Raw genomic sequence first — 46391 nt, 5'->3', positions numbered from 1 at the left:
ACCGCCAGCGCCAGCCCAATCCAGCCACGACTGCCCGGATGCAATCCGGCCTGTTTCGCCAGCGCGCCGACAATCGGCATCAGCAGCGCAATACGCCCCATATTCGACGGCATCACAAACGCCAGCAGATAACTCAGCAGAATCACCCCGCCGACCATACGCGGCCAGGAGGCGGTCAGCGGCGTAGCCAGCAGCTGTGCCAGCCGGTCGGCCAGCCCCACTTTGCGAATGGCGATGCCGAGGATAAAGCCACTTAATACCAGCCAGAAGGCCGATGACGCAAAGCCACTGAATACCGTGGCCGCCGGGGCAATATGCAACAGCATGGCGGCAGCAAAAAACAGCAATGCGGTGATAAATTCCGGCAGTAACGCGGTGGCCCACAGCAAAATGGTGACAGCGACGACGATCGCCGCCAGCCAGAGTTCAGGAGAGAAAGAGGTCAAAACAGTTGGCTCCTTGCACAAGTTAAGAGGAAAAAAGGCCAGTAAGTCCTGGCTGATGTTTTTTTCTTCCGTTGTGGCTGGAGTATTTAATTATTGATGTTGCAGGTAAAGTTTTCTTTTTAACCGTTCGCACGATTAGCAACATACTCTTTTCGATGGTGTGGATTTCCTTTGCAGCACGGTGTCACTTTCATCAACATTCTAAGATAAAGAGAGATAAGTTATATTTCCCTGGCATTGAGTAATGATAACTTCAGTTGATTATTATAAAATACTTGCAAGGTAATCAGTTATTAAACACACAGACGCTACATTATCAATATTTTGGGTTTAATTTTTATTCATATAGCGGCTGGGCCATATTTCTTCAGGTGCCACCCCAATTTCACGGGAAATAATTTTCTCTCCACGCGGCCAGGGTCTCTGTAGGGCATTAGTCAGTGTACCTGATGAAAGGCCATTTTCTCTTGATAGTGCAGCTAGCGACTTTTTCTTTTTCCTGACAGCAGCAAGGATATCTTCCCGATGCCAGTCTTTTAAAGTGATTCCATTCATGTTATCTCCTGATAAGACAGTTGTAATTTAAGAGTTAATACCAGGCTCTGTCAGTTTGATAGACCTCCCTTATTCACTTTCCGTCCCACATCTGGCTCCCCATAAGCTGCCAAACCAGTCAGCCAGTAGAACTCATGAAGAAAATTAACTTTTTACCTCAATAGAAGTCAACATAAAATAATATATTTTATCAAAGTAAACGTAAAAGAATACAGTATGCATAATAAAATGTATTCAATGAGAAATTATGTAATTACATTAACAGTTAACACATAAGACTTACTTCTCAAGGGTAAGAAGCATAGCATTTTTTAATATATTTATACTTTCCTTTATCATTAACTTATAGTAAAGAAATAAGAAACATAAATATTTTTAAACGGTTATGTACAAGGCAGGGAAAGCTTATCAATGAAAGCATCGGGGTCTCAAAGAAAAGAAAATATAATCAATAACATAGAATACATTATGCGAAGTCGTGGTGAAACAAAGGTTTCGTTTGCAAACCGTACTGGAGTAACTCGTGCAACGTTATACAAGATCCTTGAAGGTAAGGTAAATAACGTTCAACACTCAACCATAACCCGTATTGCAGACTTTTTTGGCGTTACTTGTGATATCATTGAAAACCATGATTTAGAGCAGATTGAGTTCATTGAAAAAATGCTATCTCCCGAAGGAGATAAAAATCCTGCGGCGATTCCAGTGATCCCGCAGTCAGATTTTCTTTCCTGCTTTAAGATGAGAATAGGATTTCTGGCTACGCAATACCCAGTTACATGGTATTTTGGCGACGTCTCCAACATGGTTGCATTAAGAGTAGAAGACAATATTAAAAATCTATTTTTTCCTGATGATATACTTATTATAAGGCGTCACACCCCTCCATCAAATAAACAGCTTGGACTGTTTTACTCAGAAAAGGATGGGATGTGTTTTAGACAAAACAACCCCCAGGAAGACCATATGCATAAATATGATGAAATTCTGCTGGGTGCGATTGTTGAAGAAAGAGTGAGCTTGAATGAGGTGTAGTTTAAATATTTAAGGATAAATATTTTATGGACTGCAATAAAAAATACAAACTATTGGGTTTTAGTCGCTCTGATACTATAAAGGCTAATATTATGGTACTCGCCACAGGCAAGTATATTAATATCGGCTTACAAGAGCTGGAAAACAGCATCATTACTGACGACTTTAATCGCAACGAACTTAAAGCACTTTATCGCCGTCTGTATGGTGATACCAACACCATAACATCCTACGATCTGGCGGATCGGCATGAACGATCCTGGTATGCTTATTTGATACTTAGTGTTGCTATGAGTGTGATTTATATTCTCTGCACCATCAGCGGAATCAAAGCTATCCATATCACGTTGATCAACTTCGTTGTACCACCGGCAATATTCTTTTATCCACTGACCTTTATTTTCGTGGATATTCTTAATGAATTCTTCGGGATGAGAATGGCCAGAAGAACTATTCTTATCTCTTTTATCGCCAATACTTTATTTGTTACCGGACTATGGGCAACCAGTCTGCTGCCTGGGCTGAGTGAATGGGAGCTGAATAAATCTTATAGCGAATTTGTTGAAAGTATTGTCGCCGTACTCTTCGCTTCCAGCTGTGCTTACCTGATATCTGAAAACATCAATTCATGGCTGTTATGTAAAATAAAAGAGCTGACCAATTCCCGTTTTCTGTTTATCCGGGTGATCACCAGTACGGTTATCGCTTCGGCGATAGACAGTGTCATATTCTGTACCCTCGCTTTCTACAATGTACTGAGTAGCGAAATAATAAAAACCATGATAATTTCACAACTTATTATAAAGTTAGCCTATGCTGTTATCGGCGTCGGTCCCATTTACGCTTTTCGTGAATTATTCAGACGATATATCAACGCACAAAACAAAAAGGAATGCAGATGAACAATATGGATGGAATGACCTTGCTGGGCAAGAATACTGACTATATTCAGCACTATTCACCTGATTTACTGGAAACACTGCCGCGGAGTTATGGCCGGAATGAGATCAATATCAAATCTGATAATTTACCGTTTTTGGGCTTTGATCTCTGGACCGGATTCGAACTTTCCTGGTTAAACCATCGGGGTAAACCGGTTGTCGCCATTGCCGAATTTATTATTCCGGCAACAAGCAGTAATCTTATCGAGTCGAAGTCCTTTAAGCTTTACCTTAATAGTTTTAATCAAACTAAATTTGACTCGCCGGATCAGGTGGCAACAACACTTGAAAATGATCTGACACTGGCTGCCAAAGGTGAGGTGAACGTTAAAATTTACCCTCACCTCAATCATTATCCATTATTAACGACATCACTGCCTGGAGAATGTATAGATCATCTTGATATCCAGATTGATGACTACCATTTCAACCCACAACATCTGACCGATGCCGCTTCCGGCGATTATGTGCATGAATCACTCTCTTCCAATCTGTTGAAATCTAATTGCCTGGTGACTAACCAGCCTGACTGGGGCAGCGTAGTGATCAAGTATGAAGGAAAAAAAATCGACCGGGAAAAATTACTTCGCTATTTAATCTCCTTCAGAATGCATAATGAATTCCATGAGCAGTGTGTCGAACGTATTTTTAGCGATATCCTTCACGCTTGTCGGCCGGATAAATTAAGCGTCTTTGCCAGATATACCCGCAGAGGAGGATTAGACATTAATCCATTCCGCAGCAACTTCGAAGAAACGCCTGCTGTGCCGCGTTTAATAAGACAATAAACCGATGCCCCTCGCTTATCACGAGGGTTATTCAGTTAATAGCGTTCTGGTGCAATAAACATCAGTGTTGCAGCGCCTCAATCAGCATCCACAACGTAGTGACCACCAGCGACAGTGCCATGACGCTATTAAATAACTTCAGCTTCCACGGTATTTGCAGATGATAGCGTAAACGATCGCCCATTACCGCCCAGACCAGGATGCACGGCAGGTTAAGCAACATAAAACCGGCCATTACGGTTAATACGCCGCTACTGGCACTGTACAACAGCGCGATATTGGTCGCCATCAGCCAGGCTTTCGGATTCACCGCCTGAAACAGTGCAGCACCTGTCAACGTCATTGGCCGGGCGTTGGCGCGCATTTCCGGGGCTGATGAACGAAACAGTTTCCATGACAGCCACAGCAGATAAACACAGCCAAGCAGCGTCAGGGGCAAACGCACCTGGCTCATCCAGTGCAGTAGCACCTCCAGCAACACTCCTGCCAGCATGGTTTGTACCGCACAGCCGATTAAAATACCAAAAACCATCGGCAGCGTTCGACGCAAACCAAAGTTAACCCCCGAGGTTGCCAGCAACAGATTATTCGGGCCGGGTGTAATCGACATCACGGTGACATAACTGAAAAATGAAGGATCGAGCATGGTGTCTGCCTGCTAACGGTTAATCAGAGCACCAGTGTAGGAATTACCGCGCGATGGTAACAGACACACAAAATGACTATTGTATTGAGTACAGTTTGACGTACTGGACAATTGTATCTATCAGGTCAGGGGGAAATTGTGTCCATTATCGAACCGCAGGAAACCACGCTTTATCATCAGCTGGCCGAGACCTTCGCCACGGCGATTCATCACGGCACTTATCCTTCTGGCAGCCGTTTACCGGCGATTCGGCGCGTAGCAGGTTCGCATCAGGTTAGCGTCAATACGGTGCTTAATGCCTGGCGAATCCTCGAAGATCGCGGCCTGATCGAGGCACGCCCCCAGTCCGGTTACTTTGTGCGTGGCGTACTGCCGTCCGTCACCAAAGCCAGCAAGTATCTTGCGCAGGTTTCATCACCGAGCAGTGAAAAACTGGATCTGATTGACACGGTTTTTGCCGCCCAAAACCATCCTGACTACACCAATATTTCGCTGGCCTGCCCACAAAATGGCGATTTCTATCCGGCAGCGAAACTGAGCCGCATTATGGCCTCAATGCTGCGACGCCAGCCGGGCATGATTGGCCGCTATGCCTTGCCTCCCGGCAGCCTGCGCCTGCGCCGCGAAGTCGCCAGGCGCGCAATGGATTCCGGCATGGCGCTGGTCGCCGACGATATTACGCTGACGCACGGTTGTATGGAGGCACTGCAACTGGCACTGCGCGCGCTGACCAAACCGGGTGATTGCATCGGACTGGAAACGCCGACTTATTTTTTCCTGTTTCCGCTGCTCGCCAGCCTCGGACTGAAATCGATCGAAATCCCCACCGATCCGCAGCGCGGACTGTCACTGGATGCGCTGGAAATGCTGTTAACGGAGAAACGTATCGCGGCGTTGATTGCCATGCCGAACGTGCAGAATCCGCTGGGTTGCAGCATGACACTGGAGGATAAAAAGCGGCTGGCAGAGCTGGTTAATCGCTACCAGGTTCCGCTAATTGAGGACGGCTTATACGGTGAGTTACAATTCTGCACGCCACTGGCTCCGGCGGTAAAAGCCTTTGATCGTGATGGCTGGATAATTTACTGCTCCAGTTTTACCAAAACGCTGGCACCGGATTTTCGCGTCGGCTGGATGGCGGCAGGCCGCTTCAGTGCCGAGATTGCGCGACTAAAGGCGGTGTCATCAATGTCGGAATCGGTGCTGCTTTCGGAAACGCTGGGGCATTTTCTGGAATCGGGCGGTTACGACCATCATTTACGCAGCCTGCGTCGTCGCTATATCAGCCAGATGGATGAAGCGCGTGGCCTGATCGCCCGCCACTTCCCGCAGGGCACGCGCGCCACCTTGCCGCAGGGTGGCTTTGTCTTCTGGGTTGAACTGCCGGGCAATGTCGACGCTACTGAACTGTTCCATCGCCTGCTACAGGAGAAAATTTGCGTCACGCCGGGCGCACTCTACACCCTGAGCGAACGCTGTAACAGTGCGCTGCGCCTCTCCTGCTGCTACCCGTTTGATGAGCGCTATACTTACGCGATTAAACGCACCGGCGCACTGGCCTGTGAGATGAGCGGCCTGTCGCCGGGTATCAGCTAAGCGTCAGGGCGTGCCGTTACGCCCCCAGGTGGCATAGCCGCTGCGCTCGGTCAGACGCTCATAATAGGCGCGCACCGCAGGCAAATTCGGGTGATCCAGCGGCGTTTCGTACCAGCGGTTCACCGACAAGCCGACCGGAATATCCGCCAGCGAAAAATGCTTACCCGCAACATACTGGCCGGTTTTCTCCAGTTGTTTATTCAGAATGCCCATGGTGTGCGACCAGCCTTTACAGGCGGCGGCCAGCAACCGCGGGTCCTGATGTGCCGGAGAATTACGCACCAGCGACATAAACGCGTAGCGCCAGGAGGTGTTCAGTTCGGTGGCTTGCCAGTCGATCCACTGGTCAACCGGCGCACGGGCGCGTGGATGCGGCGGATAGAGCCATTCGCCGCCATACGCGTTTGCCAGATAGCGAATAATGGCGTTCGATTCCCACATCACAAACCCATCGTCCTGAATCACCGGAATCATGGCATTCGGGTTAAGTGCTAAAAATTCCGCTTCATCAGGCGATTTAAATCCTTCACCCCACTCTTCACGGTGAAAATCGATACCCAGTTCGTCGCACAGCCACAACACTTTTCTGACATTAATCGATGACGCTCTTCCCAGAATTTTCAGCATAAAACCGTCACTTTCTCTTAAGGTACACAGTGTTATTCATAGACGCATTGGTTGACGATGGCAATCTCTACACAGTAGTAATAGTGCTTATTCGTCTTCATCACGAGAGCGCCATGGCACAATTTATTCCGTTTAAACAAGTCGATGTTTTCACCCGTTCTGCTTTTAATGGTAATCCGCTGGCGGTAATTATGCAGGCCGATGGCCTGAGCGACAGACAGATGGCTGATATTGCACGCTGGACCAATCTGTCGGAAACCACTTTTGTCCTGCCAGCCACAGAAGCCGATGCCGACTATCGCCTGCGCATCTTTACGCCGGATTATGAGTTGCCGTTTGCCGGGCACCCGACGCTGGGCACCGCCCATGCGTTGCTGGAGGCCGGGATCGAATGTAAAAACCCCGGCAAAATTGTGCAGCAGTGTGGTGTTGGTCTGGTGACGATCAACATTGCCGATGACGGCGCACTGGCCTTTGCCGCCCCGGCCGCTACGTTGACGCCATTCAGTGATGCGCTGTTAGCCGGCGCGTTAAACAGTGATGCCTTTGATCATCAGCAACCGGTAATGGTGGCGGATATGGGGATTCGCTGGCTGCTGGTGCCGATGCTTTCGGCGGAAGCCGTGCTGGCGATAAAACCGAACCTGGCGGATTTCGCGCAACTGATGGAACATGCCGACGTCAATGGCGTGATGCCATTTGGCCCACTGGCGGAAGGCGACGAGCAGTACGAAGTGCGTGGCTTACTGATTGAGCAGGGTTCACTGACCGAAGATCCGGTAACCGGTAGCGCTAATGCCTGCCTTGCACGCTATTTGCTGGCACAAGGCAATACCGCAGATTATCAGGTGCGTCAGGGCACGGCGCTGCAACGCAATGGCCGCGTACAGGTTAACTACCAGCCTGATGGCATCTGGATTGGCGGCCAGACGGTGACGGTGATTGACGGCACTATCCGGGTTTAATCCACGACGGCGGTCGATTTTACCGTGGGGGCGGCGTGAACGCCGCCGCTACGAATAAACCGGTAGCGATGCCACCTCAGATAAACATCCCGCCGGACACTTCAATACGTTGCGCATTAATCCAGCCGCTTTCATCGCTAAGAATCATCGCGATCGCATCACCAATATCATCCGGTAATCCGACGCGCCCCAGCGCAGTTTGCGAGGCGATAAAAGCATTTAACTGACTGTTATCCCTGACCGCACCGCCACCGAAGTCAGTTTCGATGGCGCCTGGCGCGATAATATTTACCGCAATGCCGCGTGCACCCAACTCTTTCGCCTGATAGCGCGTCAGCACTTCCATCGCGCCTTTCATCGCCGCATAAGCGGAGTAGCCCGGCAGGCTGAAGCGCGCGAGTCCACTGGAAACGTTCAAAATCCGGCCGCCATTGGCCAGCAACGGCAACAATTTTTGCGTCAGGAAAAAGGGACCTTTGAACTGGATATTCACCAGTTGATCAAATTGCGCTTCGCTGGTCTCTTCAAAGGAGGCGTGAATGCCAATACCTGCGTTGTTTAATAAAGCATCAAAATTATTTCGCTGCCACACGGTTTTCAGCTGATGGCTCACCTCAGTAGCGAAAGCATCAAAGCTGCTGCTGTCCGATACATCAAGCTGAAGCGCCACCGCACGGGCTCCGAGCGCGTGAATCTTTTCAACTACCGCCTGCGCTTCCTGTTGTTTGCTGTGGTAAGTCAAAATGATATCACTGCCCTTTTTAGCCAGCTTCAGGGCTGAATTTTTACCTAATCCACGGCTGCCACCGGTGATCAATACAATTTTACGCGTCATTTCTGTACCTCGGAGAGGAGTGGGGATGAAAATCAGGATATTCCTCTGATTTTGATCTATAAACACCTGTAGCTACGCTTCATTGTTTCACTACAGATAACAATCGGTGCACAAATGGATAAATTTCACGCAATGCAGGTTTTTGTCACCGTGGCTGAAATGCAAAGTTTCACCCGTGCTGCTGAAAGTCTTGGCTTGCCGAAAGGCAGCGTTTCGCGTCAGTTACAGGCACTGGAAAATCAAATGGGCACCCGGCTGCTGCATCGCACTACGCGGCGCGTTCACCTCACCCAGGATGGCATGATCTACTATGAACGCTGTCGCGATCTGCTGGCGACGCTGGATGAGATGGATTCACTGTTCCAGCACGATCCCGCGACGCTCAGCGGACGTTTGCGGGTGGATATGCCGGTCAGTCTGGCGAGCAATTTCGTCATTCCGCGGCTGGCAGAATTTTTGCAGCACTATCCGGGTATTGAGCTGGAACTCAGCAGCAGCGACCGTCTGGTTGATGTGATCAGTGAAGGCTTTGATTGTGTGGTGCGCGTCGGTACGCTGAAGGATTCCGGCCTGATTGCCCGCCCGCTCGGGCAGCTGCCGATGATAAACTGCGCCAGCCCCGACTATCTGACACGTTTCGGTACGCCGCAAACGCTGGATGATCTGTCACAACACGCCATGGTGCATTACAGCCAGCAACTGGGCACTCCACCCGTCGGGTTTGAATTTTTTGACGGGCAGCGTTGCCACAGGATTCAGACCGGTGGCGTGGTCACGGTAAACAGCACGGAAACCTATCGCGCCGCCTGCATCGCCGGGTTAGGGATTATTCAGGTCCCCCGCGTCGGGGTGCAAAGCGCGTTAAAAGCCAAAACGCTGCAAGAGATTTTACCGGCATATCGCGCCCGGCCGATGCCGGTTTCACTGATTTATCCCCACCGGCGTAATCTGGCTCGTCGGGTGCAAGTGTTTATGGAATGGCTGACTCAGGCGATGAAACGCTACGCGGAGTGACAGCCGGGCTATAATTGTTATTCAGGCAGTCAAAATAAGGACAAGAGCGGTTAATGACGGATAAGCAAAATCAACTCAGCCAACAACATGAAGTGGCAGAAGAAAAGCCACTGATCTCGATTAAAACCGGTAATAAGACCGTCGATCACTCGATTACTCGCGTGTCGCGTCTGGTCAGCTGGTTCCAGGCGATTCCTGCTGTTGCGCATTTTATTCGCGCCGGTGAACGTTTTAACGATCGCCTCGGCAGCCAGTTTGGCGCCGCGATTACCTATTTTTCATTTTTATCGCTGATACCGATTTTAATGGTCTCGTTTGCCGCCGTCGGTTTTATCCTCGCCTCGCATCCGACGCTGTTAACTGAACTGATCGAAAAGATCGTCAGTAGTATCAGCGATCCAACGCTGGCGCAAACCCTGAAAAATACCGTGAACACGGCGATTCAGCAGCGTACTACCGTCGGTCTGACCGGTTTGCTGATTGCGCTCTATTCCGGGATTAGCTGGATGGGTAATTTGCGCGAAGCAATTCGCGCCCAGTCGCGTGATGTGTGGGAGCGCAATCCTACCGATAAAGAGAAGATTTACTTTAAATATACCCGCGACTTTATCTCGCTTACCGGACTGGTACTGGCGCTGATTATTACCCTGTCGCTGACCTCGGTAGCCGGTTCGGCGCAGGCGGCGATTGTCCGTGCCCTTGGCCTCGATCATATTGAATGGTTACGCCCGGCCATGACGGTGATTGCCCTGTCGATTTCGATATTTGCCAACTATCTGTTGTTCTTGTGGATTTTCTGGATCCTGCCGCGTCATAAACCTCGCAAGAAAGCGCTGTTTCGCGGCACCTTGCTGGCGGCGATTGGCTTTGAGGTGATTAAATTTATTATGACCCTGACGCTGCCGAAACTGGCCTCATCCCCTTCGGGTGCCGCATTCGGTTCAGTGCTGGGGCTGATGGCGTTTTTCTATTTCTTCGCGCGCCTGACGCTGTTTTGCGCCGCGTGGATTGCCACCGCGCAGTACAAAGACGACAAGAAAATGCCTGAGTCAGCAACAGATTCTGCCGCGCAATAATGCCACCTTGCGCCACCGGGAATCACGGTGGCGCACGGCTTTCATAGCCCCGAAACGCGCCGAAAACAGTTAAAAATCTCGTTATGCGGTTGAATTCCGCGCAATAACCAGCATTTATCGCTGACAGCTAACTTTTATTTCGCCCTTTACTAGTGGTTCCCACTGAAAAATTGCTCGATCGCCTTGGCATTCGCCAGCAAATATCCGTTGATAAAAATTATCAACTTTTCGGCCGCTAAGTCCCGATTTGACGCGGGTTTTCGCCATTGAATGCGGCTTTTGCTGTGCGTAAGATTCCCTGACACGTATTAAAAATAAGAAATAATTATGCAAGCCTCCATCGCACCAACTCTCGACGCCGAACACGATGCCACGCCAGTTAACTCACGCGGAAAAGTGGTAGTCGCTTCGCTGGTCGGCACGGCTATCGAATTCTTCGATTTCTATATTTATGCCACCGCAGCGGTCATCGTCTTCCCGCATATTTTCTTCCCGCAGGGTGATGCGACCGTTGCTACGCTACAGTCGCTGGCCACCTTTGCTATCGCCTTTATCGCGCGGCCGATTGGCTCTGCGGTGTTTGGTCACTTTGGCGATCGCGTGGGCCGTAAAGCCACGCTGGTTGCTTCACTGCTGACCATGGGGATTTCTACCGTGGTGATTGGCCTGCTACCGGGCTATGCAACCATCGGTGTATTCGCGCCGCTGCTGCTGGCGCTGGCGCGCTTTGGTCAGGGTCTTGGCCTCGGTGGTGAATGGGGTGGTGCGGCGCTGCTGGCGACCGAAAATGCCCCGGCGAAGAAACGCGCGCTGTACGGCTCTTTCCCGCAGCTCGGCGCACCGATTGGCTTCTTCTTTGCTAACGGCACCTTCCTGCTGCTCTCATGGTTACTGACCGATGAGCAATTTATGGAATGGGGCTGGCGCGTGCCGTTTATTCTCTCCGCAGTGCTGGTGCTGATTGGCCTGTATGTGCGCGTATCGCTGCATGAATCGCCGGTATTCGCCAAAGTACAGAAAGCCAATGCGCAGGTTAAAGTGCCTATCGGAACACTGTTCAGCAAGCATATGAAGGCGACGATTCTCGGCACCTTTATCATGCTGGCGACCTATACGCTGTTTTATATTATGACCGTTTACTCAATGAGTTACGGAACCGCAGCCGAACCGTCTGGCCTGGGCTATTCGCGTAACAGCTTCCTGTGGATGCTGATGGTAGCGGTCATTGGTTTTGGTGTGATGGTGCCGATTGCCGGTATGCTGGCGGATCGCTTTGGCCGTCGCAAAACCATGATTGTCATTACGCTGATGATTATCGCCTTCTCGCTGCTGTTCCCCTCAATGCTGGGTTCCGGCAATCAGTGGCTGGTGATGGGCTTCCTGCTGCTGGGTCTGAGCATTATGGGTCTGACTTTCGGCCCAATGGGCGCGCTGCTGCCGGAACTGTTCCCGACCGAAGTGCGTTATACCGGCGCTTCATTCTCTTACAATCTGTCGTCGATTCTTGGCGCATCAGTGGCACCTTATATCGCCACCTGGTTAGCCACCAGTTACGGTCTGTATGCCGTGGGTCTGTATCTGGCATCAATGGCCTGCCTGACGCTGCTGGCGCTGATTGCGACTAAAGAGACGCGGCACCAGACGCTTTAGTCCCGGTTAACACAGACTAAAAAGCCGGACAGCGTCCGGCTTTTTTATGTGGTTTATTCCCGTTATTCTCACGACGATAAGAGCGGTAATGACAAAAGATTCTGTAGTGAGATGCTCACCCTCGCCGCGATAGAAAAACGTGGCAGTGATATAAAACTATCCACCATGAAACGCTATGTGGCCGCGTTGGGTGGAAAAATACCTATCGGGATCGCGTTTCCGGACGGAAAACATATCGCGCTCGATATGTAATACATAACGGCTTAACAGCTCGCCGGGGCAAGCCCTCTCACCCCGGCTCTTCGCTATTTTTTCGACTTCATCTGCTGTAAGACATTACTGCACTGATTGTCATCACCATCGCTGGTTGAAATCAGCGCCAGCAGTGCCGCCGCAGGCGCAACCACCGCGCCCAGCGCCACTGCCGCCGCACCGCGCGCAATCAGCGGACCGGCTTTCACACCCGCATCCGGATTTTTAAAGGTGCCACGAACATACAGCGGCGAACGCAGGGTAATAATACGCATGCCTTTACTCTCCGGATCGATCGATAAATCGAGCCGTTCACTGGCAAAATTAGTGGTGCCGGAGATATTGATCACCGCATTTTCCGTATCAAAAACAAACAGCCGTGTCGACACCAGACCATTGCGCACATTCAGGTCGGCGGCCGCACAGTTGATGCGCACCTCGTCATCGCCAAACAGTTTGCCGACCACATAGTTACCGACATTAAGCCCGACAATCTCCATCAGGCTGCGACTGATCAGACCGTCATTCATCAGTAATTTCACATCACCATTGCTGGTTGCCAGCAAATCCGCCACCGAATTACCGGTACCGGTCAGCGTCGCATCACCGTTCATTTGCCCCAGACTGCTCTGCATCGCCTCAACTCCGGGGAATAGCTGGCGCAGCTTCAGTTTGCGGGCATGAATATCGGCGCGTCCACGCATCGGCGTTCTGTCACCTTCCAAATGAATGGTGGAATTCAGGTTGCCACCGGCCATGGCAAAACGCAGCGGATCGAGACGTAAATCACCGCTTTTCAGCACCAGATGCGTATAAAGATCGCTTATCGGCAGCGAATTACTGTGCTCGATGCGCTTGCCGCTGAACTTCACATCCGCATCCATCACGTCCCAGCTTTTGGTGTCGAATTTATCGTGCGGTAAGATTCGGTCAGCGGGCTGGGTGGACGCCTCACCGCGTTTGGCCTTCGCCTGTTTAGTTTTCTCACTGCCCTTACCCGAATCGACGCCGATCAGCGGCCCTAAATCGGCCATACGTAGCTGACGTGATTCAAGTGAACCTTCCAGTTTCGGACGGGGCTGGCGCTGGCTGTAAGTCAGAGAGCCGTGGATATCGCTGTCGCCAATCTTGCCGTTGAAGTTCTGATAACGGAAGAGCGCGCCCCCTTTTTGCTGGAATCGCGCCTGTAACCGACCATCAGTTTCATACGGCGGCGTGTCAGGCAGCAACACGCCGGTCAGACCATACAGGTTGGCCAGCGTATCGCCAGAAAAGCGCAGGCGCAGATCGACACCGCCAAGATTCATCGGGTCCTGTACGGTACCGGCGACGCGTACGCGGGTGGTGCCATTGCGCACGTCGGCCTCAATCGGGAAAGGGGTGGTTTTACTGCGTAAAGAGAGCATGCCGCCGATCTTGCCATCGCCGTTCAGCTGCTCATTATTGTAGGTACCGCGCGCTTTCCAGCCGAAAACAAAGTCGGCTGCATTTTTCTGTTTATCGTCACCGCCAGCCAGTTGGCCGTAAGGCACCGGTTTGCCCAGTGGGTCAACCAGCACCTGCACTTTGGCTTTATTGATCGCGTCGCGATAATCGATCTGCCCACGGTCAAACATAATATTATCAAGGCGGAAGGACCAGGCGGATGGCGGCTGACTGTCGTCTTTGTTTTCGCTGCCAGCCAGATTAAACGTCCAGTTATTTTTACCGTCAGCGGTCTGGATCAGTTTGGCATCCGGCTGCTGCAATTTGATCCACGGGATCCACACCTGTTTGCCAATCAGCGCCAACGGTGCCAGCGTGGCGTCGACCCGTTGCAGATGCACCATGCTGACTTCAGGAATTTCAGGCGGGTTGCCAAGCAGAATATCTTCGGCGTGAACATGCGGCCAGGGAACCCAGCTACGCCAGCCAGGTTCATCACGATTACGCTGCCAGGCAACACCCAGATCGCCCCGAATCGCGAAAGGTCGATTTAATTCCGTCGAGACTTTCTGGTTGATGGTAGGTTTAAGGCGATTCCAGTCAAAGAAAGCGATAACCAGCACCACAATAACGACCAGCAACAAAAAAATCCCGACGATCCAGCTTATTATTTTCCCGCTACGCGACATCTCCCACTCCTTGCTCATCCCATATCTCTGTTTAAAGATAGTAGAGACCAATAAGATCGGCATCAGGCCAGTTGCAGAGGAAGGTCGGTTAGCTGGTCAAACGGCACTGGCCGCGAGAAAAAATAGCCCTGTGCAGCAAATGCCGGAGAGCTCTGCACCTGCGCCCACTCTTCAGCGGTTTCCACGCCCTCAACAATCACGCCCTTGCAGTAGCGATTGATTAACGCCAGCAGCATCAGAAAAAGGTGTCGACCTTCTTCAGTTTTACGCAGCAGAACAAACAGCTCACGCGCTAACTTGATGTAGTCATACTTTAATTCAGTCAGTGCAGAAAAATTTGCCATGCCGGAGCCAAAATCATCCAGCCACAGTGGCCCCAGTTCGGGCATCTGCGCCACAATCTCTTCCTGCGGCAAGACATGATGCTCAACCAGCTCAAAGCGCACCCATGGCAGCCGGGCAATCAGTGCCCGAATCTGGTGGTGATGCTGAATGGCGAGTAATGATGGCCCATCAATATTGACCGATGCCACCAGATCACCGTCAACAAATTTACTTTCCCATTGGATCAGTAGCTCAAGCTGTTCCTGGACAATATGTAGCCGCTGGGAAATATCAAGCGCGGCAAAGTAGTCTTCGGGCGATAACCTTTGACTCGGCGCGGCAGGATGAAACACCGCGGTAAGCAACTCAATTGCCATCAAGCGACCAGACACCTGGTAGATCGGCTGAAAAGTGTACAATCGCTGGCACTGTTTCCAGTACAGACGCTCTTCCTGATGTTTTTGCACCACAATTGAGGAAGGAAGCCGATGACTGATATGTTTCAGCATCATGGTTTACATCCTGGTTATTTGAGATTGCCTGCAAATGGCATCCCGCTCAGCAAGTATCGGCACTGGCCTGCATAACTTTACCGGCATTGAAAGCCAGTTTCACACCCTCCAGCTTATCAGCCACTTAACTTTTCAATCCGGTCAATAGCGGCCACTTTAACCGCTAATCAGGCTATTTAATCATCGCGCGGCGACGATAAAAAAATTTAAAACAGCGTTTTAAATCATTGACTGAGTTTGACCGCAAGGCGAGACTAAAGGCCGATATTTCCTGAGGCTGGAAACCATGACGCATAAAAAAATTGCCATTATTGGCGAATGCATGATTGAACTGTCGCAAAAAGGCGCAGATTTAAGCCGTGGATTTGGCGGCGATACCCTGAACACCGCGGTCTACCTCGCACGTCAGCTGCCCGCCGACACCCTCGCGGTGGAATATGTCACCGCACTGGGAACCGATACCTTCAGCAACGAAATGATTGACGCGTGGCAGCAGGAAAATGTTCATACCTCGCTGATTCAGCGTATGGAAGACAAGCTGCCGGGGCTCTACTTTATTGAAACCGATGCCCAGGGAGAGCGCACATTCTGGTACTGGCGCAATGAAGCTGCCGCACGCTACTGGCTGGAGAGCGACCGCGCCGATGAGCTGTGCGAAGAGCTGGCGCTGTTCGATTATATCTACCTGAGTGGCATCAGCCTGGCGATCCTTAACCCCCAGAGTCGCGCCCGGTTAATGTCACTGCTGGCAGAATGTCGCGGTAATGGCGGCAAGGTAATTTTTGATAACAACTATCGCCCGCGCCTGTGGCAAAGCCGTGATGAGGCGCAGCAGACCTACGCCGCCATGCTGGCCTGCACCGATATCGCGTTTCTCACGCTGGATGACGAAACCCTGCTTTGGGGTGAAGCGAGCATTGAGCAAGTGGTGGCCCGCACACGCGCAGCGGGTGTTGAGGAGATTGTGATGAAACGCGGTGCCGATTCCTGCCTGGTGGCATGCGGCGATGCGGCATTACTGGAGGTGCCAGCCGTAAGACTCGCCAAAGAGAAAGTGGTCGATACCACCGCAGCGGGCGACTCATTTAGCGCCGGTTATCTTGCCGTACGTCTATCCGGCGGCGGTGCAGAACAGGCCGCCGTACGCGGGCACCTGACGGCCAGCACCGTTATTCAGCACCGCGGTGCGATAATTCCCAAAAATGCCATGCCGCAGTAAGGGTGATTGATTTTTCAGTCAGTGCCCTGCGGGGCACTGTTAACGTCATGATCTCGCCAGAAAAACCCTTTTTTGTGCTTTTTACGCTAATAAATCACCGCCGGTAATTAATTCGCGTTGCGAATTTTATTTCAAATTATTAACCCTTTTTTCATATTGTTAATGTCCATTATTGACTCCCTTAGTTGATAACAATTACCATTTACAAAAGGAAATGATTATCAAACTCAGGGAATATATGCGTAAGCTCGTCGGTTATTTGATCTATTGTCTCGCCGTACCGGCGGTACAGGCAGCAACTGAAAACAAAAGCACGCTCAAAGAATCACCCAAATCGATACTAAAAATTGAGGACTTTCTTCCAGAGCGGAAGAGCTGGTCATTTGGTGCGGGTGTGAATATCCTGAACAACAGCAATGAAGGGAGCCAGCCCGGATATTATATTAACCAGATAAGCCCGGGGCAGTATATTATAGACCGTACAAATCTGGCCTATAAAAAAGAAACGAATGGGTTGTCAGGTTATCTTTCCGGGATGTATGGCCTGACCAGTCAGCTTTCTTTATCAGCAACGTTAAATGGACAGTGGGTAAACACTAAGTACTCTACCGAAAATAATACCAGCTCAAATAAAAGTGAATATAAGTTTAACGGTATAGGCTTTGGTGCCAGTTATCAGCTTTATCGTCTGTCAGATTTTACCGTTTTGTTTGGGGGCGTAAATGCTAAAGATGGTACGGTCAACAGCTACGTTTTAGGCACATCCCTTAACTGGATCTATGACCCTCTGGTACTTAATTTTTCACTTGGCTATCTGGATGGCATTTCCAGAGAGAAATTTTCTAACGACTACACGGCGTATACGACATCCGGCAAAGTTATCTTTGCGGTTAATCCAGAGATAAACCTGAGCTGGGGATTCTCTAAAGATTTTATTAACGCCAACAACTACTATCTTAATAAAAAAGAGTGGACCAGCACGACTTCTGTGTTAGCCGGAATGAGCGTGAATCTAATGGAAGACCTTGCAGGAAATATTAATCTAAAAGGAGGTGTGGGAAATAATAAAAGCTCAGTGATTTCTTTGGGGCTCAGTTATAAACTATAAGGAAATAATCATGAATAAAAGAATTTTCATGGCAGCCGCTTCCGTGCTTTTTGTCGCCCCCCTGTCTATTGTTGCTTACGCGATTAATAGCGACAATCTTGTCCCGGCTCAGACCACTGCGGCAAGCCTTAACTATGCTGACTTTGACGTCATGAATAGTCAGGAGATGGAGGAGACCAGGGGCAAGGTGGGGCCAGCCGTTATTATCGCCGGCCAGGGCGTTGCCGGCGCGGCAGCGGCCATCGGCAATGCCTACGCATCCGCGCCCAATAACTCCCCAGGCACCTCGGAGGTGATTTCTCAGGGAGTCGGCGGCTTCGTCGCCGGCGGCCTTAACCCGGTTGTCGGCCCAGTCGCCGCAGGCGCGTTGGGATTAAGTGCCTACGGTGCCACACAGGCAATGCTGGGCGGCGGAGGCGGTGGTGACAGCGGATGCCAAACCTGTCATGGAATGTCAAAACAATGAGTGTTGTGTCAGGAGTATTGTTGATATTTCTGTATATCGTCACATGCCGTATTATTTTTTATGGCAGACGTACGGGAGCCATTATTTTCACCGCACTGTTATTGCTGGCTTATAGCTGGGGATATCATTTCAGCATAAGTAGTTTATATTACCTGTTGGCCAGCGTGATAGTTAATATTATGATCATGATCTCCCTGAGAAACAGAGAACGCTTTGCTAAACTTCGGGATGCTGTTTTTCTGTTACCACTGGCAAGCTTAATCAGTTCTGCTGCACACTTCATCAGTTAATGACATATTTCAGGGAGGCTTCCTCCCTTTTAAAAGGGGATGGCGTGCGATTTATCGTAATTATTTTACTGATGATAGCCAGTCAGGGCGTGGCGCAGGCCAGCTGGACAGCACAACGCTTTGACGGGCAAAAAAAGCAAATACATGACAACACCTGTGGTATTGCTTCTTTAGTTTTCATTCTGGAGAAGTATTATAAACGGGGCGTATCCGAATCGGAGTTAATTGGTTTAGCTGGCATAAAACCCGAATATTCCTTTCTTGACCTCGCCAGACTGGCAAAAAAACATTCGATAAACACCCTTGGCGTAAAAATAACGTCAGACCAACTCGACAAAATCCACTCACCGACCATTTTGTATATTAAGCGATTCGGTCAGGATCACTTTGTGGTTTTTCAGGGAATCACCAACCATCTGGTTCAGATTTATGATCCGGCATGGGGCTATCTTAATTATACAATACAGCAGTTTGATCATTACTGGCGTGCAGGTGATGACGCTGGCCGCGCATTGATTTTTTTAGACGATATCAAGGTCAATATCAATCCGGATATCATTTTTCAAAAACGCATTCCTGTAGAATAGCGTGGGAAACCGCTATGCTGGATGTTCATGATTCCGCCATCAGGAGTACGACAGCATGCTACAAGTCTGGGGTCGAAAAACCTCTTCCAACGTTCAGGCCTTAATGTGGTGTATTGGCGAGCTGGGACTGCCTTACCAGCGTTACGATATCGGCCATAAATATGGTGGTAACGACACGCCCGAATTTCTGGCGATGAACCCAAATGGCCTGGTTCCGGTCATTAAAGACCTGCATGGTCCGGCGCTGTTTGAGACCGGCGCGATTCTGCGCTATCTGTCGGGCAGCTATGCCAGCGCCCCTTTCTGGCCTGAAGATATTGCCCAACGTACTCAGGTCGATATCTGGGCCGAATGGGCGAAGACCAGTGTGGCAGCGGGCTTTACCGCACCGATTTTCTGGCGAGTAGTGCGAACGGCAGCGCGGGACCGCGATCCACAGGCTATTGCTGCCGCCATTCAGCGCCTGACCGCGCTGCTCAGAATTGCGGATGCGCGACTGGCGCAGCATGACTATCTGGCAGGGAATGATTTTACGCTGGCGGATATCCAGCTCGGCCATCTGCTTTATCGCTATTATGATATCGCTATTGATCGCGCTGATTTACCGGCACTACAGCGATATTATCAGCGCCTGACTGAGCGTCCGGCTTATCGCGAACATGTGATGGTCAGTTATGAAGAGTTAAGAGTGGTTTGAACGCGCTTAGCGTTACAACCGACTGATTGACGCCCAGGCTTTAAATAAGTTAGTGCTCACACACATTATAACTAACTGATATAGCGCTTATTTCCCTGGTTTTTGCCCATATGGCAGCGATAACAGCCAGGTTTCGCGCTGCGCCTGTATCACGACTCCCCGCTGCGACGCACTTTGATGTTGCGGCTGAAAGTTCGCCTGCTGAATCCAGCGCTGATAGCGCTTATCGTGTAGCCGATTATCCGCCAGCGACAGCAGCGGTATCAGCCTTACCCCAACGCGATCCCGCGACGGATAAGGCCAGACACGCGCATCATCGCTGTAAGGTGCCATAAAATCCAGCGCGCGGATCAGGCCCGCCTGCTGTGCATTCTGGTAATGCCATAAATCTCCGGCTCCGGCTTTCGCCGCCAGTTCCGCCAGGGCGGTCAGCGCCTGTAAGTTGAAGTAGCTGTAATGAAATGAGCGCGTGCGTGCCAGTTCCAGCGGTTGCGAACCATCGGCAGCAATCTGATACGCCAGCTTACTTTCCGCCAGCGCCACCATCTGTTTAATTAGCGCGGGCTGCTGTAAATACCAGCCCAATGCGGCCAGCTGAACAGCATACCAGTTACCGTGATTATTCTTCGCCTGCGCTTCTTTTTTCGCCAGTTTACTGGTTTGCATCCAATGTAAGTACTCACTCATCCATTGGTGCATTGCCTGTTCGTCGCTGCTGTTCCAGCCTTGCGCCTGACGTAGCTGAATCAGTGAATCAACAATCCGCGTGGCTAAGTAGCGACCATCCAGCACACCCGATGCGCGCCCGTCAGCAATACCCGGCACGCCCTGCGCAAAATTAAGATTTGGGTTCATGCGCGTTTCCGGCGCGATAAACCAGTGGCGCAGCTGAGCGATGGCTTTATCGGCATAGCGCTGCTCGCCCGAGAAGTACCATGCCAGCGTCAACGCCTGCACATCAGCGGTAAACGCCGCCAGCCTGACGCCGTCCGATTGCGCGTTCTTACTGGCCGGATTCACCTCACCGTCGCGTCGAATCCACGGCAGGCCGTCACTTTTACTGCTGTCGGGCCACCAGTAGGCACTAAGACTCAGATAGTCATGCTTTGAGCCGCTCGGCGGCGTGAGTATTTTATCGGTTACGCTCATCAGAGGATGTTGTAGTGCTTTATCCGCCTGATGCTGTAATGCCCGCCAGGCCTGGAGGGTTTGGGGAGCGGCACGCTGCTGCGCCAGTTGCTGTTTCACTTCTGCCAGCTGGGTATCCGACAGAAACGCCAGCGAGTCAGCTTGCACCGCGAAGCTGGCGCACAGTGTCAGCCACAGTGCGTAGAGTAAGCCGCAGCCGAAGCGATTTCTCATACCGTTCTCCCTGAAACCTGCGCAATGTGTAGGGGGCGTTTTCGGCAAATGCTGATGGTTTAAGGAAACATCAGCGGGATTTCTGGAATGCCGTAGGGGAGCCGTTTTCGGCTCCCGTCCTGAGGGTATGCAGAGTGCTAACCCTCGGCATGGGCGGCGAGAACGCCGCCCCTACAACACATTTATCAGGACTGTGGAACAGGTATATCTGATACTTCTTGCTTATTGTCTTCGGCCGGTGCGCTGACCGTCGCGGGCGGCGTCATAATGCGCTGCCAGCTCTCCTGCAGTGATTTGACGTTGGTTTCGGCTTCACCCTGCGGTTGCATCAGTACCATCGTCAGCTCCTGAGTTAACTGCTGGCGCAACTCCTGATTCAGCATCGGCAGCGTTAATTCGGAGAGGAATGTCTGACGCAACTTCTGATATTGCTCAGGGGCAATATCCACCACGGCATTCTGTTGTGAACGCAGGCGCTGGCTCATCAGGACATCAGTATTGGTGCGCGCATAGGTGGCAAACAGTTTATTCAGCTCAGCGGTTTTCTGCGCCATCAGCGCATCGAACTCATCCTTTGGCAGACCGTTATCACGAATATTCGCCAGCTCACGGGCAATCATATTCATATTTTCCTGCAACGTGGCATTGCTGGAATCCATATTGATTCCGCACTGCGCGCGCTGATAGAGAACACGGCAATCGAAGCCCACCTGGACGCCCTGCGCTTTGCTGTCGCTCAGTACCCGCTGAACATGCCAGAACAGCGCTTCACGAGCCAGATCACTCTGCCAGTAACGCGTAAGGTTCTGTGAATCGCGAATCGGCGGCCATGCGGTATCCCAAATCAGCGACAGACGATCCTGGCTGACGGCATTATTCACCAGATTGACCGGCTGATGCGGCAATGGCGAGAGAGTGGGCATCGGTGAAGGCGTTTCACGTTTGCCTTCCAGCGGTGAAAACGCTTTATTGATTTGCTCAGACAGACTGCGGTTGTCAACATTACCCACCACAAACAGCGTCATCGCATCAGGGGTATACCACTGCTTGTAGAAGCTGCTCAACTGGTTGATATCAATCGGTGATTTGGCCGGTTCCGACGGATCGTGCCCCAATAACAGCGAGCCTTTCAGGCGATAACGCCACCAGACATCTTGCGGGTTAGCCGGCCAGGTCGCCACCGGATCATCAGCGCCAATCGCGGTATTGACCACCTGATCGTTAATCGTCATTTTGCCGGCAGTGGCGGCCAGCCAGTTGAGGGCATCTTTGACGACTTCCGGGCGATTATTCGGCAGGCTGAGGTTGTAGATAGTGAAATCATACGAGGTAATCGCAGGCGGCAATGGACGGTTCGGATCGATACCCTGCGTCCACAGTGCTCGCTGCTGAGTGGTATCCAGCGCGGCATTATGCACCAGCGCCAGACGTGGTAATAAGTGGCTGAATCCGATCTGCTGGGCAGTCTCCACCAACGATCCGGTATTCACCAGCAAACGGATTTCGACTCTGTCACTGGGGCGCTGCGGCGTGGTGAGCACCTGCCAGTTAAATCCGTTCGCTAATTTACCCTGCTGCCAGGCAGGATCAGGTTGTAGTGTTTCAGCCTGCACCGTGTAACTGACAGTTGCCAGAAACAACCCACCAACCAAAAGACCTATTCTGGTGCCCTGCATGTGAACCCCTACTCAATAACAAACCAATAATAATCACTGGCGCTACGTAATCCTTTGTTATCAATTTATAAGATCACAAAGGGAAGCTGCTGCTTTTTAAGAGAACAGCTTCTTAGACCACGCGATCACAAAGATGTCGCGCAACGAAGTGAAATACCATGAAAAAAATGCTAAGTGGGGATTATTATGCAAATGCCCGCAGCAAGGGCAAGCTGCTGCGGGCATTTGAGGGGCTTTTTCACTGAATTAGTCGCTCAGCGCAATTTTTCAGGCGGTTTTTTCCGTTTTAGCGGGTGCAGACAGTGTCTCTTTCATCTTTTTCTCGTCCAGCTGCCCGACCCATTTCGAGACAAACACCGTCGCCACACCGTTACCAACCAGGTTGGTCAGCGCACGGGCTTCCGACATAAAACGGTCAATACCGAGGATCAGTGCCAGACCCGCCACCGGCAGATGGCCTACCGCAGAAAGGGTCGCCGCCAGCACGATAAATCCGCTGCCGGTTACCCCAGCCGCGCCTTTTGATGACAGCAGCAGTACCACCAGCAGGGTAATCTGATGCACGATATCCATATGACTGTTGGTCGCCTGCGCGATAAACACCGCCGCCATAGTCAGATAGATTGAGGTGCCGTCAAGGTTAAACGAGTAGCCGGTCGGAATCACCAGACCCACCACCGACTTCTTGCAGCCCAGTCGTTCCATCTTCTCCAGCATACGCGGCAGCGCTGATTCAGAAGAGGAGGTGCCAAGCACAATCAGCAGCTCTTCTTTGATATAGCCAATAAATTTGAAGATATTAAAGCCGACGTAACGGGAGATCAGCCCCAGAACCACCACCACAAACAGCACGCAGGTGATGTAGAAGCAGATAATCAGCTGCCCAAGCTGAACCAGCGAGCCGACGCCATATTTGCCGATGGTAAAGGCCATCGCGCCAAACGCGCCTATCGGTGCCAGACGCATAATCATGTTGATGATGCCAAAGATCACTTTGGAGAAGCTCTCGATGACATTAAAAATCATCGTGCCTTTATCACCGAGGCGATGCAGCGCAAAACCAAACAGAATGGCAAACAGCAGTACCTGCAAAATATTACCGCTGGCAAACGCGCCAATCACGCTGGAAGGAATGATATCGAGCAGGAACGGTATGACGCCTTGCTGCTCAGCCTGCTGGGCATAGACCGCTACCGCTTTCGCATCGAGCGTGGCAGGATCGACATTCATGCCTGCGCCAGGCTGCACCACATTGACCACCAGCAGACCGATAATCAGCGCAATGGTACTGACGATTTCGAAGTAGAGCAGCGCCACTGCACCGGTGCGGCCGACCGCTTTCATGCTTTCCATGCCGGCGATACCGGTGACTACGGTACAGAAGATGACCGGGGCGATGATCATTTTAATCAGTTTAACGAACGCATCGCCGAGAGGTTTCATCTGCGCGCCCAGATCCGGATAGAAATGTCCGAGCAGAATACCGATGGCAATAGCGGTAAGAACTTGAAAGTAAAGGCTTTTGAACAGTGATGTTTTCATAAAAGCGTTTCCGTTTACAGCAGACCATGCGATTTACATCGCTATCATTAGAATTGAACGACAGCGCGGAAAATAACACCGGGTTAACAAGATTGATATATCTTGACACAACCTGTAGAAAGCATAATCGATAACTATGAACTGAAACGCTTCAGCATGAAAATCCATAACCCTGGATTAACATAAACTGTTATCAGGAGGGATCTGATTTCAGATAATCCGCACGCGGCAGCCATTTTTCAAAGCTTGCCAGTGGCAGTGCCGCAGAATAGAGATAACCCTGACCGATGGTGATACCGCGCGCCAGTAACCAGTCGCGCTGTTCGGTGGTTTCCACCCCTTCAGCCACCACATCAATATCAATAATTTCGGCGATCGCCGCGATGATTTTCACCATCGTATCGTCAGCAGGCAGGGCCGAAACAAAGCTGCGATCCATCTTCAGCTTGCTGACCGGCAAGGATTTAAACTGCCGCAGGTAGTTAAGATTGGAGTAGCCCATACCAAAATCATCCAGCGCTACCGCTACGCCAACTCGTTGCAGCTCACTTAACAAGGCCACGGCCTGCTGCGGATCGCCAATCTCGGCGGTTTCCGTAATTTCCAGCACCAGACTGCCGGGCAGAATGCGGTGACGCGCCAGCAAATCCTGTAAATGCGGCACGATGCCGGGATCGCGCAGCTGTACCGCAGAAATATTGACACTGAGCGGCAGGATAATATCGCGCTTTTGCCAGCCCGCCAGCACCCGGCAGGACTCTTCAAACACCCAGCGCCCCAGATCGCCGATGACGCCAAGCTCTTCGGCACCGACAATAAAATCTTCCGGCAGGTTGTAGCTGCCGTCCGGCTGGCGCATGCGTAACAGGGCTTCCGCCCCCACCAGCTCGCCGCTTTGCATATTGACCTGCGGTTGCAGATAAAGTGCAAACTGCTCCTGTTCCAGCCCGCGCAGAATGTCATGCTCCTGCGTCAGGCGCTTTTGCGCACGTTCCGTCAACAGCGGATCATAAAACAGAATCTGGTTTTTACCCTGATGACGCGCCGACATCATCGCTGAGGTCGCACGCCCAAGCAGCTCGACCATCGTCAGGGTAGCCGCATCACGCTGTGCCATGCCGATACTGACCGCCGGGCGAATTTGCATATGTTGCAGCGCGACCGGTTGTGTCAGGCGCGTCATGACGTTGCGCGCCAGACGAATGGCGCGGAACGGACTGTTGGCTCTTTTTGCCAGCAGCGCAAAATCGCTGCCGCTCAGCTGCGCCAGCACCGTCCGATCATCCAGGCAGCTGCGAATTTTTTCTGCCAGCGTCAGGATCAAGGTATCGCGCTGTTCGTCGGTCAGAATGCCATTGGCTTCCTGCAAGGTCTCAACACGCAGCACTATGACGGTGAAACCACTGAGGCTGCCTGCGGATTTCATATGCTGCTCCAGCAGAGCGAGAAACAGGGTTCTGTTCGGTAAATCGGTCAGTGCATAGTGGGTAGTCAGCCGGCTCATCTCATCATGGACTGATTCCAGCACCTGCTGATTGCGGTTGTAACTGCGAATCAACATGCCAATTTCATCATCACGATGCAGCGGCGGAATCGCCAGTTTGTGAGTGAGAATATCCTGCGGCGGCAATTCCTGTAGCTCGCGGGAGATATCACGCAGCGGATGAACAATCAGCCGGTTAATGCACCAGCTAATCGCCACCGACAGGATCAGCGCCAGCAGCAAATACGTGGTCAGCATGGTGGCAATGGTGCTGAGGATAAACTGATAGACGCGCCATGAGTCTGCCTGCAACACCAGATAAGCCAGCGGTTTAGGTGCAGCAGTGCGCTCCATGGCGTAGAGCGGCACCGTAATCTGCACCGGCAGTTCAAACACCCGTGCCACCAGCCGTGGTACCGGTTTTTCCGGGTCAAAATCCGTGTGCAACGCCTGAAATGCGTTCGGCAGCACCACATCGGCTCGCGACAGAATCCCGGCCGGTTTAAGCGAGTTAAGAATGCGTTCAGCCTCGGGGATATCGGCGCGCAGTACCGCTTCCGACAACGGCTGACGAACAGTATGCGCGATGTTCTCCATTTGCTGGGCGTAGTCGACCCTGCGCTGCTGCACAAAATGGAAAAGCTGAATAACGATAAAGATGCAGATGGTGATAATGGCAACCGCTGAAACCGTCGCCATCTGCTTGATCGTGAGTGAACGACTGACGCGCAAAGCTGTTCTCCAGGCTCCTCGTAAGGAGTAAGAAGGAAAAAACTGCTCCGAGTATATCCCATGCTCCCGGTTTTATCAGACAGCAGAATGCCCGATAGCCGTGTTTAAGTGTTTTCCGAGGAAAAACCGCCGCTCAGCAGCAAAATTAACAGCGTTTTATCGCCACAGACTATTTGAAATCGGCATACGGCGTCAGCGGTTGTGGCGGAATATCCAGATCCCCTTCCCAGCCCGCCAGCGAATAGCGCACATACAGCAGTCCGTGGCTGGGGGTGTAATCCTTCGCCTGCTGAATATCGACGCCAACACCCAGCGTCCAGTGCGCGCTTAAACGCCGCTCAACCAGCGCGTGCAACGTGTAGCCAGTTCCCGTACCGGAACTGTCGGATGAGACCGGATTCGCCGTGGTCTGAAAACCCGGGTTAACCGGGTAACGCGCCTGAGCTTTGGTTTTTGAGTGTGACCACGATACTGAGCCGCCCAATTCATACGACCAGTTTTCGCTGCGCTGACGCCAGTTCACTGGCACCGCCAGTGAGAAATAACGTTGCGGGCTGTAGTAACCGCCCTGACCAAATGAGTAGTCGCTCAGATCCTTCTGGTAGTGCCACAACATGCTGTTCAGACCAATAGTGGCACGGCGGTTATTTTCATTGATCAGCTTATAGTAGTAACCCGCCATCAACCGTTCGCGCGAGTTGTCCGCCACATTTTTTCCGGTGATTTGATGTGCGCTGAGATCCGCCCATACACCATGCGCGCCCCCCTGGTCATAGCTCATGCCGACGCCGCCACCGGTCGCAACGACTCCGCCCCAGCTGCGCCCGCCCTCGCTACTCGGGTCGCGGGCACCGGCATAAGCCAGCAGCGAACTGGAGATGGGACGCCGTGAGGCGGTGAATGACAAACCGATATTCCTGACATCCGTCTCCCAGCTGACACCACCAACCCAGTTCACCACTTCAAAACCAACTGGCGTAGTGCCGATATCGGCAGCCCAGCGGTCATTACGCCAGCCAATCGCCGGAGCCGTGCCCTCGGCACGCTGTGTCAGGTCGCGGCTACAGCCGTTGGTATTATTGTCCGCACAGCTGCCAAACACCTCAGTGTGAGAACCGTTAGTGGTGGAGAAACTGCCTGCCGAAACGGCGACATGATCCAGTCGCAGAAAGCCTTTGCCATCAGCGAGTGGCATTTCCGCCTCAAACATCGTGGTATGAGCGGTAAAGTCAGAAATCCCGCCGGTCCCTTTATTCCGCGAATAATCCTGCTCCAGCGTCAGCGTCGTGTCCTGCTGGCGATAAAGGTCGGCAGCATCGCTGCGTATCCCCCGTTTCAGCCAGTCATCACGCTGGTCGTTGCGCATCAGGCGGGTGAATTCGACATTATCCTGCGGGAGTTGTTGAGTGATGTCGCTGGCAACCATCGCCTGGCGATAATCATCCAGCGCCGCTTGCGGCTGGCGCTGCTGCGTTTCCAGCCGCGCCGCATCGCGGAACACCAGCGCACTGCTTTGTGAAGGCATCTCTTTGGCTGCGCGCGTTTTCAGCCCGCGATACAGTGTGGCAGCACGCTGGCTGTCGCCGACGCTTTGCCAGGCACTGGCAACCCGACGCTGCGTGTTAATGCTCTCGCCGACCGCCTCTGCCGGCAGCTGTTGCAGTGCGCTACGCGCATCGTCAGTACGCTTCAGCGCCACCAGCGCATCAATACGCCCCAGCGCGGCATCACTGTCTTGCGGTAGTCGTTTGAGAACCTGCTGATAACCTTGCAACGCCGCTGCGCTATCGCCGCGCGCCAGCGCCCAGTCCGCCAACGTATTATCACGCCGCGTCGAGAATGGCTGCTGCTGCAACAGCGCAATTGCCGCCGCTTCATTGCCGCCGTCACGTAACGCGTTGGCTTGTTCAAAGAGTTTATCCTGCTCCAGCCGCGTAGACAGATCGACGATATCTTCGTCCCATTGCGCCCTGGGCAGAGTGTTTAGTTGTGCGATGGCCCGATCGCGCCGATCGCTGGAAGAGAGGTACAGGCCGTATGCATAAACCTGCGCCGGATCGCTCGGGCGCTTGCTGGCCATCGCCGACATCACCGAATCCGCCTGCTCCGCTTGCCCTGCCTCACGCAGTGCGCCAGCCAGCCGGTAGTTCAGCCAGACATCATCCGGCGCATCGCGCTGCGCCCGGCGATATTTTTCCACCGCCTGCGCCCAGTTGCCCTGCGCGGCCAGCGCGTCGGCTTCCGCGCGCACTGCATCGCTGCGCAGGTCATTCAGCGTACTGCCCAGCGCACGCTGCTGGGCGGGCGTAAGCCGGTTGATAAAATCGATCGCTTTTTGCGGCGATTGCTGCTGATACAGTGCCGCCAGACGACGAGCCGCGGTACTGTTACCCGGCTCAAGCCGGAGGGCGCGCAGAAACTGCTGTTCGGCACTGGCGTTATTTTTCTTCGCCAGCGCCACATCGCCGAGACCAATCAGCGCATAGCTGTCGCTGTTATCCAGCGCGCGCGCATGCTGATACTGGCGCTCTGCGGCGGCAATATCGCCTTTCGCCAGCGCCTTGTCGCCGTTATCGATCGCCAGCCAGTAGCGGTTCGATGTCAGCAAACTGCGCCATTTGCCAATACTGGTACTTTGCTGACCCGCCCGGATCGCCCGTTCAAAATAGCCGATAGCGGTCGCCCGACGATTAGCACGTGACTGCGCCTGCCCCATTGCGCCAAGCAGTTCAGCATCATCAGGCGTCGCCCTGAGCGCAGCCTGTAACGCGGGGATCGCTGCCGCGCCAGCGCCGCCGTCAACCAGCGCCAGCCCACGCTCACGCTGGCGAAATGCCGGGTCTGCCAGCAGTTTTTGCTGTCGCGCCAGCTCCTGCTCACCATTGCGCTGAGCATCGCCAGAGGTAAAGGTATCGATATACCGTTTCAGTTCGGCGACAGTTTGTTCGGAAACCGGCTGCGACTGGATTCTCGCCAGCCATAAGGCACCGGCCTGCTCACGGCCAGCCGGGTTATCCGCCACCTTTTTCAGCTCCTTAAAAGCCTCAGCGGTGTTATCGTCCCGCAACTGCATCTGGGCAATCAGGAGCCGCACCCCCGTATTACCGGGATACTGCTGATCCAGCGCCTGCAATTGCACCAGCGCCAGCTGCTCCTGACCGTCAATGCGCGCCACCAGTCGCCAGTACTCCAGCGCAATATCCACGCCCGGAAAGATGCCATTAAACAATTTATCAAAGGCGACTTTCGCCTCTTCCGGATGGCCGGAGGTCGCCAGCAGACGGGCTTGTTGCAGCTGCTGACGTCCTTCGGGGGTGAGTAGCAGCATGCTGGCGGCGGACTGCCGGGTCGCCGCAGAATCCGGCGCGGTTTGATTCAGTTGCGTCATCAGGCGCTGAGCTTTCGCCTGATCGCCCTGGCGCAACGCCAGCCGCAGCTGCGCCGCCAGCACTTCAGGATTATCCGGATCGATTTTCTGCAAACGATACAGCGACTGTGTCACCAGCAAGGGTTTATTCGTCGCCTCACCAATGCGTATTTGCTGTAGCAGCCATGCCACTGGCGCAACCTCTCGTGGCGCTGGCGGATCTGCTGCCAGCGCGACCGGACCAAAGCACGCCATGCCGGGCAATAACAGCCCCAGCCATGGCAAAACTTTCCTGGCCACTACTTGTTATCCTCTTCGCGAAGGCGACGGCGGCTGACCAGGCTCATCACACGCCAGATAAGCAGCGCAAACAGAATCACCACGATAACGGCAAACACGGCCAGCCATACCGGATGGGTGGCCAGCGCATTCCATACCCGCTCCCACCACGGCAGATAACCGACATAATAGTTATCGCCAACCCGCAGGCTGTTAACGCCGGATTCGCGCACAATCGCCACCGAACCGTAAATCGCCGCACGTTTTCCGCTATCCAGCAGCGCATCGTTAAGTAATTGCCAGGCACGTGGACTGTCGGCCAGTAAAGCAATCACACTACGCTGCTCATCAAACGGTGACTGGAAACCCACAATAGCGGCAATCGGCCCGGCGGAATCGATCGCTGTGATGCTCTCCGCTTGCCGATCGCTGTCGGACACATTGTCGTTATTCAGTGTGGTCTGACGAACAGGTTTTTTTACCCAACTTTTCGCCGCATCGACCAGTAAATTGATCCGGGTATCATCGCGCAGATTCTCCGGGATCGTGCCGATCATCAGCAGGTCGCGGTCACTCTGTTGCGCCTTGCTCCAGTCATCGGTCAGCTGGATTTTCAATGCCGGGTAACCGGTCTGCGCACCGACTATGCCCAGCGCATTCAACAGGGTAGTAGTCTGCTCCGCTGAAGGCTTCTGATTCACCAGTACCAGAGTTTGCGCCAGATCGGCATTGCGGCTGAAAGGGAAACCGGCATTGGCAAAGGCGCGCAGTGACGGCATTTCGATATAGTGGCGATAGCCGGAGAAATCCACCGTCGAGGTGCCGTCGATCACCACATGATTACTGACCGGCGCGACCGTTTCGCAGCGACCATCACTGGTGCCGCCGATAAAGGTGGTGGCATAGTCAAAATCAAAGCGCATCTGGTTGACGACCCCAAGGCGCAGCGCCGGAATCGTCAGTTGTGTTGTGCTGTCCTGCAAACCCTGAATCAGCGGAATATGCAGCAGCTGGTTGCCCTTATCCTTTTTCGCCAATAACGGGTAATCCTGCATAAACTGATTGTTCAGGTGGATAGCCAGACGCGAACCATCGTTATCTTGCAGCGGCGAAGTATAGCGATAGTGGATATCCATATTGATGCCGCGCGCCCGCACCAGGAACAGATCCGGCGGCAGATTCATATTCAGCGCAATCGGCGCAGGCTGCATGCCACTGGATTGCAGCTGATTTTCGTACGCCTGCAACTCGCTAAAGGCGGTCAGACGGTCAGTGCGCACCCAGCGTGGCGCATCGTAAGGCTTTCTTGGCTCCAGTGATTTAACGCTATCAACTGTTGAGGTCTGGCCGCGCAGCAGCACATCCCCCTGAGCAATCCCCTGTACCGCGGTGATCAAATCCTGGTCATCGCGCCCCAGAATCAGCAACATTTTCTGATAAGGATTATCCGGCTGACTGGCGATTTCAACCGTCGGTTTCTGTACCGCAGGATAATCTTTCAGGAAGTCCGGACGCTTATCATTGGTGGCAAATACCACCGCATGCTGTTGCTGCGGCAGCTGGTTATACAGCACCGGATAAGACTGACCGCGCCACTCCGCTTTCACGCCAAACCATGAGGCCAGCATCGCCGCAGCGTGCTGCTGAGCCACATCCGGCTGAGCGCTAAATACCATCGGCAGCGTCAGCGGACGGTTGTCGCGGGCGTCAAAGAATGGCTCCGGGAAATGCGACAAATCATTTTTCACCAGCAATTTCTGCATGGTCAGATCCAGCGTGCTCTCTTTACCGATATCCAGCCAGATTGAGGAATAGGCCGGATTTTCACAGACGTTAGTGTAATGTCCGACCAGCTCAATGCGTATCTGGTTAAAATCGCCAATAAAACGCGGATCGATATTAATCTGCGCCTGATTATCTTTCCCCAGCTGCTCGGCGGTGACCGTAATCAGCCCGACTAACTCTTCGTTAAGATAAATTTTCAGATGCGACAGGGTGGGTAGCAGCGCCGGAGAGGGGCGAAAGTGCAGATTCAGCAGTGCTTTTGTCACCACTTCGTCACTGCGCACGCCAAATTCAATCTGGCCCTGGGGGCGTATACCGCGCAGGTTAAAACTGCCGGGCGGTGGCGCGACCTTGCTGAATGGCAATGCCGCATCACGCAGCGGAGCAGACGGATCGACCGGCATCGGCGCGAAATCAGCGGTGGCTACCGGATTATCTCGCGGCACAGCAGCGGGCTGCGCCTCTTCCTGAGGTTGCAGCGGGACGATGCCTTCAGGAGCCGCATGGGACACCGGCATTGTTGCCATCATCAGTGCGGTAAACCAGCTTATTTTTCTCGTCATAGTGTCATCATCATGTAGTGAGTTTCGCCGGGCTTTTGGGGAAAAACGAGGCGATCCAGAGAATAAAGGTGGTTAATAGCCTGAACAGTCGACGCACGCCTGCTGGCCCATATTCCGCCAGACGGATATAGCCTTTAAAGCCCAGCAACATAATGTCGGCCAGACTTTGCATCGGCTTATCTTCCGGAAAACCGTCCTGCCACAACGCCCAGGTGTCAGCACGGGCAAAGGTGCACTGAATAAATTCGATATTCTGTTTCGTGGTCAACGCTTTCAGGCTGATGCCAATTCGCCTGCCAAACACTCGCTGCACATAGCAAGGGAAGCTGAACTCCTGCTGGCCGCGTTTAAGCAGCAGAAAAATTTGCTCGTTATCCTGCAACAGTCCCTCTTCACGCAGTTCAATACCGACGCTGGCATCGGAGTAATCACGCAGAGTGCATGGCAACATATGTCCGTCGGCGCGCATTATCGCCGCGGGCATGGCAATTTCTACCCGGTGAGATTCACGGATCTGGCGCGCCTCAACGGAAACCGCCACCGCACCGCCAAGAATAATCATGTTGTAGAACACCCAGATCAGGCTGACCAGCACCGTTAATACTTCCGTCTGCGGACCGTAACTAATACGCCAGATGGCGGCGGCGACCCCGGCAAGATTCAGCAGTACCAGGAACATATAGGGCCGGGTAATGACCCAGTCGAGATGCTGATTTTCTACCAGCCCGCCTTTGGCGGTGACGTTAAACTTGCCTTTATGCGGATTAAACAGCGCCACCGTAGTGGGTCTGGCGATATACCAGGCGAGCACGGTTTCATAGATATCGCTCCAGAAAGAGTGGCGATAACGCCCCTGGATACGCGAGTTAGTCAGGCTGGTATGTATCATATGCGGCAGGACATAGATGGCGATGGCCAGCGCGGGCGCAAAAATGATGTAAGCGTGGAACAGCAGAAAAGCCAGCGGTGCCAGCAGGAAAATCAGCCGTGGAATACCGGACAGGAAATGCAGCATGGCATTGGCATAACAGAGCCGTTGTACCAGCTTTAACCCCTTGCCGAGTAACGGGTTATCCAGCCGGAAAATCTGCGCCATACCGCGCGCCCAGCGAATACGTTGGCCGATATGGGCCGATAAACTCTCGGTCGCCAGCCCGGCCGCCTGCGGAATTCGGATATAAGCTGAGGTATAGCCTTTACGGTGCATGCGCAATGAGGTATGCGCATCTTCGGTGACGGTTTCCACCGCGATACCGCCCACCTCATCCAGCGCTTTGCGGCGAATTACCGCACAGGAACCGCAGAAGAAGGTCGCATCCCATACGTCGTTGCCATCCTGCACCAGACCATAAAATAGCGTGCCTTCATTGGGCGTACGGCGAAAACGGCCAAGGTTGCGCTCAAACGGATCGGGTGAGAAAAATTGATGCGGCGTCTGCAACATCGCCAGCTCCGGCTCTTTTATAAACCAGCCCATGGTCATTTGCAGGAAAGAGCGGGTTGGCACATGGTCACAGTCAAAAATCGCCACATATTCACTGCGGCAGGCCACGCGCAGCGCATGATTGATATTGCCTGCTTTAGCATGTTCGTGGCTTGGGCGGGCGATATACTGAATCCCGACGCTGTCAGCAAATTCGCGAAACTCAGCACGATTGCCATCATCGAGCAGATAAATGCAGACTTTTTCGCATGGCCAGTCCAGCCCCAGCGCGGCATAAATTGTCGGCTTCACCACGCTAAGCGGTTCATTGTAGGTTGGCACCAGCAGATCCACCGTCGGCCAGCGGCTGATATCTTCAGGCATGGATACTGGCTGGCGGTTAAGTGGCCACAGCGTCTGGAAATAGCCGAGTACCAGCACCACCCAGGAGAAAGTCTCAGCAGCAATCAGCATCAGTCCAAAGGTCAGGCTGAGCGGATCGTCCCAGTTAAGCGTTGACGTATAGCGCCACCATAAATAGCGACAGGAAACCGTCAGCGACAGCACAATCAGCATGGTGGTGGATAAGCGCCCCGGCACCCGGCGCACCACCATCGCCACCGCCCACAGCAGCATGACAAAGATAAACTGGGTAAACAGATCGAAAGGCTGGGAAATACACAGGATTGCCAGCACCGTGCCGACAATAGCGCAAACCCCGTACAGCAGCTTGCGCACTGCCGGACTCAGTTGCTCCAGCCGCCCTTCTGAGCGCTGTCGCAGATTTTTTCTCTCTGCGTGCCGGGGCAAATTATCCAGCCACAGAATAACGCGCTGACGCCAGCGAGACAGCGTATGAAACGCATTGAAGCGCTGACGTTCACTGCGAATGGATGGCAGAAACAGGATTAACCACAGCGTTTGCACCAGGTAACGCAGGGCATCAGCCGGACGCGGCCGTTCCGGGGAGATTTGTGGGTACAGTGAGCGACGCCGTTCAGTAATAGTTTGCCAGCCCGGCGTTTCCAGCCGCAGCAGCGACCAGCCAAGAATAATCCACAGACACTGAATAGCGGCGGCCAATCGGCTGGCACCGTTGCGCCGCCAGGCCTGATAGCGCTGGCTCAGCGCCTGGCGGGCAGGCGGAATCAGTAGCCAGCGTAGCGGGTTCATCGCCGTGCTCCGCCGAAATTAATCAGTAACCAGTTAGCCAGCGTGGTGAACTCTTCCGCCGCCAGGCTCTCCGGCCGATATTCACCGACCGGCTGTTTGAACAGCAACGCTTCCGCCACCGCTTCGTCACGATGAATATTAACCGGAATCAGAGGGGTCAGCGTACTGAGCCATAACTGCTGCAAATCCTGTTGCGACTGGCTGATGGCGTTAAACTGATTGAGTAAAAAAAAAGTATTACTGCTGAAATGGCTTTGATGTAGGCGAATCTGGCAGTTGGCATCGGCGGTGACCACGCGAATGATATGATCGGCATGGGCCAGAATGTCGCGCGACCAGCGGCTCTGCTGCGCCGGAACATCCAGCAGCAGCCAGTGATAATCCGCTTTCAGTTGCGTCAGATGCTGGAGCCACGGCGTCAGATACTCTTGGCTGCCGGTTTCGAGCGCCTCACGCTGCTGATTATCGAGCAGGCCAAACGGCACCACATCCAGCCCGGCCTGATAACGTAAAGCACTCTGCTGCCAGTCGCCGTTATCCAGCGCCACGCGCATCCAGCCGCGCACCTGCCCGACCGGCACATTAAAATGCATCGCCAGTTGATTACTGCTGGAAAAATCCATTGCCAGCACGGTTTCACCGAGCTGATTAACAGCCCAGGCCAAAGCCGCGGTGACAGAACTGGTTCCAGTGCCGCCGCGAAGTCCCTGTAGTGCGATAATCGGCATTAATTAGGGTTCTCCTGCTGAACCGCAACCAGCTCCTGCAACAAAGGCCAGCGGGTGAGAATATTTTCGAGACGTTCGTCTCTTGCAATATCAATATAGTGAAAAGCAGTGAAAGAGAATGCCTCACCCAACGCGGTGATATCATCATGCTGCCCGCTGGCATTCGCTACAATAGAAATGTCTTTATCACTTTTATCATCAATCGCCATGAAAACCCGCCTTTTTTCTTGCGGTAAATATACGGCAGAGCCCCATGGCTCATAAAAAATATTACTGCTTATTAAAGTTGCAGGCGACATTTTTAAATTACAATTAGTGCCAGAGATATCTTTCTATAATACATTAGTCGTGGTTTACCAACTTTGCGAAACTTCACATGACGCTATCATTTACGCTTGGCATTGACCAGCTACAGGGTGAGTTGCTCCAGATGCAGTCACCGGGTTGCTACTGGATAACCGCCGATCGCCAGCCAGATGCACGTCGTCTGGCAAGGCAGGTTATTGCCTCTCAGCAAGCGTTGACCCTGATTAGCAGTGCCGAAAAACCGCAGGAGTTGTTCACCCCGCCACCCGACGGTATCACGATCAGAGTTCCTATGTACTCCCTGCCTGCAACGCGTAAGGCATTAATGAATCTCGATGAGGATTTGTCACGTGCGTTGTCGCCACAGCCAGGGCTGATACTGCTTTATACCGCCTATGCGTCATGGCAGACCTTAACCTCCGCCGAAATCTCATCATGGCTTAAGAAAATTACCTCACTGCTAGCCACGAAACAATCTGCACTATTAATTATCACCTCGGGAACAGGCGTTAATACCCTGCGTAGCCAGTTACAAAGTTTTTTCCGCTATCTGGATGGGACTTCACATCTGGAATGGCAACAGGACAGCTGGGATTACCGAATTAACTGGTGGTTTAATGGCGATCGGCTGCTAGCCGATCGGAAAGTTCGCCTCGACAATAATAATGAGTTTTTTTCATTATTAGCCGATGACGCTCAGAACACGCCGTTAACCTTAAATGATGAGACAATTTTTATTGCGGAAAAGCAGGTTTTAGAAGGTGCGCCACCATTATCACTTCAGTGGCTTGTTTTTGACAATAATGAAGCGGTCTATTCACGCGCACAGCAGGCCAGCTCAGCCACGGTTATATTTAATCTCAGTAACAATCAGCAAATAAATAGCCTGGCCGAAAACATTCACAGCCTGCGCCGCACACGCGGCAGCGCACTGAAGATTGTGGTGCGTGAAATGCAAACCAGTTTGCGTTACAGCGATGAACGCCTGTTGCTGGCCTGCGGTGTAAACAACATTGTGGCTTTTGGTACCAATCTGTCGAATTTTCTTACCACGCTGGAAGCGATTCAGGGGCAAAGCTACAATCGCCATGTTCCGGCTGACCTTAAACAGTTACAGGCTTCCATGCAGCCACTGCATGAGAAAGGTTATCTGCCGCTGGAGCGTTTCTGTCATGCCGTGACGCTGCTGATGAATAACACCCAGCTGCCGGAAAATGGCAAGGGGCTACTGGTAGCGCTGCGGCCGGTGCCGGAATTACAACCTCAGCAAGCATTAACGCTGTGTAAGATGCGGCGTTATGGCGATCTGGTGACCTTAATTGACGACCGGTTGTACCTGTTTCTCTCCTCCTGTCGCTTTAACGATCTCGATATCGCCTTAAAGTACATTTTCCGCCTGCCTCACGATGAAATTTTCACCAACCGCATGATTTGGTATCAGGATCTGCAAATTCTGTCGGAAGTGAGGCAAATTAAAGGGCTGATTCCCACCGACTGGCACGACGTAACGCCTGAGAGTGAAGCCGGAGAGGTTATTGAAAAAAATCATAAAATGCCTGTTTCACGTCGCGTGCCGGAGCCCATCACACTGGGTAATGTCACCCGCGAGGTGAGCCGCCGATGAACATAATGGATGCCGTGCAGATCCTGATTCTGCTGCTGTTGATTTTGCTGATTTTAAAGCCATTTTATACTCGCTGGCTGCCGGCAAAATGGCACAGCATTGTCCATCGTGTTATGCCGCCACGCGCTCTGAAATACGAGACAACGTGGCGAAAAAAATCCTTAAATAAGGACGACGATAAGTCATGAGCGAGCCAAAACCTTCATCCACTTCTTCCGGTCAACTGTGGAGCTACTGGCGCGGTCTGGGCGGCTGGAATTTCTACTTTTTGCTTAAATTTGCCCTGCTGTGGTTTGGCTATCTCAATTTCCATGCGTTAAGTAACCTGGTGTTTCTTGCCTGGCTGCTGTTTCCGATCCCTTCGCTGCGCTGGCACCGTGTCCGCCACTGGATATCGCTGCCGATGGGTTTTGCCCTGTTCTGGCACGATACCTGGCTGCCTGGCCTCACCAGTATGCTCAGCCAGGGAAGCCAGATGGCCGGTTTTAGCGCGGCTTATCTGCTGGATCTGGTGAATCGCTTTATTAACTGGCAAATGATCGGCGCTGCCTTTGTGATGCTGGTGATTTACCTGTTTATTGCGCAGTGGATTCGCGTCACGGTGATCGTGACCCTGCTACTGCTGTGGATTAACCTGGTAAATATCGCCGGACCCGCGGTTTCCCTGTTGCCCGGCAAGTCGGCAACGCCCGAAGTGGTGTTAAACAATCAACCGCCAGCCAGTAAGGATGCCGCTCAGCCGAACACGCTCGATCAGTCAGCACCGCCGACCAGCGCCAACCTGACGGCGTATCTCAATCGTTTTTATGAGCAGGAAAAACAGCGCGTTACCCACTTCCCGGATACGCTACCGGCGGATTCTGCCCCCTTTGATGTGCTGGTAATTAATATCTGCTCCCTCGCCTGGTCGGATGTTGACGCCGTCAATCTGCGCGACCACCCACTGTGGAAGCATTTTGATATTCTGTTTAATAACTATAATTCGGCTACCGCTTACAGTGGCCCGGCCGGGATTCGTCTGCTGCGGGCCAGCTGCGGACAAACCTCGCATCACGATCTTTATCAGCCGGTCGATAACCAGTGCTATCTGTTTGATAACCTCGCGAAGCTGGGCTTTAAACAGCAGTTAATGATGGACCATACCGGTGAGTTTGGGGGCTATCTCGACGAGCTGCGTAAAGTCGGTAATATGCAGGCTCCGCTGATGTCACAGGCGGACATTGACCCGGAACTGACGTCATTTGATGGCTCGTCGGTATTTAATGATGCCCAGCTAATGCAGCGCTGGCTGGACGATCGTCAAAAGAGCAGCGACGCGCGTAGCGCCACCTTCTATAACCTGATTCCGCTGCACGACGGCACGCGTGAACTCGGCAGCACCAAGGTCGCCGCCTACCAGCCACGGGCAAAAGTGTTGTTCGATCAGCTGGATAACTTCCTGACCAACCTGGATAAATCCGGGCGTCGGGTGATGGTGGTGGTGGTGCCGGAACACGGTGCTGCCGTCGAAGGGGATAAAATGCAGATGTCTGGCCTGCGTGATATTCCCAGCCCGGGCATTACTCATGTGCCGGTGGGGATTAAGTTCGCCGGTATGAAAGCACCGCATCAGAATCAGCCGCTTAGCGTTGAAGCGCCTGTCAGCCTGCTGGCCATCTCCGATCTGATTTCGCGGGTGGTGGATGGTCAGGTGTTTAATGCCGCCAACGTCAATATGTCGGTGTTAACCGAAAATCTGCCGCAGACGCCGGTGGTGTCGGAGAATGATAACGCCGTGGTGATGATGTATCAGGGCAAGCCGTGGATTCGCCTGAATGGTGGGGATTGGGTGGCTTATCCGCAATAGGGTATAAGCCACCAGCCCGGTCAGGTTAGTGTGTAATGGCGGTCCGGCAGCATTTTTTCCGGCAGCGGGAATTGGTCATTCATTTCCCGCATATTGCGCTCAATGGTGTTACAAATAGCATCCAGCGGCAGGTCGTTGGCGGCCATGCCGAACGGATGCTCCAGCTCTTCGGCCAGCGACTCCAGCGAAAGAAAGGTATAAGAGATAAATACCGAAACCAGCGGCGTCATATAGTGTAAATCCTCCACCAGCGCGAACGGCAGCAGGCTACAGAACAGATACACCGTGCGATGCAGAATCAGGCTGTAGGCGAAAGGAATCGGCGTATTGGCAATGCGTTCACAGCCGCCCAGCACACGAGCCAGCTGATCAAGATTGCGGTCCATCCCTTCATAAATCACATCAGAAACAGCACCGCGCTGCCGCTGCTCCCCTAACCACACGCCCATGCACAGCAGCAGACGATTGGTCGGATCGGGGCTGCGCTGTACCTCTTCAGCCAACGCCGCCGGCACCAGCCGCCGCAAATCGGCGTTGCCATCGGTCTGGCGTAGCTGATGTTTCAGGCTCCAGCTAAACGCCGTCAGCAGATCGGCAAAGATTTTCGCCTGCTCAGGTTGATGCAAAAACACGCTTTTAATCTGGCGCAGCAACGATCGCTGGGTTATCAACAGCGTCCCCCAAAGCAAACGTGCTTCGGTAAAGCGGGCATAGCTGGCGTTATTGCGAAAACCAAGAAAGATGGCGATAGCCACGCCGAGTAAACTAAAAGGGGCGGTGGTGAGACGAACGCCAAGTGCTTCGTACCACTGATAGCAAATCACCGCAAAAGCGGACATCAGCAGATTCAGGCTCAGACGAAAAAGGATTTTGGACAATACCGAGCCATGCCAGACAAACAGGCGGCGAAACCAGTGCTGATGCGGGCGGACAATCATAATGACCTGCGAAAAGTGACAGAGTAAACAAGGGAATAAGATACGGCATCCACGCCGCCAGCGACAATGTTTCCGTAGCGGAGCCGTTTTCGGCTCCCGTCCTGATGATATGCAGGGTGCCAATCACCGCCACGGGCGGCGAGAACGCCGCCCCTGCGGGTAAACGTCAGTTAGCCTGGCGGCTCTGCCACGCACTCCAGACCAGCAGCCGCAAGCTGGCAGAATAGTAGTTTTCTTGCGCGTCCAGACTGCTGGAGAGTTGCGCGGTATCCCCCATGGTCAAATCGCGTACCGCCAGCAACCCCCCGTCCATATTGTAAGGTGCGGCCTCATTATTGCTGACATTGATCCATGCTGGCGTCTGCAAACGTGAATAGCCTGCCCAGTAATGCTGGAAAGGCACCAGTCGCAGGCTCTGTGGGTCATACCACCAGATATACAGCGGAATACGAATCGCGTCGTAGCTGAAACGCGGCGGCCAGGCAATCGCCGGTGCCAGGCTGCCATCGGCATTGAGCGCCACCCAGTCAAGCGGCAGTGCTGAACGACCAAAGTTATTCATTTTGCCCAGCAGCGTAAACCCATCCTCAATTAACTGATTCCATACTTTCAGATGGCTGCGGCGGGCAAAGTCGCGCCAGGCAGGAAACAGGAAGTAGGAGGGATTCAGTACCACATAGCTGGTTTTATTAAAGCCCTGCGCGCCCGGTAGCATCACCGAATATCCGCCAAAAGTGGTGACATTACGCGAGACAATCGACCGCTGAATTTTGTCCGACTGTTTTAAATAGTCCGCCACATTCCACTTCTCACCGGCACGCAATAACGCCCAGGCGATCAGCACGTCGCCATCTGACGCATTGTTTTTATCCACAATCGGATCGCTGGCATCCGGATTGTAGCGCCAGTAGAACAACCCGTTCTGAGCATTACTCAGATGCGAGCGGGTCCACTGCCACAGGCGATCAAAGCTCTGGCGATCGTTATTATCCACCGCCAGCAGCATGGCAAAGCCCTGGCCTTCGGTATGACTCACGTTGTTATTTGCGGTGTCCTTAATGCGCCCGTCGGCAGCCATAAAGCGACTTTTATAGCTGCTCCAGCCGTCATTTGCCGCCGCCTGCACGCTAAACATCCCCAATAAAATCATCATCAGCCAATGACGCCAGACTAACTTCACCGTAAAACCTCGCTAACTGTTTTGATAACGGAACAATAAAGCGGCATCGTCAGATACCGAATCACAGACCAGAGGAACCCGCTCGCTTCCCCCCTGCGCCTGTAGCCAACCGGCATATAAACCGGTCAGCACTGCGCCCATCGCCGCACGCCAGCTGGCTGTTGCCAGTTGGTTATCACCTTCTGGCAACGCCATATGCGTCAGCAGCAAGGCATTTTCCCGCGGTTCGATATCGACGAATCCCCAGTTAAAGCGGGCTAACGCCAGATTCATCTGCACTTCGAGATCGCGCACCGTCTGAGCACTGTTCAGCGGATAACGCTGCGCCAGCTGACCACCCATCTGCTGTAAAAACAGCTGACTTTCCTGCTCGCCGGCATTTTCCAGCATGCCTGAAATAATGACGCTCAGCAGATCGAACCAGCCCGGCTGATGAGAGTGTAGACGTGATGGCTGAAAAGTGTGGTTCAGTTCACTCATGCTTATTTGTCTCCCAGCATATAGCGGAAATAGAGTTGCGCGGTGCTTTCGCTGTAGTCACCAAAGGTGTCGTAACCCAGCTGGCCGCCGACGGTGACATCTTTATTCACCTTATAATCGGCACCGGCATGCAGGTTGTAGCCGATACCGCTTTTGCTGCCACCGGAGTAATACGCTTCTTTGGCGTAACCGTTAGTGACGGCGGTTTCTAACTGATTCTGCCAGTCAGGATTGTTCGGGAAGTAAGCGCTGCGATCCTGTGAGTAGGATTGATAACCGGCTGCACCACCAAAACGCACCTTCAAATCGTCATACTTCTGGGTAAATTCCACCGGGAACGAGACGCTGACATAATCCTGCGGGCTGAAATAGCCGCCTTGCCCGTAGCTGAAATAGCTGAGGTTTTTCGAGAAATCCATCCAGCTGATGCTGATACCGGTCTTCAGCTCGCGGTCGTCATAATGATACGGTCGAAGATAAGCACCGGCGTTCGCCACCAGACTTTTATTACTGGCAACATTCTCGCCGAGATAGCTGTAAGCGCCGGCTCCGGCGTAAAAGCCCGCGTCACCGTCGTCGTAACTCAATAACGCGTTACCGCCATTTTTAGTGACGCGCCCCCAGCTTTCGCCGGAAAGCTTATCGGTTGCGCCGACATAAGCGAGCAGACTGTCAGTGATCGCCCGGCGTTCGCCAGTCAGGATCAGCGTCAGGTAATCAGTGATCTTTGGTGACCACTGAATGCCGCCCACCAGCGTGGTCAGATCCTGCCCCAGCGGCGTACTGCCAAGGTCGATCTGGTAATGATCGCCGGTTAACGCCAGCTTCAGCTCAACGCCAGAGGCGGTCTGCGATCCCGGTGAGTCGACCGTCACTTCGTCCAGATTGGCTTTGTCGGTGGCATTGGCCAGCTTATTCTGCACACTTTGCAGCGTCGACAGGCCTTTAGTGGTCAAGGGATTAAGATCGTCAAAGGCGAAGGCGCTGCCGTCGCTCTTTTTAATTTTCTCATTTTTCAGCGTCTGTACCGCGGCGGAAACTGCCTGCGACAGCGCACCCGTGCCGAAACGGCGACTTGACTGACCGTCCGCGCTGCCGGCATTAAGCGACACCGGCGTAACGGTAAATTCAAAGCGTGAATCACCAAACGGCACACTCGACCAGCTCAGCGGCGCTTTGGCTTCGGTCAGCTTACTCAGCCCCGATTCACCATCGCGACCACGAATCTGCACGCCGCCCTGCGCCCAGGTTCCGGTGCGCTGTTGCAGATCGTCCATCATGCTGTCGATTTGATGCAGCGTGCGGCTTTGTGGCGAAGGCTCGCTGGCCGCCATCTGCCCGTCGATATCGCGATAGCTGCTCGCGCCCGGCGTCTGCTGCCACGGCATCGCGGCACCATAAGCCGAGGCGGAACGCCGCGTATCTGGCGTGCTGCGGTTGATAAACGGATTATCACTCAGTGCCAGACCGCCGACCACCGGCACGCTGCCGGTTTCCGCCCCTTGTAAGCCGATCATTTTGCCGCGCGCGGTGCGCAGATAGCTCAGCGCCTGATGATGATCGCCTTCCGCTTCGGCAACGCGTGCCATCAGTAACAGGCGTTCCGGCGTCTGTTCACCGCGCAGGCCATCGGTTAACGCGCGGGCTTTTGGCACATCATTCAGCGCCAGCGCCACGTTAACCGAACCCACGCGCGCATCCTGCGTCGGGGTATCACGGGTTAACAGATAGTCGTAAACCACACCGGCTTCTTTGTTCATCTTGCCCGACTGATACAGGCGCGCCATGGCAAACATCAGATCGCGGTTTTGCGGATCGGTTTGCAGCGCACCAATCAGCTTGTCGTAAGCCGCCGCGTATTGCTTCTGCTCACGCAGCCGGTCGACTTCATTGATGATATCGCCATTACGGATGCTCGCCAGCTGGGCTGGCGTACTCCGCGACTGCAACGCCGGGCTGCTGAGGAAGTTGCGGGCTTCGGCGGTCAGACCCGCCTGGTTCAGCACCGCCACCTGCGCGGCATAATCACCGGCGTTACCCTGTACGCCACGCTGCATATTGCTACGCACCACCGCCACTGCGGTGGTGATATCACCGGCCTGCGCCAGGCTTTGTGCCAGCTTACCGGCATCCGCCGGGTTTGACGGCGGGTTAGCAGCCAGCGCTTTCAGCGTATTGGCTGCCGCCGCACTGGAACCCTGCGCCAGATACTGCCCGGCGGTAGTCATTTGCAGATTAAAGTTGGCCCGCTGTGCCAGCTCGCGCATCGCCGCGTTCTGGCTGCGTGCCGGAATGCGCGATAACAAGGTACTGGCTTGCTGCCATGCCCCACTTTCGCTGGCATTCAGCGCCCCGGCGTACAGTTCATTACTGCTGGCGCCGTTACGAAAAACGGGCTGCATCACGCTGGCGGCGGCGGCACTGTCGCCCTGCGCACGATAGATGCGCGCCAGATCGAGTCGCAACCAGCCATCATTCGGAAAGCGTTGAATGCCCTGTTGCAACACCGCAACGGCTTGCGTGGCATTGCCTGCCGCCAGCGCCTGCTTCGCCTGCTGACGCAGCGGATCGCTGCTGCTGCCGGTACGTGGCATCACGCTCTGACGCACGCTGGCTGGCAGTGATGACAACAGGGTGTTGGCTTCCGCGCTGCGATTTTGCTGGCGCAGCACGTAAAACAGTCCCTCTTTGGCGTTGCGGTTTTCCGCTTCACTCTGCAATACCGCGCGATAAGTTTGTTCCGCCTGATCCAGCTGGTTCGTCCGGCGTAACACGTCAGCGCGGAACAGTTTGCCGGCAATGCCTTTTTCTCCGTCGGCCTGTGCCAGCGGCTCACTGAGCGCCAGCGCCTGCGCGGTATCACCGGATTTCAGCGCCTGCTGCGCCGACGCTAACTGCGCATAAAAACGCGCGTCACTGGCCTGTTGCTGGCGCTGCTGGCTGTCATTGCCGCCCAGTTTTGCCGAGCGATCAAGATAATCTGCGGCAGCCTGATAATCGCCGCTGCGCTGTGCGGCATAACCTAATCCCGCCAGTGCATCGGCATCCTGCGGGTTAGCTTTCAGTACCTGTTCGAAGGCCGTTTGCGCCCCGGCGACATCCCCGCTGTTCAGCGCGGTAAAGCCCTGGCCTTTCTCGGCACCACCGACATTTTTGCGGTAATACGCCATCACTGCGCTATCTTGCGGATGGCGCTGCTGCCAGGTCTGATACAGCGCGGCATCGTCCGGCTGCGGCGCTAACCACAGTAACGCCTGACGCATAGCGCGGTCGGCATCCGGGTTTCCGTCGGCGATGCCCTGCAACATCTGCAACCCTTCACGCCGCGTCGATTCCTGCCAGGTCAGTGCTTTCCCCAACGCCAGCTGGGCACCGGCATCCTGTGGATGCTGATCGGCGAACTGGCGCAGACTGTCGATGGCCTGCGGGCGCAAACTGCGGTCGCCCGCCATGGTCAGATAGTATTCTGCGGCAATACTGGCCGGCGGTTCATTACCGGAAAACGTATTACGCCAGGTCTGCAAAGCGGCGTTAACGTTACCGCTTTGCGCCTGCTGACGTGCCAGTGAAAGCTGAGCCTGCGGAATAGACTGCAGCTGGCGGACATTATCCAGTTCGCTCAGACGCGGGTCCTGCGGTGACACCTGACTCAGGCGTTGACGCCACTGTGCCGCAGCCGCATTGTCGCCGCCCTGCTGGGAATAAAGCGCCATCAGATACAGTGCCTGGGTATTACTGGCATCCACCATCAGTACTTTTTGCAGCGCATCTTTCGCCAGATCGTCATGGGCTTTTTGATGCCAGTATGTCGCCTGATCAAACAGGGCCTGCAAAGCCGGATTATTTTCTGCCGCCGCCAGTGCGGATGGCAAAGCGGCAGCCAGCGCACTGCTCAGCAGCAGTGCCTGACGAACTCTGGCGTTTAAAGGGGTTCTTTTCATGGTTGCATCACTTCTGATCGCCAGAGGAATCGTTATTGTTTTTATGTCCGTGCAGACGCCGCCAGGCATGGCGTTTCAGCATCAGATAAGTACAGCCGCCGACCACTGCCGACAGCAGCAACGCCATCAGCGCCATTAATACCGCGTGCTGGTTGGCATACCACACCACCATCATGTACCAGGGCATCTGGCCACTCGGGAACTGCGGTCCGACACGGAA

Annotated in this window: 37 protein-coding genes; 16 read left to right on the top strand and 21 right to left on the bottom strand. The window is 53.4% G+C overall.

All coding sequences use genetic code 11. The features are described from left to right. Positions 1-446: SLC13 family permease (locus tag NG42_RS23345; RefSeq protein ID WP_052898208.1), on the bottom strand; the 446-nt coding region annotated here is incomplete at its 3' end. Between the two features lie 330 nt (positions 447-776). Further along, a complete protein-coding gene (locus tag NG42_RS04730) occupies positions 777-1001 on the bottom strand; it encodes a helix-turn-helix domain-containing protein (protein ID WP_052898118.1) in 225 nt (74 codons plus the stop codon). A 411-nt stretch (positions 1002-1412) separates the two neighbouring features. Between NG42_RS04730 and NG42_RS04725 the strand changes: the two genes are divergently transcribed. Genes NG42_RS04725 through queF form a run of 3 tightly spaced genes read left to right on the top strand, consistent with a single transcriptional unit; the run spans position 1413 to position 3765 of the window. Continuing rightward, complete coding sequence (locus NG42_RS04725) at positions 1413-2036, top strand: helix-turn-helix domain-containing protein (RefSeq protein WP_052898117.1); 624 nt, start codon at positions 1413-1415, stop codon at positions 2034-2036. 26 nt (positions 2037-2062) lie between these two features. Beyond that, a complete protein-coding gene (locus NG42_RS04720; protein ID WP_052898116.1) occupies positions 2063-2938 on the top strand; it encodes a queuosine precursor transporter in 876 nt (291 codons plus the stop codon). Then, positions 2929-3765: an NADPH-dependent 7-cyano-7-deazaguanine reductase QueF gene (gene queF, locus NG42_RS04715; RefSeq protein WP_052898115.1), complete on the top strand. Its 837-nt coding sequence runs from the start codon at positions 2929-2931 to the stop codon at positions 3763-3765. Before NG42_RS04720 ends, queF begins: the two co-directional genes overlap by 10 nt. A gap of 61 nt (positions 3766-3826) precedes the next feature. On the opposite strand, the gene NG42_RS04710 is transcribed toward queF, so the two are convergent. Next, positions 3827-4411 carry a LysE family translocator gene (locus NG42_RS04710; protein ID WP_052898114.1) on the bottom strand — a complete coding sequence of 195 codons (585 nt, stop codon included), beginning with the start codon at positions 4409-4411 and terminating at the stop codon, positions 3827-3829. Between the two features lie 138 nt (positions 4412-4549). Here NG42_RS04710 and NG42_RS04705 point away from each other — a divergent pair, with 138 nt between their 5' ends. After that, the gene (locus NG42_RS04705; RefSeq protein WP_052898113.1) at positions 4550-6007 is read left to right on the top strand and encodes an aminotransferase-like domain-containing protein; all 1458 of its coding nucleotides are present in this window, start codon (positions 4550-4552) and stop codon (positions 6005-6007) included. Positions 6008-6010: 3 nt separating this feature from the next. Here NG42_RS04705 and NG42_RS04700 read toward each other — a convergent pair whose 3' ends face one another. After that, positions 6011-6634 (bottom strand): glutathione S-transferase family protein, encoded by a 624-nt coding sequence (locus NG42_RS04700; RefSeq protein ID WP_052898112.1) that lies wholly within the window; start codon positions 6632-6634, stop codon positions 6011-6013. Between the two features lie 113 nt (positions 6635-6747). Between NG42_RS04700 and NG42_RS04695 the strand changes: the two genes are divergently transcribed. Beyond that, entirely contained in the window at positions 6748-7599 is an 852-nt protein-coding gene (locus tag NG42_RS04695) for a PhzF family phenazine biosynthesis protein (RefSeq protein ID WP_052898111.1), read from the top strand. Between the two features lie 76 nt (positions 7600-7675). Here the strand turns inward: NG42_RS04695 and NG42_RS04690 are convergent, their stop codons facing one another. Then, positions 7676-8434 carry an SDR family NAD(P)-dependent oxidoreductase gene (locus NG42_RS04690; RefSeq protein ID WP_052898110.1) on the bottom strand — a complete coding sequence of 253 codons (759 nt, stop codon included), beginning with the start codon at positions 8432-8434 and terminating at the stop codon, positions 7676-7678. A 114-nt stretch (positions 8435-8548) separates the two neighbouring features. Here NG42_RS04690 and NG42_RS04685 point away from each other — a divergent pair, with 114 nt between their 5' ends. The 3 genes from NG42_RS04685 to NG42_RS04675 all read left to right on the top strand — a co-directional run bounded on the left by NG42_RS04685 (position 8549) and on the right by NG42_RS04675 (position 12174). Beyond that, positions 8549-9448 carry a LysR family transcriptional regulator gene (locus NG42_RS04685; protein WP_052898109.1) on the top strand — a complete coding sequence of 300 codons (900 nt, stop codon included), beginning with the start codon at positions 8549-8551 and terminating at the stop codon, positions 9446-9448. A gap of 53 nt (positions 9449-9501) precedes the next feature. Continuing rightward, on the top strand, positions 9502-10524 hold the full coding sequence (gene yhjD / locus NG42_RS04680; protein ID WP_052898108.1) for an inner membrane protein YhjD: 1023 nt from the start codon (positions 9502-9504) through the stop codon (positions 10522-10524). A 327-nt stretch (positions 10525-10851) separates the two neighbouring features. After that, complete coding sequence (locus NG42_RS04675) at positions 10852-12174, top strand: MFS transporter (RefSeq protein WP_052898107.1); 1323 nt, start codon at positions 10852-10854, stop codon at positions 12172-12174. A 305-nt stretch (positions 12175-12479) separates the two neighbouring features. Here NG42_RS04675 and NG42_RS04665 read toward each other — a convergent pair whose 3' ends face one another. Further along, on the bottom strand, positions 12480-14540 hold the full coding sequence (locus tag NG42_RS04665) for an AsmA family protein (RefSeq protein ID WP_052898106.1): 2061 nt from the start codon (positions 14538-14540) through the stop codon (positions 12480-12482). Positions 14541-14602: 62 nt separating this feature from the next. Next, on the bottom strand, positions 14603-15376 hold the full coding sequence (gene pdeH / locus NG42_RS04660) for a cyclic-guanylate-specific phosphodiesterase (protein ID WP_052898105.1): 774 nt from the start codon (positions 15374-15376) through the stop codon (positions 14603-14605). Between the two features lie 286 nt (positions 15377-15662). On the opposite strand from pdeH, the gene kdgK reads away from it, so the two are divergent. The 5 genes from kdgK (at position 15663) to NG42_RS04630 (ending at position 19743) form a co-directional block, all read left to right on the top strand. After that, a complete protein-coding gene (gene kdgK / locus NG42_RS04655) occupies positions 15663-16595 on the top strand; it encodes a 2-dehydro-3-deoxygluconokinase (protein WP_052898104.1) in 933 nt (310 codons plus the stop codon). Between the two features lie 214 nt (positions 16596-16809). After that, a complete protein-coding gene (locus NG42_RS04650) occupies positions 16810-17703 on the top strand; it encodes a hypothetical protein (protein ID WP_241488307.1) in 894 nt (297 codons plus the stop codon). Positions 17704-17713: 10 nt separating this feature from the next. Beyond that, on the top strand, positions 17714-18169 hold the full coding sequence (locus NG42_RS04645) for a hypothetical protein (protein ID WP_052898102.1): 456 nt from the start codon (positions 17714-17716) through the stop codon (positions 18167-18169). 334 nt (positions 18170-18503) lie between these two features. Further along, positions 18504-19046 carry a C39 family peptidase gene (locus tag NG42_RS04635; protein ID WP_241488306.1) on the top strand — a complete coding sequence of 181 codons (543 nt, stop codon included), beginning with the start codon at positions 18504-18506 and terminating at the stop codon, positions 19044-19046. Positions 19047-19101: 55 nt separating this feature from the next. Continuing rightward, a complete protein-coding gene (locus NG42_RS04630; protein WP_052898099.1) occupies positions 19102-19743 on the top strand; it encodes a glutathione S-transferase family protein in 642 nt (213 codons plus the stop codon). An 87-nt stretch (positions 19744-19830) separates the two neighbouring features. Here NG42_RS04630 and NG42_RS04625 read toward each other — a convergent pair whose 3' ends face one another. From NG42_RS04625 to bcsR, 9 genes are all read right to left on the bottom strand, one after another. Further along, entirely contained in the window at positions 19831-21105 is a 1275-nt protein-coding gene (locus NG42_RS04625) for an alginate lyase family protein (protein ID WP_052898098.1), read from the bottom strand. A 185-nt stretch (positions 21106-21290) separates the two neighbouring features. Beyond that, positions 21291-22781, bottom strand: a complete 1491-nt coding sequence (locus tag NG42_RS04620; RefSeq protein WP_052898097.1) for a M16 family metallopeptidase — start codon at positions 22779-22781, stop codon at positions 21291-21293. Between the two features lie 267 nt (positions 22782-23048). Continuing rightward, a complete protein-coding gene (locus NG42_RS04615; protein WP_052898096.1) occupies positions 23049-24323 on the bottom strand; it encodes a dicarboxylate/amino acid:cation symporter in 1275 nt (424 codons plus the stop codon). A 193-nt stretch (positions 24324-24516) separates the two neighbouring features. Beyond that, on the bottom strand, positions 24517-26538 hold the full coding sequence (hmsP, locus tag NG42_RS04610) for a biofilm formation regulator HmsP (protein WP_052898095.1): 2022 nt from the start codon (positions 26536-26538) through the stop codon (positions 24517-24519). Between the two features lie 169 nt (positions 26539-26707). Beyond that, positions 26708-30160, bottom strand: a complete 3453-nt coding sequence (bcsC, locus tag NG42_RS04605; protein ID WP_053116354.1) for a cellulose synthase complex outer membrane protein BcsC — start codon at positions 30158-30160, stop codon at positions 26708-26710. A 44-nt stretch (positions 30161-30204) separates the two neighbouring features. Next, positions 30205-32532 carry a cellulose biosynthesis cyclic di-GMP-binding regulatory protein BcsB gene (gene bcsB, locus NG42_RS04600; protein ID WP_052898093.1) on the bottom strand — a complete coding sequence of 776 codons (2328 nt, stop codon included), beginning with the start codon at positions 32530-32532 and terminating at the stop codon, positions 30205-30207. 10 nt (positions 32533-32542) lie between these two features. Further along, a complete protein-coding gene (gene bcsA, locus NG42_RS04595) occupies positions 32543-35128 on the bottom strand; it encodes a UDP-forming cellulose synthase catalytic subunit (protein WP_052898092.1) in 2586 nt (861 codons plus the stop codon). Then, on the bottom strand, positions 35125-35856 hold the full coding sequence (bcsQ, locus tag NG42_RS04590) for a cellulose biosynthesis protein BcsQ (RefSeq protein WP_052898091.1): 732 nt from the start codon (positions 35854-35856) through the stop codon (positions 35125-35127). The genes bcsA and bcsQ overlap by 4 nt, the downstream gene beginning before the upstream one ends. Further along, positions 35856-36065 carry a cellulose biosynthesis protein BcsR gene (gene bcsR, locus NG42_RS04585; protein ID WP_053115684.1) on the bottom strand — a complete coding sequence of 70 codons (210 nt, stop codon included), beginning with the start codon at positions 36063-36065 and terminating at the stop codon, positions 35856-35858. The genes bcsQ and bcsR overlap by 1 nt, the downstream gene beginning before the upstream one ends. A 167-nt stretch (positions 36066-36232) precedes the next feature. On the opposite strand from bcsR, the gene bcsE reads away from it, so the two are divergent. From bcsE to bcsG, 3 genes are read left to right on the top strand one after another with little or no spacing between them, the layout of a single operon-like run. Next, entirely contained in the window at positions 36233-37786 is a 1554-nt protein-coding gene (bcsE, locus tag NG42_RS04580) for a cellulose biosynthesis protein BcsE (protein ID WP_052898090.1), read from the top strand. After that, entirely contained in the window at positions 37783-37974 is a 192-nt protein-coding gene (gene bcsF / locus NG42_RS04575; protein ID WP_052898089.1) for a cellulose biosynthesis protein BcsF, read from the top strand. Before bcsE ends, bcsF begins: the two co-directional genes overlap by 4 nt. Then, positions 37971-39632 carry a cellulose biosynthesis protein BcsG gene (bcsG, locus tag NG42_RS04570; protein WP_052898088.1) on the top strand — a complete coding sequence of 554 codons (1662 nt, stop codon included), beginning with the start codon at positions 37971-37973 and terminating at the stop codon, positions 39630-39632. Before bcsF ends, bcsG begins: the two co-directional genes overlap by 4 nt. A gap of 20 nt (positions 39633-39652) precedes the next feature. Here the strand turns inward: bcsG and NG42_RS04565 are convergent, their stop codons facing one another. From NG42_RS04565 to NG42_RS23340, 5 genes are all read right to left on the bottom strand, one after another. Next, the gene (locus NG42_RS04565; protein ID WP_052898087.1) at positions 39653-40570 is read right to left on the bottom strand and encodes a bestrophin family protein; all 918 of its coding nucleotides are present in this window, start codon (positions 40568-40570) and stop codon (positions 39653-39655) included. 166 nt (positions 40571-40736) lie between these two features. Continuing rightward, the gene (locus NG42_RS04560) at positions 40737-41750 is read right to left on the bottom strand and encodes a family 8 glycosyl hydrolase (protein WP_072133183.1); all 1014 of its coding nucleotides are present in this window, start codon (positions 41748-41750) and stop codon (positions 40737-40739) included. Positions 41751-41762: 12 nt separating this feature from the next. Beyond that, positions 41763-42230, bottom strand: a complete 468-nt coding sequence (gene bcsD / locus NG42_RS04555) for a cellulose biosynthesis protein BcsD (RefSeq protein ID WP_053115685.1) — start codon at positions 42228-42230, stop codon at positions 41763-41765. Between the two features lie 2 nt (positions 42231-42232). Next, on the bottom strand, positions 42233-46171 hold the full coding sequence (locus NG42_RS04550) for a cellulose biosynthesis protein BcsC (RefSeq protein ID WP_052898085.1): 3939 nt from the start codon (positions 46169-46171) through the stop codon (positions 42233-42235). Between the two features lie 7 nt (positions 46172-46178). Then, the coding region (locus NG42_RS23340) for a hypothetical protein (RefSeq protein WP_241488305.1) at positions 46179-46391 on the bottom strand (213 nt) is incomplete at its 5' end.

This window comes from Winslowiella iniecta, from assembly GCF_001267535.1.
GTDB lineage: Bacteria > Pseudomonadota > Gammaproteobacteria > Enterobacterales > Enterobacteriaceae > Erwinia > Erwinia iniecta.
The sequence above is the reverse complement of the archived record's forward strand: the minus strand, read 5'-3'. Positions and strand labels throughout refer to the sequence as shown.

What these genes read in the sequence shown, in the direction of transcription:
- bcsA (WP_052898092.1), bottom strand. Translation starts at nt 35,128, where the DNA reads ATGAACCCGCTACGCTGGCTACTGATTCCGCCTGCCCGCCAGGCGCTG.
- NG42_RS04665 (WP_052898106.1), bottom strand. Translation starts at nt 14,540, where the DNA reads ATGTCGCGTAGCGGGAAAATAATAAGCTGGATCGTCGGGATTTTTTTG.
- NG42_RS04645 (WP_052898102.1), top strand. Translation starts at nt 17,714, where the DNA reads ATGAATAAAAGAATTTTCATGGCAGCCGCTTCCGTGCTTTTTGTCGCC.
- pdeH (WP_052898105.1), bottom strand. Translation starts at nt 15,376, where the DNA reads ATGATGCTGAAACATATCAGTCATCGGCTTCCTTCCTCAATTGTGGTG.
- NG42_RS04675 (WP_052898107.1), top strand. Translation starts at nt 10,852, where the DNA reads ATGCAAGCCTCCATCGCACCAACTCTCGACGCCGAACACGATGCCACG.
- bcsF (WP_052898089.1), top strand. Translation starts at nt 37,783, where the DNA reads ATGAACATAATGGATGCCGTGCAGATCCTGATTCTGCTGCTGTTGATT.
- NG42_RS04650 (WP_241488307.1), top strand. Translation starts at nt 16,810, where the DNA reads ATGATTATCAAACTCAGGGAATATATGCGTAAGCTCGTCGGTTATTTG.
- NG42_RS04630 (WP_052898099.1), top strand. Translation starts at nt 19,102, where the DNA reads ATGCTACAAGTCTGGGGTCGAAAAACCTCTTCCAACGTTCAGGCCTTA.
- bcsR (WP_053115684.1), bottom strand. Translation starts at nt 36,065, where the DNA reads ATGGCGATTGATGATAAAAGTGATAAAGACATTTCTATTGTAGCGAAT.
- NG42_RS04685 (WP_052898109.1), top strand. Translation starts at nt 8,549, where the DNA reads ATGGATAAATTTCACGCAATGCAGGTTTTTGTCACCGTGGCTGAAATG.
- bcsE (WP_052898090.1), top strand. Translation starts at nt 36,233, where the DNA reads ATGACGCTATCATTTACGCTTGGCATTGACCAGCTACAGGGTGAGTTG.
- bcsC (WP_053116354.1), bottom strand. Translation starts at nt 30,160, where the DNA reads ATGGCGTGCTTTGGTCCGGTCGCGCTGGCAGCAGATCCGCCAGCGCCA.
- bcsQ (WP_052898091.1), bottom strand. Translation starts at nt 35,856, where the DNA reads ATGCCGATTATCGCACTACAGGGACTTCGCGGCGGCACTGGAACCAGT.
- NG42_RS04695 (WP_052898111.1), top strand. Translation starts at nt 6,748, where the DNA reads ATGGCACAATTTATTCCGTTTAAACAAGTCGATGTTTTCACCCGTTCT.
- NG42_RS04620 (WP_052898097.1), bottom strand. Translation starts at nt 22,781, where the DNA reads ATGCAGGGCACCAGAATAGGTCTTTTGGTTGGTGGGTTGTTTCTGGCA.
- bcsB (WP_052898093.1), bottom strand. Translation starts at nt 32,532, where the DNA reads ATGACGAGAAAAATAAGCTGGTTTACCGCACTGATGATGGCAACAATG.
- NG42_RS04625 (WP_052898098.1), bottom strand. Translation starts at nt 21,105, where the DNA reads ATGAGAAATCGCTTCGGCTGCGGCTTACTCTACGCACTGTGGCTGACA.
- NG42_RS04615 (WP_052898096.1), bottom strand. Translation starts at nt 24,323, where the DNA reads ATGAAAACATCACTGTTCAAAAGCCTTTACTTTCAAGTTCTTACCGCT.
- NG42_RS04720 (WP_052898116.1), top strand. Translation starts at nt 2,063, where the DNA reads ATGGACTGCAATAAAAAATACAAACTATTGGGTTTTAGTCGCTCTGAT.
- queF (WP_052898115.1), top strand. Translation starts at nt 2,929, where the DNA reads ATGCAGATGAACAATATGGATGGAATGACCTTGCTGGGCAAGAATACT.
- bcsG (WP_052898088.1), top strand. Translation starts at nt 37,971, where the DNA reads ATGAGCGAGCCAAAACCTTCATCCACTTCTTCCGGTCAACTGTGGAGC.
- NG42_RS04730 (WP_052898118.1), bottom strand. Translation starts at nt 1,001, where the DNA reads ATGAATGGAATCACTTTAAAAGACTGGCATCGGGAAGATATCCTTGCT.
- kdgK (WP_052898104.1), top strand. Translation starts at nt 15,663, where the DNA reads ATGACGCATAAAAAAATTGCCATTATTGGCGAATGCATGATTGAACTG.
- yhjD (WP_052898108.1), top strand. Translation starts at nt 9,502, where the DNA reads ATGACGGATAAGCAAAATCAACTCAGCCAACAACATGAAGTGGCAGAA.
- NG42_RS04710 (WP_052898114.1), bottom strand. Translation starts at nt 4,411, where the DNA reads ATGCTCGATCCTTCATTTTTCAGTTATGTCACCGTGATGTCGATTACA.
- NG42_RS04550 (WP_052898085.1), bottom strand. Translation starts at nt 46,171, where the DNA reads ATGAAAAGAACCCCTTTAAACGCCAGAGTTCGTCAGGCACTGCTGCTG.
- NG42_RS04690 (WP_052898110.1), bottom strand. Translation starts at nt 8,434, where the DNA reads ATGACGCGTAAAATTGTATTGATCACCGGTGGCAGCCGTGGATTAGGT.
- NG42_RS04700 (WP_052898112.1), bottom strand. Translation starts at nt 6,634, where the DNA reads ATGCTGAAAATTCTGGGAAGAGCGTCATCGATTAATGTCAGAAAAGTG.
- NG42_RS04725 (WP_052898117.1), top strand. Translation starts at nt 1,413, where the DNA reads ATGAAAGCATCGGGGTCTCAAAGAAAAGAAAATATAATCAATAACATA.
- bcsD (WP_053115685.1), bottom strand. Translation starts at nt 42,230, where the DNA reads ATGAGTGAACTGAACCACACTTTTCAGCCATCACGTCTACACTCTCAT.
- NG42_RS04565 (WP_052898087.1), bottom strand. Translation starts at nt 40,570, where the DNA reads ATGATTGTCCGCCCGCATCAGCACTGGTTTCGCCGCCTGTTTGTCTGG.